Origin of the sequence: Pseudomonas sp. Pse79 (genome assembly GCF_024519615.1) — a bacterium.
Lineage (GTDB): Bacteria > Pseudomonadota > Gammaproteobacteria > Pseudomonadales > Pseudomonadaceae > Aquipseudomonas > Aquipseudomonas veronii.
The window spans coordinates 1-57037 of the sequence record NZ_JALJRR010000002.1 but is presented as its reverse complement, the minus strand read 5'-3'; the positions used below and the strand labels follow the sequence as shown (position 1 = coordinate 57037).

Below are 57037 nucleotides of genomic sequence, written 5' to 3'. Positions count from 1 at the left end.
CGTAAAGGTCTTTAGTGTGTATGGTGTGTATTCTGTCTTGATCGCCACGCCAGTCGTGTGTACCATACACAACATGAGGGTGTGGGTATGGGCTGATGCGAAGTCGAGATGTGATTGAATTGATAGAGGCGGATGGGTGGTTTGAAGTGGCGGTAAAAGGAAGTCACCACCAGTTCAAACACCCAACAAAAAAAGGCCGGGTGACGGTTCCCCACCCCAAGTCTGAGATAGCTAAAGGAACGCTACACAACATACTGAAAACCGCCGGCCTAAAGTGAGGTCGGTTTGACCATCGAAGGCGCCTGCATGGGCCTCGGTGAGGCGGTACTGGACGAGTGATGGTCTTCACGGAGACCGTCAAACCTGCAGATACTGAATCTCAAGTGTTCGGCGAGACGAGCGCTTTAATTCTCAAGGGAGAATTACATAAATGAAATTTCCAGTCGTAATACATAAAGACGCTGATTCTGATTTTAGTGTGACCGTACCCGACGTGGATGGATGCTTCTCCGCTGGTAGCACCTTCTCGGAAGCGCTTGAAAATGTACACGAGGCACTGGCGCTGCACCTGGAAGGGCTCGTCGCAGATGACGAAGCCTTGCCTCAAGCGCAAGAAGTAGACGCTCACTTGGATAATCCTGATTACGCTGGTGGCGTGTGGGCAGTGGTCGACTTCGATTTGACCCCGTATCTGGGCAAATCGGTGAGATTTAATGCCTCGCTGCCTGAGCATCTGTTGAATCGGATTGATGAAAAAGTACAGAAGGATCATCGCTACGCATCACGATCAGGCTTTCTGGCCACTGCCGCGTTGCGGGAGCTGTGCGCTTAATTAATTGAAACGACTGAAAGGGCGCCAATCGGCGCCCTTTGTCTTTCTATGGCTGATGAGAACGCAAGGGCTGGTTGGCCTTCGCTGATAACAGTTAGATTTGTTGGACGATTCGAAGCAAACGAACGACCCAGTAAGCCGTTTGCATGGGTATGGCTCGAAAGTTGTGCGTTCATCTGTTGCATCAAGTCGAGCAGATCACACACCACCTGAAAGATGTTCACGCTCTCAGATCCGACATGATTTTTTGGTGCATGCATCTGCAGACTGACCCCCGCTACGCTCTTACGCAGCCCCTCAATCCTGTCCTCCATATCCCCACCCACCGTGGCGTTGCGTTTTTGCCCCACCACCAAGTTCAAGTCCGGCCAGTCGCTTGGTGCAGATCATCCACCGCCGCTAGGCTTGCAGCTCCAGGTATTGGAATGGAAAGGTTGAGCACTATATGGAGATACACGCTTTCCTATTGAGGGCGTTGAACCCCACCTATCAGGATCTCCAGATAGGGTGATGTGGACGTTTTGTGGACGGTAGTGCCTTTATGAAATTTCCTGGCTGAAGATTTTGCATCTTAAAAAACGACAAAAGCCGCGCAATGCGCGGCTTTCGAATTGGTGGGCCCACACGGACTTGAACCGTGGACCAAAGGATTATGAGTCCTCTGCTCTGACCAACTGAGCTATAGGCCCTTAACAGGTCGCGGATTATAGCGATGGTTTCTCCGCTGTGCTATCCGAAAAATCCTGAACCCTCATACGAAGAAACGTCGCGGCAAAAAGCTCCGGGGGCAGGGGCAGGCTGACGATGTAGCCTTGCATCTGTTCGCAGCCCTCGGCGGCGAGGAAGGTTTGTTGTGCGGGGGTCTCTACGCCTTCGGCGATGATGGTGAATTGCATGCTGTGGCCCAGGGCAATGATGGCGCGCACGATCGCCACGTCGTGGGGGTCGTCGGGCAGGCCGCGGATGAAGGATTGGTCGATTTTCAGGAAGTCCAGGGGCAGGCGCTTGAGGTAGCTGAGGGATGAATAGCCGGTGCCGAAATCATCGATCGCCAGTTGTACGCCCAGGCGTTTGAGTTGGTGCAGCACGTCCAGCGCTTCTTCGGCCTGGCTCATGATGAAGTTTTCGGTGATCTCCAGTTGCAGGCAGCCGGGTTCGAGGCGGTAATCGCGCAGTAGCTGTTCGATGCGTGACAGCAGGTTGGGCTGGCGCAGTTGTGCGCCGGCGAGGTTGACTGACAGCGGGCCGAAGTGATCGAAGACGGTTTGCCAGGCGTGCATTTGTTGGCAGGCCTGCTCCAGGACCCAATCGCCGATCTGCAGGATCATGCCGTTCTCTTCGGCCAGGGCGATGAAGTGTTCGGGCGGTACGTCGCCGAAGGTCGGGTGGTGCCAGCGGATCAGCGCTTCGGCGCCGATCAGTTCCTGGGTCTCCAGGCTCCGTTTGGGTTGGTAATACAGGCTCAGCTCATCGCGTTCGATGGCCCGGCGCAGTTCATGTTCCAGCGCCACGCGTTCTTTGGCCTGGGCGGTCAGGTCGCGGGTGTAGCCTTCGACGCGGTTGCGGCCCTTGGCCTTGGAGCGGTACATCGCGGCGTCGGCGTTTTTGACCAGGGTGGCGACGTCCATGCCGTCCTGGGGGTACAGGCTGGTGCCGATGCTGGCGCTGATAAAAAACTCGTGCTCACCCGCCTGGAACGGCGGGGTGAAGCAGGCCAGCAGCTTATTGGCCAGGTGCTGGGCGTCGCTGGCTTGCTGCAGGCCGGGCAGGAGGATGATGAATTCGTCGCCGCCCAGGCGGGCGACGGTGTCGATGTCGCGCAGTTGCTCCTTGAGGCGCACGGCGATGTTCTGGAGCAGCAGATCGCCGATCGGGTGGCCGAGGCTGTCGTTGATGTGTTTGAAGCGATCCAGGTCGAGGAACAGCACGGCGCCCTGGTGGCCGCTCTCCTGTTGATTGTTGAGCGCGGCCTGTAGCCGGTTTTCAAACAGGGTGCGGTTGGGCAGGCCGGTCAGCGGGTCGTGATGGGCCTGGTAGTCGAGGCGGGCCTGGGCGTGTTTGAGGCTGGAGATGTCGGCAAACACCGCGACGAAGTGCGTGATCGCCTGGTCGCGGTTGCGCACGGCGCTGATGGTCAGCCAACTGGGGTAGACCTCGCCGTTCTTGCGACGGTTGGAGATCTCGCCCTGCCAATGCCCGTGAGTGGTCAACTGGTGCCACATCGCGGCATAGAATGCGCTGTCATGCAGGCCGGAGGCGAGCAGGCGCGGGGTGTGGCCGAGGGCTTCGGCTTCGCTGTAGCCGGTGATCTCGCTGAAGGCGCGGTTCACGGCGCTGATGTTTTGCCGGGTGTCGGTGATCAACACGCCTTCGGCGGTGCTTTCGAAGACGGTAGCGGCCTGTTGCAGTTTTTCCTGCATCTGTTGGCGCTCGGTAATGTCCCGAGCGATGGTCAGCATGCAGTCGTCATCGCCGATGGGCAGCGGGCGGCTGGACAACTCGCACAGCCGGATCTGCCCGTCGCTGCGGCGGATATGGCAGATGAAATCGCGGACAAACCCGTCGCGTTGCAGCAGCTCCAGCATGTGTTTGCGTTCGTTGAGGTCGACCCAGATGCCCAGGTCCAGGGTTGACTGGTCGAGGGAACTCACGCTGGCGATGCCGGTAATGCGGCTGAACCCTTCGTTGACCTCGATCAGTTGGCCATCGCTCTGACGGCTCAAAAGCAAACCGTCGGGCGAGGCATGGAAGGCCTTGGCGAATTTCTCTTCGGAGGTTTGCAGCTGTTGCTGGGTTTCCTTGAGCTGGGTGATGTCTCGCACCACAATTACCAGGGCTTCGGTCGTGTCGAGTTGGAACGGTTCGGCGGAAATCAGCCCGGTAAAGGCTTGGCCGTTGCTGCGCAGAAAGCGCATTTCCAGGTTGCGGATGCTGGTGGTCTGCAGCCGTTGCAGCAGGTCCGGGCCGATGCCCGGGATACCCCAGATATTCAGCGAAGTAGCGGTTTTACCGATCACGTCTTCGGCCTTCAGGCCCACCTGGTCCTCAAACGCTTTGTTGACCTCCAACAGGCAGCCGTCGGACATTCGTGCGATCACCAGAATGTCTGGGCACTGTTGGAACACCGAGGCAAATTTTTGCTCGGACAATTGCAGCGCCTCTTCCGTGCGCTTGGCGTCACTGATGTCGATCATCAAGCCACGGAGTACCGGTTCATGGCCGTGTTCGATCAGGCTGACAATGTCGCGTACCCACAGGCAACGGCCGTCGGCGGTGATCACCCGGTAATCGACGCTGTGATCACGGTTGGCGCGGGTTTCGCGGTAGCAATAGGCTTCGGTGCGCGTCAGGTCGGCGGGGTGAATGATGCTGCGCCAGAAGCCTGGAATCAGCCAATGGGCGCGGGGGTAACCGAGCAGTTCTTCGGCATGCGGAGACACGTAACTGTAGGTGAAATCGCTAATGCTGGCTTCCCAGGCGATGGCGGACAAGCTCTCCACCAGGCCGCGATAGTGATATTCGCTGCTGCGCAGTTCCTGCTCGAGGGCGACGCGGCGGGAAATTTCCGAACTGAGCCGACGATTGATCCGAATCACGACGACCAATACGCTGCTCAGCAGCAGTATCGTGGGCAGGCCATACGTCAGCAGATCCGTCCAGAACGTGCGGTGATCGGTGAGGCTGCCGACCCAGTGTCGCTGGATCGCTTGCGTTTCGTCCGGGCTGAGGTCGGCGAGGACCTTGTCCAGAATCCCTACCAGCATTTTGTTTTCACGAGGCACGCCCATCGCCAGTTGGTAGCGGTAGGGCGTTTCACCGCTGACGTACAAGCCATCGAGCTTGAGTTGGCGCAGGCTCCATACGCTCGAAGCCAGGTCGCCGACTACTGCGTCCACTTCATCGGTGGCCAGCGCCTGCAGGGTCGAGCTGACATTCGGCAAGGCCACCAGGTTGAGGTCGGGGTGGTGGGTGCGCAGCAATTCATGGGGCGCGTAGTTTTCCACCACGGCAATCTTCAACCCATAGAGGTCCTTCAGGTTGTGCGGTTGTGCACCGCCTTCATGGGCGAGGATGACGATGGGGAAGTCCAGGTAAGGCCGCGTGAACGCCATGTAGGCCTGGCGCTCGGGGGTGGACATGATGCCCGGCAGCAGGTCGAGCTGGTTGTTGCGGGCCTGTTCGAGGACGGCGCTCCAGTTCACCGGCTCGATCAGCTTGATCCGGACGCCCAGGCGGTCTTGGATCAGGCGCACGTAATCCGCCGCCAAGCCTTGGTAGCGTCCGTTCTCGTCGCGGTATTCGAAGGGCGGCCAGGAGGCATCCACCCCCAGGCGCAGCTCCTGATGGTCCGCCAACCAGCCACGCTCATCCTCCGTGAGAGTCAAGGCGCCAGCCGTTGCGGTCCAGGTCAGCAGCGACAGCAAAAGCACGGTCGGCAATCTGGGCATAACGGTCTCGTTATGGCACGGGGAATGTTTCGAGTGTAGACGGGCATTGCGGGGGAGGGAGGGCGCAGCGGTGAATCTATAAAAAGTAATCGGTAGAAAGCAAAACCCCCGGCCTGGGCCGGGGGTTCTGGGATCACTCGTCGAGGAAGGAGCGCAGATGCTCGCTTCGCGTCGGGTGACGCAACTTGCGCAGCGCCTTGGCTTCGATCTGACGGATCCGCTCGCGGGTCACGTCAAACTGTTTACCGACTTCCTCAAGGGTGTGGTCGGTATTCATGTCGATGCCGAAACGCATGCGCAGTACCTTGGCTTCACGGGCAGTGAGGCCGGACAGTACGTCGCGGGTCGCTTCTTTAAGGCTCTCAACGGTGGCTACATCGATTGGCGACTGCATGGTCGAGTCTTCGATGAAGTCGCCCAGATGGGAGTCTTCGTCATCACCGATCGGGGTTTCCATGGAGATCGGCTCTTTAGCGATCTTCAATACCTTGCGGATTTTATCCTCAGGCATTTCCATGCGTTCGCCCAGCTCTTCCGGGGTCGGTTCGCGACCCATTTCCTGCAACATCTGCCGGGAAATACGGTTGAGCTTGTTGATCGTCTCGATCATGTGCACCGGAATACGGATGGTGCGGGCCTGGTCGGCGATCGAGCGAGTGATCGCCTGACGGATCCACCAGGTGGCATAAGTCGAGAACTTGTAGCCGCGACGGTATTCGAACTTGTCCACCGCCTTCATCAAGCCGATGTTGCCTTCCTGGATCAGATCGAGGAATTGCAGGCCACGGTTGGTGTACTTCTTGGCAATGGAGATCACCAGACGCAAGTTCGCTTCAACCATCTCTTTCTTCGCGCGGCGGGCCTTGGCCTCACCGATCGACATGCGACGGTTGATGTCCTTGATCTCGGCAATCGTCAGACCGGTTTCGGTCTGAAGTGCGGTCAGCTTCTGCTGGCAACGAATGATATCGGGCTGCAGGCGACCAATGGCTTCGGCGTATTTCGCCTTGCCCTTGGCCAGAGCGTCGGTCCAGCTTTCGTCAACTTCGTTGCCCGGGAACTGGCGCAGGAAGTCGGTACGCGGCATGCGCGCATCACGCACACAGAGCTGCATGATCGCCCGCTCTTGTGCGCGCAGACGCTCAAGGGCGCTGCGAACACGCTCGACCAGGCCTTCGAATTGCTTCGGCACCAGCTTGATCGGCATGAACAGCTCAGCCAGCGCCACCAGCTCGGCAATTGCCAGCTTGTTGGAGCGACCGTGCTTTTTCAGGGCCTTGCGGGTGATTTCCATTTGATCGGAAACCGCACCGAAACGCTGGGCAGCGATGATCGGGTCTGGACCGCTTTCGACTTCATCTTCGTCGTCGGTGCTGGCTTCGGCATCGTCGTCTTCGGCATCGTCGTCCGCTTTCACGGCTTTCGGGTCGACAGGCGGCGGCACTTCGGCAGCAGGTGGCGCAATGCCGTCGTCCGGGTCGATATAACCGCTCAGGACGTCGGACAGGCGGCCACCTTCGGTGGTGACGCGAGTGTACTCGGAGAGAATGTGGTCAACCGTGCCAGGGAAGTGCGCAATTGCGCCCATCACTTCACGGATACCCTCTTCAATACGCTTGGCGATTTCGATTTCGCCTTCGCGTGTCAGCAACTCGACGGTACCCATTTCACGCATATACATGCGTACAGGGTCAGTCGTGCGACCGATGTCGGTCTCCACCGCGGCCAACGCGGCAGCGGCTTCTTCAGCGGCTGCCTCGTCGGTATCGGCGTCGGCCAACATAAGGGCGTCCGCATCCGGAGCACTCTCGTGTACGGGGATCCCCATGTCGTTGATCATGCGGATGATGTCTTCCACCTGCTCTGGATCTGAAATATCCTCAGGCAGGTGATCGTTGACCTCTGCGTAAGTCAGATACTTCTGCTCACGACCCAGGGTGATCAACTCTTTGATACGAGACTGCTGTTGCGCTTTTCCGGACATAACACCCTATCCACTGAAGGTCTTGGCGGGCAAAAAACAAGCCGAGGATTATACCCGAGCTATGACCTCACGCGCCAGCTGAGGTCGGGTTTGATGCGGAAACATTCTGTTTTAAGAGGTCACGCATCTGTTTTGCTATCTGAATTTGCTCTTCAGCCGATAATCCCGGCTGCCTCGCTCTCTTGATGAGTTCATCGAGGGTCTGCGTGTGCTGACCCGCGGATAACCTAGTAATGGTGTCTAAAAACTGTTGTTCAAGGTTATCGCCGTCAATTAGCCACTCCTTTTCCGCGAGTGCTTTCAACAACCGCCCTTGTTCGGTGCCATGCCAGCGAGCCATCAGCTGAATGGAGTTTAGCTTAGGATTTTTCTGCACCGCCTCGATCAGCGCGATCAGTACCTGGGCATAGGTATTGCTCTCGTTGGCAAAGTGCTCGGCACTCTCGACCTTGCCCGCCAATTGCGGATGGTGGATGAGCGTGCGCAGGGCAATCAGCGTCGGCGCCTCTACGGCCACCGGGGTGCGCGGGGCGTAGGCCTCGTCGCGGTCACCACGCTTGCCGTTTTTGTTCCAGGGCTTCTTGTCCCATTTCTTGCCGCCGGCGCCGGGCTTTTTCGGTGTCCACTCCTGCTGGGGCGTGTAGGCCTCCTGCGGTTGGTGGAAGTCGGAATAGTCCGGCATGGCGTCGTAATCCATGCCTGGGTCGTAGGCCGGCGGCGCATCTTGCGGTGCGCTGTGGACCAGCTGGCTGACCGCTTCGCCGCTCAGTCCGGTGATTTCCAGCAGGCGTTGACGCATCAGGGTGCGCAGGTTCGCGCCCGGCACTTTGTCGATCAGCGGCGCTGCGAGGGTGGCCATGTGCGCCTTGCCTTCGAGGGAGCGCGGGTCGGCTTCTTCGGTCAGTTGCTGGAAGAAATAGTCCGCCAGCGGCTGCGCATGCTGGTTGATGCGCGCGCGGAAGGCGTCGGTGCCTTCGGAGCGGACCAGGGTGTCCGGGTCTTCGCCTTCGGGCAGGAACAGGAAGCGTGCGCGGCGCCCGTCCTGCAGGCACGGCAGCGTGGCTTCGAGGGCGCGCCAGGCAGCGTTGCGGCCGGCCTGGTCGCCGTCGAAGCAGAACAGCACGCTGGGCACTACGCGGAACAGGCGCTTCAAGTGTTCTTCGCTGGTGGCGGTGCCCAGGGTCGCCACGGCATTGCGCAGGCCTTGCTGGGCGAGGGCGATCACGTCCATATAGCCTTCAACCACGATGATTTCGTCGAGGTTGCGGTTGTTCTTGCGCGCTTCGAACAGGCCGTAGAGTTCCTGGCCCTTGTGAAACACTGCGGTTTCCGGCGAGTTGAGGTACTTGGGCTTGTCGTCTCCGAGCACCCGGCCGCCGAAGGCGATGATCCGGCCACGGCTGTCGCGGATCGGGAACATCACGCGGTCGCGGAAGCGGTCGTAGCGCTTGCCGGTCTCGGCGTTTTCCACCAGCAGGCCGGCGTCGATCATGGCTTTTTGCTGGAGGGTGTCGCTGCTCAGGTGTTTGTACAGGTTGTCCCAGCCCGGCGGGGCGAAGCCCAGGCCGAAGTCGCGGGCGATTTCGCCGGTGAGGCCGCGCCCCTTGAGGTAGTCGACGGCGGCCTTGCGCTGCGGATGGCTCTTGAGCGCCTGGCGATAAAAGTCGGCGGCGGCGGTCAGCAGCGGGTACAGCGGCGAATCGGTGGGTTGCCGCGGTTTGTGCGGGCGGCCGCTTTCTTCGCGGGGGATCTCCATGCCGGCGGCTTTGGCCAGTTCCTCGACGGCCTGGGGGAAGTCCAGGTTGTCGTGGTCCATGATAAAGCCGAGGGCGTTGCCGCCCGCGCCGCAGCCGAAGCAGTAGTAGAACTGCTTGTCGGGGCTGACGCTGAACGACGGGGTCTTTTCCTTGTGGAACGGGCAGCAGGCGGTGTAGTTCTTGCCCGCCTTCTTCATTTGCAGGCGCGAGCTGACTACATCGACGATGTCGGTGCGGTTCAGAAGGTCGTCAATAAAGCTCTGGGGAATCAGCCCGGCCATGGCGTTCTCGTCATCACTGCGTGGAAATGAGGGCCCGTGAAGTGCTCAAGCGCACGTATCGTATGGCTCGACCATCAATCGTCTGCTTGGGCTGTCAGGAAGTGTATCTGCCGAACATCCACTGACGTTAATTTCTACTCAGTCTGTTCGGCGAAGAAATGTTGCCCCGGCGTCCGGTCTTGGCCAATGGCGGGCCTCGGAAGCGCATCGATGGGCACAGCCGACACAGTCGATCGTCTGCTTGAAGAAATAAGTGTGCTCGTCAGTAGCCTTGTTAGACTCGTCAGAAGAGACGCGCACCGCTGGCAGAAGAGCCAGTCCTGACGTGTGAAGCAGTGTCTCGGTCGCGTGGGCGGCGTCGACGGTGAAGCATCAAGCGATATCCGCAAATGCCAACAGCCCGGCTTAGGGCCGGGCTTGGCAGAAGCTTGCTACGAACGTCTGTGTATTAGTACAGACGAACGGCGCGGCGCTGCTCGCGCTGAACTTTCTTGGCGTGACGCTTAACAGCGGCTGCTGCTTTACGCTTACGCTCAGAAGTTGGCTTCTCGTAAAATTCGCGGCTACGAACTTCAGCCAGAACACCGGCTTTTTCGCAGGAGCGCTTGAAACGACGCAGAGCTACGTCGAAGGGTTCGTTCTCTTTTACTTTGACGGCTGGCATCCAGAGCTACCTTCTTTCATTACCGGGAATCAACGTTCTCGTCGCAAAAAATTCGCGGCTGAGGTCGTCGGTTTTTAAGGGTTGCGGATGTTAACCCCTCATTGCCAGGAATGCAAAGCCTCTGATCGAAAACCGCTAGTCGGGAGGGGGAGTGGCGACTATTATGCGCGCCTTCGAATTCAGCCTCTACAAGGCGCAAACCCATGCTAGTACTGGGACTTGAAACCTCCTGCGACGAAACCGGTGTCGCACTTTACGACAGTGAACGCGGGCTTTTGGCCGATGCGCTGTTCAGTCAGATCGACTTGCATCGCGCCTATGGCGGCGTGGTGCCGGAGCTTGCCAGCCGTGATCACGTCAAACGCATGCTGCCGTTGATTCGGCAGGTGCTGGACGAGGCCGGCTGCGTGCCGACCGAGATCGATGCGATCGCCTACACCGCCGGCCCCGGATTGGTCGGAGCCCTTCTGGTTGGGGCTTCTTGCGCCCAGGCGCTGGCATTTGCCTGGGACATTCCGGCCCTCGGCGTACACCATATGGAAGGCCATTTGCTGGCGCCGATGCTGGAAAAAACACCGCCGCAGTTCCCGTTCGTCGCTTTGTTGGTTTCGGGTGGCCATACGCAGCTGGTTCAGGTCGATGGGGTCGGTCAGTACACGCTATTGGGCGAGTCCCTGGACGATGCCGCCGGTGAGGCGTTCGACAAGACCGCGAAGATGATGGGCCTCAATTATCCCGGCGGTCCGGAAATCGCGCGCCTGGCCGAAAAAGGCGTCGCCGGTCGCTATACCTTCCCGCGTCCGATGTGTGATCGCCCGGGGCTGATGTTCAGCTTCAGCGGTTTGAAGACCTCTGCCCTGAATACCTGGCAGCACAGCGTCAGCGCCGGGGACGACAGTGAGCAAGCCCGTTGCGACATCGCGCTGGCGTTCCAGCAGGCGGTGGTGGAGACTTTGACCATCAAGTGCAAGCGCGCCCTGAAACAGGCGGGCATGCAGCGCCTGGTGATCGCAGGCGGCGTCAGCGCCAACAAGGCCTTGCGCGCATCCCTGGAAAAAATGCTCGGCGACATGAAGGGCGATGTGTTCTACGCGCGCCCTGAATTCTGCACCGACAACGGCGCGATGATCGCTTATGCCGGTTGCCAGCGCCTGCAGGCCGGGCAGCACGAAAGCCTGGCGATCAGCGTGCAGGCACGCTGGCCGATGGAGCAGTTGTCACCGTTGTAGGCGCTCAAGGTGAGCGGAATTCATCGGCCGGATTTAAAAATGCCGTTCGCGCCCGGCAAACAGGTCGCGTAAATTGCCGCGATGGCGCCAGACGATCAGCAGGGTCAGCACACTCATCGGCAACAGCGCCGCCGGTTCCTGCCAGGCCAGCAACGGCAGGGTGAGCGGCGTGGCGATCAGCGCGGCCAGCGAGCTGGTGCGGGTCAGGTAGAAGGTCAGCAGCCAGGCGAGCATGGCCAGCAGCGCCGCCGGAGGGTAGATCCCCAGCAGCATGCCGGCCGCCGTGGCGACACCCTTGCCGCCGCGAAAACGGAAGTACAACGGAAACAGATGGCCGAGGACGGCGCACACGCCAACCCAGGCTTGCTGTTGCAGGGTAAGGCCGGCAAGGCTGGCGATCAGTACGGGCAACAGGCCCTTGCACACGTCGCCCAGCAGCGTCAGCACGGCGAGCTTCTTGCCGGCCAGGCGCAGCATGTTGGTGGCCCCGGCATTGCCTGAGCCACCCATTCGCGGGTCGGGATTTCCCGTCAGGCGGCTGAGCAAAATGGCGAAGGACAGCGAGCCGAGCAGGTAGGCGAAAATCGCCAGTGACCAAAACATGCTAACTATTCCGGGCGAGGACGCCCTGATTCTAACGGGGCATCGCGCCCTTGTCGTGCTGCGGAGAAGAGCTTGGACAGAGTGTTTATCGAAGGCCTGGAAGTCGACACCGTGATCGGGGCCTACGACTGGGAGCGCGGCATCAAGCAATGCTTGCGCCTGGACCTGAGTTTCGCCTGGGACAACCGCCCGGCCGCTGCGGGTGACGACCTCACCCTGGCACTGGATTACGCCAGTGTATCCGCGCGTATCCAGGCCTTTGCCGAGCAGTCGCAGTACCAGTTGGTGGAAACCTTTGCCGAGCGTCTGGCCGAAGTGCTGATGAGCGAGTTCCAGATTCCCTGGCTGCACCTCAAGTTGACCAAGCCGGGGGCCGTGCCGGCCGCCAAGGGCGTGGGCGTGGAGATCGAGCGCGGATGTCGCTAACTCAGGTTTACCTTGGTCTTGGCAGCAATATCGAGCGCGAGCCCCATCTGTGCGCGGGCCTGGATGCACTCGCGGGCTTCTTGATCGACATGCGCTGCTCGGCGGTGTTCGAGAGCCAGCCGGTGGGCATCAAGAGCGGGCTGTTCTTCAATCTGGTGGTGTCGGCCTATACCGACCTGTCGTTGATGGAACTGGATCGCCGGCTGAAATCCATCGAGGCCGACAATGGCCGTTACGCGCCGGATCGCAAGGGCCTGCCGCTGGATATCGACGTGCTGCTGTACGGCGATCTGGTGGGCAACTTCGATGGCCTGATCCTGCCGCGTGCAGAAATCCTGAAAAACGCCTTCGTGCTGTGGCCGTTGTCGATGATGGCGCCAGATCGTGTACACCCTGAAGTGGGCAAGACGCTGGCTGAGCTGTGGCGGGATGCACAGATCGATCAGGTGCTGGCGCCCGTCGGATTCGAATGGCGGGGCCAGCAACTGACGCCGAGCGCGCTGCTATAGGGCGTGCTGTTCCTTGTAGGCTTTCAAGGTCTTGAGCCGTTCGCGCTTCAGGGCCTCGCCCAGTTCGGGGCCCTTGAAACCCTTCTCCAGCAACGGCGCCACCGCGACCTCGCGCGCGGCCTTTGCGGCGCCGCGCAAATAATCCGCCTGTGGATAACTGCGTTGTTCCAAGCCCTTGCGGCCGCGGGCGTCCATTTCGCAGGCGACCACGAACTCTTCAAAGCGCTGCGGCCGCCGGTAAACGTCAAAACTCTGCAGCAATTCCAGCAATGTCGAGGCTTTAAGCTCCAGGGCACGATGGCCATGGGTGTGGTATTGGCCCACCAGCAGCGCCAGTTCCTGGCAGTCCCTCGGCGCCTTGAAGCGTTCATTGACCGCTTTGATCAGCTTCAGGCCGCGCTGCTCATGGGCAATATGCTGTGGCAACTTATCCACAGGCGTCAGGCCTTTGCCGACGTCATGCAGCAGGCAGGCCCAGCGCACTGTCAGCGGCTGGTGATGCAAAGCGGCCTGTTCGAGCACGCTCAAGGTGTGAACGCCGCTGTCGATCTCGGGGTGATGGGCTGCGGGCTGCGGCACGCCGAACAGGGCGTCGACTTCCGGCATCAAGGTGTTCAATGCGGCGCAATCGCGCAGCACCTGGATGAACACCTGGGGCTGATCTTCCATCAGGGCACGGGAAATTTCCTTCCAACTGCGCTCCGGTGTCAGGGCTTCGAGTTCACCGGATTCGCTGAGTTGACGCATCAGGTCCAGGGTTTGCGGCGCCACTGTAAAACCCAGGTGGGCGTAGCGCGCAGCAAAGCGCGCAACCCGCAATACGCGCAGGGGATCTTCGGCGAACGCCGGGGAAACGTGGCGTAAAATGCGGGCTTCAAGGTCGCGCTGGCCGTGATAGGGGTCGGTCAGCCTGCCGTCGTCGTCCTCTGCCATGGCGTTGATGGTCAGGTCGCGGCGGATCAGGTCTTCTTCCAGCGTGACGTCGGGGCTGGCGTGAAACACAAAGCCGCCATAGCCCCGGCCACTCTTGCGCTCGGTACGGGCGAGGGCGTACTCGTCGCCGTTTTTCGGGTCGAGGAATACCGGGAAGTCCGCGCCCACCGGTTTATAGCCCTTGGCGAGCATTTCCTCGGCCGTTGCACCGACGACGACACGGTCGATATCGGTGACCTTGATGCCCAGAAGGCGGTCACGCACCGCGCCGCCGACTTTGTAGATTTTCATGAAAAAGCCTCCATTAGCCGCACAGGATAACGCCTGTGCCCGGCCAATGGAGGCTTTGCCGTTTCAGAGATGAACGACGGCCAGGTCCAGGCGGCCGTAGTCGTTATCGTTGTGATCGCTGCGTGGGGGGACGTGGTGGGTTTTCATCACCTGATCGCCCTGCAGGGTTTCCAGGTGGATGTCGAACCCCCACAGCCGATGCAGGTGCTTGAGTACTTCCTCGGTGGAGTCGCCCAGGGGTTTGCGGTCGTGCTGCTGGTGACGCAGGGTCAGCGAGCGGTCGCCGCGCACGTCGATGCTGTAGATCTGCACGTTGGGCTCGCGGTTGCCCAGGTTGTACTGCGCCGCCAGGGTTTCGCGAATGGTGCGGTAGCCGGGCTCGTCGTGGATGGCCGGTACCACCAGGTCGTCCTTGAGGTCGTCATCGAGGATGCTGAACAGCTTGAGGTCGCGAATCACCTTGGGCGACAGGTACTGCAGGATGAAGCTCTCGTCCTTGAAGCTGCTCATGGCGAACTTGATGGTGGAAAGCCAGTCGGTGCCGGCGATTTCCGGGAACCAGTGGCGGTCTTCCTCAGTGGGGTTTTCGCACATGCGCCGGATGTCGCGATACATGGCAAAGCCCAGCGCATACGGGTTGATGCCGCTGTAGTACGGGCTGTCGAAGCCGGGTTGGAACACCACGCTGGTGTGGGAAGTGAGGAACTCCATCATGAAGCCGTCAGTGACCAAGCCTTCGTCGTACAGGTCGTTTATCAGGGTGTAGTGCCAGAACGTCGCCCAGCCTTCGTTCATCACCTGGGTCTGGCGCTGTGGGTAAAAGTACTGGGCGATCTTGCGCACGATACGCACGATTTCCCGTTGCCACGGCTCCAGCAGGGGCGCGTGCTTTTCCAGGAAATACAGGATGTTTTCCTGAGGTTCGGCGGGGAAGCGCGCATTGTCCTTGTCGCTGTTTTTATCGGCGCGTTTGGGAATGGTGCGCCACAGGTCGTTGATCTGCTTCTGCAGGTGTTCCTCGCGCTCCTTCTGGCGCAGGCGTTCTTCTTCGGCGGAAATCGGATACGGGCGTTTGTAGCGATCGACGCCGTAGTTCATCAGGGCATGGCAGGAGTCGAGCAAGTCTTCCACCGCATCGATGCCGTGGCGCTCCTCGCACTGCATGATGTACTGCTTGGCGAACACCAGATAATCGATGATCGAGCTGGCGTCGGTCCAGGTACGAAACAGGTAGTTGCCCTTGAAGAAACTGTTATGCCCGTAGCAGGCATGAGCCACCACCAGCGCCTGCATGCAGATGGTGTTTTCTTCCATCAGGTAGGCGATGCACGGGTCGGAGTTGATCACGATCTCGTAGGCCAGACCCATCTGGCCGCGACTGTAGGACTTTTCGGTGCTGAGGAAGTGTTTGCCGTAGGACCAATGGTGGTAGCCCAGGGGCATACCTACCGAAGCGTAGGCATCCATCATCTGTTCGGCGGTGATCACTTCGATCTGGTTGGGATAGGTGTCCAGGGCATAACCGGCCGCGATGCGGCTGATTTCCCGGTCGTAGGCCTGGATCAGTTCAAAGGTCCACTCAGACCCCGTGGAAATGGGTTGGCGTTTATGCTCTTTGGCGGTCATGTCACTAACCTGCGCTGGAAGAGTTCACGGAAGACCGGATAGATATCGCCGGCCGAGACCAATTGCTGTTGGGCGAACGTGTCGGCGAAGGCTTCGCCGATGCGCTCGTATTCGAACCACAGCGCCTGGTGCTCACGGGGGGTGATCTCGACATAAGTGTAGTACTGCACGAATGGCATGATCTGGTTGATCAAGATGTCGCGGCAGATCGGCGAGTCGTCATTCCAGTTGTCGCCGTCGGAGGCCTGCGCCGCGTAGATGTTCCAGTCGTTGGCCGGGTAGCGCTCGGCCATGATTTCCTGCATCAGTTTCAACGCGCTGGAGACGATGGTGCCGCCGGTTTCCCGTGAATAAAAGAATTCCTCCTCATCGACTTCCCGGGCGCTGGTGTGGTGGCGGATGAATACCACATCGATCTTGTCGTAGTTGCGCTTGAGGAACAGGTACAGCAGGATGAAAAAGCGCTTGGCGATGTCTTTGGTGGCCTGGGTCATGGAGCCGGACACGTCCATCAGGCAGAACATCACCGCCTTGGAGCTTGGGTTGGGTTGTTTGACCAACAGGTTGTATTTCAAGTCGAAGGTGTCGAGGAACGGCACGCGGTGAATGCGCGCGCTGAGCTTCTCGATTTCTGTCTCGATTTCCTGGATATCGCCGAAGTTGTCCGGTTCTTCGCGTTTCAAGCGCGCCAACTCTTCCTTGGCCTCCTTCAATTTGGCGCGGCTGCTGCCGGACAGGGCGATGCGCCGGGCGTGTGCCGAACGCAGGGTGCGGATGATGTTGATCCGGGAAGGGTTGCCTTCGTTGCTGATCCCGGCGCGCACGGTCTTGAACGTGTCGGTGCCGGTCAGGTTGCGCTTGACCAGGTTGGGCAGTTCGAGGTCTTCGAACATGAATTCGAGGAATTCTTCCTGGGTGATCTGGAACACGAACTCATCCATGCCTTCGCCGGAGTTACCCGCCTTGCCGGGGCCCTTGCCGCCGCCACCGCCTTGGGGGCGCTGGATGTGTTCGCCGGTGGTGAACTCCTTGTTGCCCGGATGCACGACAGTCTGCTTGCCACCCCGGCCGTGGTGCAGCACCGGTTCGTCGATGTCCCGTCCGGGAATGCTGATCTGTTCGCCATGCTCCATGTCGGTGATGGAACGGCGGCTGACGGCCTCTTCAACGGCCTTTTTGATGTGGTCACGGTAACGCCGCAGGAAACGTTGACGGTTTACCGTGCTCTTGTTCTTGCCATTGAGGCGTCGGTCGATCACATAGCTCATGGGGAGCCCTCCGGGCAGCTTCACGTTACAAGCTTCAAGCCGCGAGCTGGAAGCTTAGAGACAAGCGGTCGACTGCCAGGCCATGGGCCCGGCAGTACACGCCCGTCGCTGCCTTACTGCGATTTGCGCACCCGCAGATACCACTCGGAGAGCAAACGTACCTGTTTGTCGGTGTAGCCACGCTCGACCATCCGTGTAACGAAGTCGTTGTGTTTTTGCTGATCCTCCTTGCTGGCCTTGGCGTTGAAGCTGATGACCGGCAGCAGATCCTCGGTGTTGGAGAACATTTTCTTCTCGATGACCACCCGCAGCTTCTCGTAGCTGAGCCAAGTGGGGTTCTTGCCGTTGTTGTTGGCGCGGGCGCGCAGCACGAAGTTGACGATTTCGTTGCGGAAATCCTTCGGATTGCTGATGCCGGCGGGTTTTTCGATCTTTTCCAGTTCCTCGTTGAGGGCTACGCGGTTGAGGATTTCGCCGGTTTCCGGATCGCGGTATTCCTGGTCCTGAATCCAGAAGTCGGCATACAGCACGTAGCGGTCGAAGATGTTCTGGCCGTACTCGCTGTAGGATTCCAGGTACGCAGTCTGGATTTCCTTGCCGATGAACTCGATATAGCGCGGCGCCAGGTATTCCTTGAGGAAGCGCAGGTAGCGTTCGCGGGTTTCGGCCTGGAATTGTTCCTGTTCGATCTGCTGCTCCAGCACATAGAGCAAGTGGACCGGGTTGGCGGCGATCTCGTGAGGGTCGAAGTTAAACACCTTGGACAGGATCTTGAACGCGAAGCGCGTCGACAGGCCGTTCATGCCCTCGTCCACGCCGGCGGTGTCGCGGTATTCCTGGATCGACTTGGCCTTGGGATCGGTGTCCTTGAGGTTTTCGCCGTCGTACACGCGCATCTTCGAATAGATATTCGAGTTCTCCGGCTCCTTGAGGCGCGACAGCACGGTGAATTGCGCGAGCATCTTCAAGGTGTCGGGCGCGCAATGGGCCTTGGCCAGGGAGCTGTTGAACAGCAGCTTGTCGTAGATCTTGATTTCATCGCTGACCCGCAGGCAGTACGGCACCTTGACGATGTAGATCCGGTCGATGAAGGCTTCGTTGTTCTTGTTGTTGCGGAAGGTGTGCCATTCCGATTCGTTGGAGTGGGCCAGCAGGATCCCGGTGAACGGAATCGCGCCGAGGCCTTCGGTACTGTTGTAGTTGCCTTCCTGGGTGGCGGTGAGCAGTGGGTGCAGGACCTTGATCGGAGCCTTGAACATCTCCACGAATTCCATCAGGCCCTGGTTGGCCCGGCACAGTGCGCCCGAGTAGCTGTAGGCGTCGGCGTCGTTTTGTGGGAATTCTTCCAGTTTGCGGATATCGACTTTGCCCACCAGTGCCGAGATGTCCTGGTTGTTCTCATCGCCCGGCTCGGTCTTGGCCACGCCGATCTGGTTGAGGATCGATGGGTAGAGTTTCACCACGCGGAACTGGCTGATGTCACCGCCGAACTCGGCCAGGCGCTTGGTGGCCCAGGGCGACATGATGGTGTTGAGGTAGCGCCGTGGGATGCCGAAGTCTTCTTCGAGGATCGCGCCATCTTCCGTGGCGTTGAACAGGCCCAGGGGCGACTCGAAGACCGGCGAACCCTTGATGGCGTAGAAGGGCACTTTCTCGATCAGTTGTTTGAGCTTTTCGGCCAGGGACGATTTACCGCCGCCAACCGGGCCGAGCAGGTAGAGGATTTGTTTCTTCTCTTCCAGGCCTTGGGCGGCGTGCCGGAAGTAGGAGACGATCTGGTCGATGCATTCTTCCATGCCGTGGAAGTCTTCAAAGGCCGGATAGCGGCGGATCACCTTGTTCGAGAAGATTCGCGACAGACGCGAATTGTTGGAGGTGTCCACCAACTGCGGCTCGCCAATCGCCAGTAACAAACGCTCGGCGGCAGACGCGTAGGTGCTGCGGTCACGCTTGCACAGGTCGAGATACTCTTGCAGTGTGAGTTCTTCCTGCTGCGTGGACTCGAAGCGTTGTTGGAAGTGGCTAAAAATACTCATGACGTCGTCACCTCGCTCGATACGTGGAGCCGACGCCGGATCAATCAGTCGATGCTGGCAGTCATTGACGAACGCCAATGGCCGTTTTCCCCCCAGAACACCCTGAAACGCTACCGATGACCCGCACGCCGGTGTACCGGCTCTCCCCTGATTCGGATGGCCTGCGCTTAAGGATAGTTCGGAATCCGCGAGGTAAAGGAGGGATACGCAATTAGTTTGGGTGCGCCGTTCGTCAGAAACGGCGCAAGCCCAAGCGTCACGCGGGGTGGCGGGGTGTGAAAAAAATTATTGCGAATCGCCGGAGGCAATTTCTGCAGGATAGGTCGTACGCCACAGCTCAAAGCCACCGTCCAGACTGTAGACGTCGGAGAAGCCCTGGCTGATCAGATAGGCGGCCGCGCTCTGGCTGGAATTGCCGTGATAGCAGGCCACGATCACCGGCGCGTCGAGGTCGGCGGCGCGGATGAAATCGGCGATGTTGTGGTTATCCAGGTGCCGGGCGCCTTTGATGTGGTTCAGGGCGTAGGTCTGCGGATCACGAATATCCACCACCACCGCGCCTTGTTCGCGCAGGGCCTGGGCTTGTTCGGGTGGGATACGTTTGAATTCGCTCATGGCGGGCTCCTTGGGTTTGGCTGCAAGCGGCGTCTAGCGCTTCGCGGCAACCGACGGGGTCACGGGAAGAGGGGAAGGGCACTGGCAGCTCAGGCGCTCGCCGGTGTCGATGTTCATCAGGGTCATGGCGCCGCCCCACACGCAGCCGGTGTCGAGGGCGAACACGCCGGGTTCATCGCATTTGCCTTCGAGGGCCGCCCAGTGACCGAAGATGATCTTCGTGTCGCGGGTCTTGCGTTCCTTGTGGGCGAACCACGGTTTGTAGCCGGGCAGCGCGGTGTCGGCGCCTTCCTTGCTCTTGAGGTCCAGTTTGCCGTCGGCGGTGCAGAAGCGCATGCGTGTGAAATAGTTGGTGATCACGCGCAGGCGGGCGACGCCCGTCAGGTCGTTGTCCCATTTCACCGGTTCATTGCCGTACATGCCGTCGAGATAGGCGATGTACAGGTTGTCATCGGCCAGGGCGCTTTCGACTTCGGCGGCGCACTTGAGGGCTTTTTTCAGCGTCCACTGCGGTGGAATGCCGGCATGGACCAGCACCATGTCGCGCTGTTCGTCGTAGTGCATGATCTTTTGCCGGCGCAGCCAGTCCAGCAAGTCGGCGCGATCCGGGGCCTCGAGGATTTCCCGCAGGGTATCGGCCTTTTTCAGACGCTCGATGTTACTGCCGGCCGCGAGCAGGTGCAGGTCGTGGTTGCCCAGTACGCACACCAGGGAATCGCGCAGGCCATATAGATAGCGCAGGGTCTCCAGGGACTCGGGGCCACGATTGACCAGGTCGCCTACCAGCCACAGGCGATCGTTCGCTGGGTCGAAGGCCACGCGTTCGAGCAGGCACTTGAGGGGTTGCAGGCAGCCTTGCAGGTCGCCGACCGCATAGGTTGCCATCAGTGCAAGGCTCCGGGCACGGCCAGGCGAAATGGCTTGATGATCGCGTCGAACAGTTTGCCGTCAGTGGCCTTCATCTGATACGAGCCTTGCATGGTGCCGACCTTGGACGTCATCACCGTGCCGCTGCTGTAGGTATGGCTGGCGCCGATATCGATCAGCGGTTGCTGGCCGACCACGCCGGCACCCCGCACCTCCTCCACTTGACCGTCACCGTCGGTGATCACCCAGTGGCGTGACAGCAGCTTGGCCGGCACCAGCCCGTTGTTTTTCACCGTGATGGTGTAGGCAAAGGCGAAACGGTTGTGTTCAGGTTGCGATTGGTCCGCCAGGAAGCGGGTAACGACGCTGACGTCGATCTGGTAGCGAGGATCGGACATGCAAGAGGCCTTAAAAGCAAAAGCGGAGGACAGCAGATGCGGATCAGTCTAGGCCAAGAGGCGGGCACTAGGCCAGACATGCTGTCGGGCCTGGTGCAGGGTGGGCTTCAGTCCGCGACGGGCGGCGGCTGGATCGCAAGCTGGTCGGCCAGGCGCACGAATGCGGCCAGGTCCAGTTGTTCCGGGCGCAGGCTGCCGTCGACGCCAGCGGCTTCGATCTCGGCGTTGCTCAACAGCGCTTTGAGCGTATTGCGCAGGGTCTTGCGGCGCTGGTTGAAGGCTTCGCGCACGACGCGCTCCAACAGTTTGTGATCCTTGGCCGGGTGCGGCAGCACGGCGTGAGGCACCAGGCGCACGATGGCCGAATCGACCTTTGGCGGCGGGTTGAACGCGCCCGGGCCAACATTGAACAGGTGTTCGACGCGGCAGTGGTACTGAACCATGATCGACAGGCGGCCCCAATCGCCGCCGCCAGGGCCGGCGGCCAAGCGCTCAACCACTTCTTTCTGCAGCATGAAGTGCATGTCGCGGATGATCCCTGCGTTGTTCAGCAGGTGGAAGATCAGCGGCGTGGAGATGTTGTACGGCAGGTTACCCACCACCCGCAGGCTGTTGGGCGCGGCATTGAGGCTGGTGAAGTCGAACTTCAGCGCATCGCCCTGGTGCAGGATGAAGTTGGACTTGCCGCCAAACTGCTGATTGAGGATCGGGATCAGGTCTTTATCGAGCTCAACCACATCCAGTTGCGCGCCGCTGGCCAGCAGGCCTTGGGTCAGTGCGCCCTGGCCCGGGCCGATTTCCAGCAGACGGTCTTCGGGCTTGGCATGGATGGAGCGCAGGATGCGGTCGATCACGCCAGCGTCGTGCAGGAAGTTTTGCCCGAAGCGCTTGCGCGCCCGGTGTTGGTAATGCTCGGTCATATACGGGTCTCGGCCATCTGATAGGCGGTTTCCAGGGCCACGCGCAGGCTGCCGGTATCGATCTTGCCGCTGCCCGCCAGGTCCAGGGCGGTGCCATGGTCGACGGAAGTGCGGATGATCGGCAGGCCCAGCGTCACGTTGACTGCGGCGCCGAAGCCTTTGTATTTCAGCACGGGCAGCCCCTGGTCATGGTACATCGCCAGCACTGCGTCGCAGTGCTCCAGATATTTGGGGGTAAACAGAGTGTCCGCGGGCAATGGGCCGCGCAGGTCCATGCCGTCTTGGCGCAGACGCTCCAGGGTGGGTTCGATGATGTCGATTTCTTCATGGCCCAGGTGGCCGCCCTCACCGGCGTGGGGGTTGAGCCCGCAGACCAGGATGCGCGGTTGGGCGATGCCGAATTTCTGTTGCAGGTCGGCATGCAGGATGCGCGTGACGCGCTCCAGGCGTTCGACGGTGATGGCATCGGCGACGTCGCGCAACGGCAAATGCGTGGTCACCAGGGCGACGCGCAGGCCATGTGTGGCCAGCATCATCACGACTTGGGGGGTGTGGGTCAGTTCGGCGAGGAATTCGGTATGGCCGGAAAAGGCGATGCCGGATTCGTTGATCACACCCTTGTGTACGGGGGCGGTGATCATGCCGGCGAAGTCGCCGTCGATACACCCTTGCCCTGCACGGGTCAGGGTTTGCAGCACAAAGGCCGCATTGGCCTTGTCCAGTTGCCCGGCGACCACCTTGGCCTGCAGCGGGGTATCCCATACATACAGGCTGCCCGCAGGAGCCGGCAGGTCGGGCCAGTTACCCGGCGCAACGTCCAGCAGCTTGACGGCCACGCCCAGTTGCGCGGCCCGCTCAAGGAGCAGGTCGCGGCTGGTAATGGCGATCAGGGGGTGTGGCTGGGGCTGCGAGGCGAGCAGCAGGCACAGGTCTGGACCAATGCCGGCCGGCTCGCCGGGTGTCACCGCGAAACGCTGGGGTTTCACTGGTTTGCCTGGTTGGTGCCTGTTTGCTCGGCGCCTGGCAGTTTGTTTTCTACGTAGGCTTCGTCACGGATCTGACGCAGCCAGGTTTGCAGCTCTTCATCGTACTTACGGTTGCGCAGGACGGTCAGGGCTTGCTGTTCGCGGGCCTGGCTGGTGTTGTCGGTGGCGCGGCGGCCAAGGACTTCCAGTACATGCCAGCCATATTGCGTCTTGAACGGTTTGGACAGTACGCCTTGCGGGGTCTTGGCCATCACTTCCTGGAACTCCGGCACCAATGCTTTCGGGTCGATCCAGTTGAGGTCGCCACCGTTGAGGGCTGAACCTGGGTCTTCCGAGAAGCTTTTGGCCAGGGTGGCAAAGTCTTCGCCGCTTTCGATGCGGTCATAGATCTTCTGGGCCAGTTCCTTGGTTTGCGCTTCGGTGCGGATTTCGCTTGGTTTAACCAGGATGTGACGAACGTGGACTTCGTCTTTCAGCGAGGTCTCGCCGCCGCGACGTTCCAGCAACTTGAGGATGATGAAACCGCCTGGGGTGCGGGCGGGCTGGGTAATGCCTCCCACTTCCATGGCACTCAGCTCACGGTCGAACGGCGGTGGCAATTGAGCGGCTTTACGCCAGCCCATATCGCCGCCTTCCAGGGCGTTGTCGCTGCCGGATTGGGCGATTGCCATCTGGGCGAAATCGGCACCGGCCTTCAGGCGATCATAGATAGCCTGGGTTTTGGCGGCGGCTGCATTGAGCTGCTCAGAGTTGGCGCTGTCCGGGGTCGGGATCAGGATGTTGGCCAGGTGCAGTTCTTCGGAGAGCTGCATCTTGCCCAGGTCCGATGCGAGGAAGTTCTTCACTTCCTGCTCGGACACCTGAACCCGCTCGGCCACACGACGCTGACGCACACGGCTGATGATCATTTCGCGGCGGATCTGGTCACGCGCGTCCTCATAGGACAGGCCGTCGTGGGCCAGGGCGGCGCGGAACTGATCGATGCTCATGTTGTTGCGTTGCGCGATCGTGCCGACAGCCTGGTTCAGTTCTTCGTCCGAAATACGGATGCCGGAACGATCGCCGATCTGCAATTGCAGGTTTTCGACGATCAGGCGCTCCAGCACCTGTTGGTCCAGGACGCTGGTCGGCGGCACACCACCGCCACGCTTGGCGATGGTTTGCTGAACTTCCTTGACCCGTTGGTCCAGTTGGCTCTGCATGATCACGTCGTTATCGACGATGGCCACGACCTTATCCAGCTGTTGAACCGCGGCATGCGCCGATGCGGTACCCAGGAACAGCGCGCCCAGCACGAGCGGGCGCAGACAATCAGAAAGCTTGATCTTCACGTTCACGATAACCTTGAATGCCTTTGTCGAGGAAGCTCTCTACCTTGGCGCCGGTCAGGCCGCCGAGTCCTTTGAGGACGATCTGGAAGAAGAGCCCGTGGTCACCCTTTTCGTTAAGCGGGGCGATCTGGCTGTATTCGTCGTTGGAAACCCAGTAACGGTTGATGACGCGCAGTTTCCAGCAGCAGTTGTCGTACTCGAAACCACCGAAGGCTTCCAGGGTACGGTTGCGGGCGTAGTCGTACTGCCAGCGGGTAATCATGTTCCACTGGGGAATGATCGGCCACATCATCGAGAAGTCGTGTTGTTGGATTTTGTAGTAATCCTTCACGAAGTTTGGTTGGCCTTCCGTGCCGTAGTCGCCACCAAACTGCCATTTGCCGGTCAGCTGGTTGTAGACCACTTGGTCGTTGCGATAGCGATAACCGAGGTTGACGATCTTGTTCGGGTTGTCTTCCGGCTGGTAGTGGAACATCGCGCTGCCGGAACGTGGGGCGTGGCTTTCCGTGTCCCAGTTGTAATCGGCAGTGGCGCGCCAGTCGCGGTTGAAGCGGAACTCGTAGTCCAGCGCGATCGGCGAAACGTCGCTCTGGGCGTCGGCGCGGTCGGCTGCCAGGATGCCGGGCAGTTGAACTTCGCGGTCCTTGAAGTACAGGGCCTGGCCGACGCTGACGCGTTGGCGTTCGAAGCCGTTCTCTTCGATCCAGCGGCTGGTGAGGCCCAGGGACAGCTTGTTCTCATCGCCGATCCGGTCGGTGCCGCTGAAGCGGTTGTCACGGAACAGCGAGGCGTAGCTGAACGAGTATTCGCTGGTGTCGAAAACCGGGATGTCGCTCTGGTCTTTATTCGGAACATAAAGGTAGAACGCGCGCGGCTCGAGGGTTTGGCGATAGTCTTTGCCGAACCAGTTGGTGTTGCGGTCGAAGTACAGGCCACTGTCGACGCTGGCGATTGGCACAGTGCGATCTTGCGAGCTCTTGAACGTCTGACCGGCTGCAGCCATTTGCGTCTTGCCCGTACCGTCAAGGTCGAGATCGTACTTGGTATAGACGTACTTCAACTTCGGCGTAATAAAGCCGTAGGTCCAGTTCATCGGGTAGTCGACGGCGGGGGCCGCGTTCAAGCGCGTACCGTCTGCACGGGTCAGGCCTGTGACGTAGGTGTCCAGACGAGGCGATACAAGGCCATTCTCATCAGTAAACGTGCCGTTTTCCAGGCTACGCTCAAAACGAACAGCTTCAGTCTCGTATGTGAAGTTCAACCCACCCGGATGGTACGGCAGCGCACCATTGAAAGTGATCTGCGGCAAGCGATCATACGGCGTGATCTGAGAGATCGTTGCCAGCTGATAAGCCTGGACGTTCACGCGCGCTTGGTAAGAATCGCCTCGATAAGTCACAGAACCTTGCTGATTCAGGTAATCCCGACTCTGAACCCCCTCTTCATACGACTTCAAATCCTGGAAGTAGTAAGGATCACTGATCTTGGTGTAATCCACCTGAGTCGTCAGGCGCGAATCCAACCCGCCCTTATGCTGCCAATTGAGCATATAACGGGTTTTTTCGTAATCGGTCTGCTTGCTGCGTTCGTTGCTGTCGTCGTTCAGGTACGCGCCGCCGAACTGGCCTTCGCTGGATTTGGTGAGGTAGCGGAATTCGCCTTCCATCAACAAGCCGCGCTTGGTCATGTATTGCGGGTACAACGTGGCGTCGTAGTTCGGTGCCAGGTTGAAGTAGTACGGCGTCACCAGCGTAAAGCCAGTCTCGCTGCCGGTGCTGAAGCTCGGCGGCAGGAAGCCGGATTGACGACGGTTGTCGATCGGGAAATAGATGTAAGGGGTATACAGGATCGGGATGTTCTTGATCCGCAACGTCGCGTTGGTGGCCGTACCGAAACCGGTGGCCGGGTTCAACGTGATGTTGTTGCCCTTGAGCTGCCAGGCGTTGCTGTCTGGCTCGCAGGTGGTGTACGTACCGTCCTTGAGACGGATGATCGCGTTTTCGGCGCGCTTGGCGTACAGCGCGTTACCGCGGATGCGTGACTTGTGCATCACGTATTCGGCGTTGTCGATCTGTGCCGCGCCGGTATCGAGCTGGACCTGGGCGTGGTCGCCGACGATCAGCGCGCCGTTGTCGCGCAGGCGGACGTTGCCGTTCAGCTCGCCACGGTTCTCGGCCTGGTACAGGCTGGCTTCTTCAGACTCCAGCTGCATGCTGCCCTGGCGCATGACGACGTCACCGGCCAGGGTCGCGACCTGCTGTTCCTGCTCGTAACGCGAGGCCTTGGCGCCGATGAAGGTCGGCGCATCGCTCTGGTTCGTCTTGTCGTTCATGCCAGGACGAATCGGCTCGATGTACGCGCCGGAGCAATAAGGACCGGTTTCCGCCAGTTGGGCGGCGGTCAGCTTCTCGCGAGGCACCCAGTCCAAGTGGCTGTAGTCGGCGCTGCGCGAACGCAGGCCACGGCCCTTGGATTCGGTGACCAGCATGGTCTTCGGCTCGGCCTCGGTGCCGCCTTCAGCGTTGGCTTGCGCCGTGCCGTTGGCCGAGCTGACGGCTGCACCGTCATGCACCGGGCGTGGTGGCAATGGGGCGGCGGCGGTTTTCGGCGCGCAATCCCAGGCACCCGAAGCAGAGACTGAGCAGTCATACTGTTCCGCGGCGACCACGAATGAGGTGGCGAAAGGTTGCATGGCCAGCAGACTGCCGGTTACCAGCAACGGAAATTTTCTACGAAACGCGGGGGATTTCAATGCCATCTTATTAGTCCGGGCTTCCTGCGTGCCATCTGCCCGCGGTGTGGGCCGCACGCCTCTCGATGGTCTGAAAAAGATGCGTGATAATAAAGCATGACCCGCTTGACGGCTAGCGCCGTCGGAGACCCTTGTAATGCCCGAGCAAGATCTACGTTTACAACAGCTGAAAGTCTGGCTGGATGAGCAGTTGCCGATCCTCTTCAACGCTCAGGATTGGGGCGCCGTACCCCCGGCCACATTGACCGCGGCCAGTAGCGACGCGAGTTTCAGGCGCTACTTCCGCTGGGAAGGCGGGGCGCATACTTTCGTGGTGATGGACGCTCCACCCCCCCAGGAAAACTGCAAACCTTTCGTCGATATCGCCGATTTACTGGCGAAATCGGCAATCAATGTGCCAAAAATTTATGCAGAAGATTTGCCGCGCGGCTTTCTTTTGCTCAACGACCTGGGCAGAAAAACCTACCTGGACGTGATTGACGAGCAAAATGCCGATCAATTGTTCGCCGATGCCATCGACGCCTTGCTGGCTTTCCAGCAGTTGCCGATGGACGCGCCGCTGCCCAGCTATGACGTCGCTTTACTGCGCCGCGAGCTGGAACTCTTCCCCGAATGGTACGTGCGCCGACACCTGGGGATCGAATTCGACGCGCACCAGCAGGCGCTCTGGCAGCGTGTCAGCGAGCGCCTGATCGACAGCGCCCTGGCCCAGCCGAAAGTGCTGGTACACCGCGACTACATGCCGCGCAACCTGATGATCAGCGCACCGAACCCCGGCGTGCTGGATTTCCAGGACGCGGTCTACGGCCCGGTGACCTACGACATCACCTGCCTGTTCAAGGACGCGTTCCTCAGTTGGCCCCAGGCCCGCGTGCGCGAATGGCAGCGCGGTTATTGGCAGCGCGCCGCAGCTCTGGGCATCCCGGTGCAGGCGGATTTCGACGACTTCCTGCGCGCCAGCGACCTGATGGGCGTGCAGCGTCACCTCAAGGTGATCGGTATCTTCGCGCGTATCTGCCACCGCGACGGCAAACCACGCTACCTAGCCGACGTGCCGCGCTTCTTTGCCTATATAGACGCGGTACTGGCGGACCGTCCGGAGTTGGGCGAACTGGCTGAGCTGCTGGCCAGCCTGCGCCAACCCGCCGAGGCGAGCGTATGAAGGCGATGATCCTGGCGGCCGGCAAAGGCGAGCGGATGCGCCCGCTCACCTTGCACACGCCCAAGCCGCTGGTGCAGGCGGGCGGCAAGCGCCTGATCGAGTATCACCTGGAGGCGCTGGCCAGGGCCGGTTTCACCGATGTCGTGATCAACCATGCCTGGCTCGGCCAGCAGATTGAAAACTACCTGGGCGACGGTGCGCAGTTTGGCCTGCGCATCCGCTACTCCCCCGAGGGCGAACCGTTGGAAACCGGCGGCGGGATTTTCCAGGCGCTGCCGTTGCTGGGGGATGAGCCCTTTCTGGTGGTCAATGGCGATATCTGGACCGATTACGACTTCGCCCAACTCCAGCGCCCGCTCCAGGGCCTGGCCCACTTGGTGATGGTCGATAACCCGGCGCATCACCCCTCGGGCGGGGATTTCCACCTGGATCATGGTGTGCTTCATGATGCGGCGCCCGGTGCCGATAACCTGACCTTCAGTGGCATATCAGTGCTCGACCCCAAGTTGTTCGCGGGTTGCAGCACCGGTGCCTTCAAGCTGGCGCCGCTGTTGCGCGCGGCCATGGCGCAAGGTCAAGTAACGGGAGAACACATGACGGGACGCTGGATCGATGTCGGCACGCTGGAGCGCCTGGCGCAAGTCGAAACCCTGCTGACAGCGGGGCGCTAAGATGTTGTGGCCTGGGACGCTGATCGGCGCCGGGGCTGGCTTTGCCATTGCCAGTATTCCGGGGGCCTTGTTGGGAGCCTTGCTCGGGCAGGCGCTGGATCGCCGCCTGCAACTGCACAGCTGGGCACAGTTGCGTGAGCGCCTGGGCGGGCGCCCGGCGTTGCGCAATGACGAACTGTTGTTTGTGCTGCTGGGCCGCCTGGCCAAAAGCAATGGCCGCGTGGCGGACGGGCATATCCAGCAGGCACGCCAGGAAATGCGCGCGCTGGACATGACCGAACCGGCCCAGCGTCGGGCGATTGCGGCGTTCAATCGCGGTAAATCCGGCTCTGACCGGGTGCGCGCCTACCTGCGCGTCCTCAAGTCCCAGCCCCATGCGTCAGAAGGCGTGTTGCGCGCCTGTTGGCGCATGGCCTGGGCGGATGGCCGCGCGGATGATGCCGAGCGCGACTTGATCAACTTGTGGGGCAAGTGGTTGGGCTGGACGCCGCAACAGCTTCAGGCGCTGGCCGCCGATTACGCGCCGGAGCGCAAGCCGGTGGCCAGCCGTGGCGCCGCGTATCAGGAGGCGTTGCGGATTCTGGGGGTGACCAGCACCACCGAGCCCTCGGCGATCAAGCGCGCCTACCGCCGCCTGCTCAGCCGCCACCATCCAGACAAGATCGCCGGTAGCGGCGCCAGCCCCGCGCAAGTGCGTGAGGCCACCGAGCGAACCCGCGAACTGCATAACGCCTATACGTTGATTCGCGAGCGGCGGGATTTCCGCTAGTCATCCCATTTGGGCGCGGGCGCTCAGCTGTCTTTTGGCTCTGGGCTCAACCACCCGCGCACCCGCCGATACAACTGCTCCTGCTCGGCCGAACTGTTGCCGGGCACGGTCTTGAGCGACACCTGCTTGTAGCCGCCATTCTTCAAGCGTTTGGCGGCTTGGGCGCGCTCCCGTGCGGTGTTCCGGTCCTGGGCGACGTCCTGGTAGAAGACATCCGCCGTGGGGACTTTCAAGCCCGGGGCGAGTTGTTGCAGGTCCGGTTGGCGACCCACGGGGGCCTTGCCCGCCACCATCACCAGCTTCTGCACCTGGCTCGGTTGTTTCTCGCTCAAGTACCGCGCGGCCCACCAGGCGCCGCTGCCATGGCCAAGCAGCACCACGCTGCGGGCGCCTTGTGTCTGGGCGAAAGCGACGGCGGCATCGATGCGCTCGAAGATACGCTTGGCATCGGTCTTGTCCTGTTCGTCCGCGCCCGGCACCACGGCCGGGTCGGTGCCTTCGGCTTCCGCGCTGGCGGCTTGCTCGATCGGTTTGGCGGCGGTGCTGCCGTCTTTGCTGCTGGTGTCGACGGCCGCGTTGGGCGCTTCGATCACCCGTGGTGGCAAGGTGTCCAGGTTCACGTCCGGCAGTGACAGACTGAGGGTGCCCCAGCCGGCATCCGGCAATTTACGCCGCAATGGTGCAATTGCTTGCGGCCAGTCAGCATTTTCACCCGCGCCAGGTACGATAATTACCACGCCTTCGGCTTCGGCGCTGTTGGCCGGTTTCCACAGGGCCAGGAATGAATCGCTGCCGGCCTGCAGCTGTTGCTGTTCTTCGCGTGGGATCTGGCGTTCGAGGGCGCTGGCTTCTTCCCGGCTCCGCTCCGGCAGGGGCTGGCGTTCGAGCGGTTTTTCCGCAACCGGCGCAGGCGCGTCGGCGGCCTGGGCAGAAAAGACGGCGGTAAAGAGGAGTGACAGGCACAATGCTGGCAGTGCCGAACGGTTTCGATAGGGCATCGTTAATTCCCGGCCAGAAGTGATTCCAGCAGCCTAATGGGTTGGTCAGTATTTGTCAGTGATGTGAGACGTGGATCATGGGTTTTCGCTGTCTGCTGGTTATCGGCTGTATGTGCTTTGCCTTGATGGCGGGGGCTGCGCCCGTGCCTGTCGCTGCGCAAGCGCAGCTCTCTGTGCCGCAACGCGAATGGCTGGCGCAACACCCGGAGTTGCGGGTGGGGCTGGTCTTGCAGGCGCCGTATGCGCAATACGACCGGCGCCTGCAGCGTTTGTCGGGGGCCAATGTCGAGTTGATGCAATGGCTGGCCAAGGCCCTGAACATCGAGCTGACGTGGCGCAATTTCCCCACTCAGGAGCAACTGGAAGCCGCCCTGCGCGACGGCGAGGTGGACATCGCCCCCGGCCTGCAGCAAACCCCGGCCGGTTTGCGCCTGTGGTTGTTCACCGACCCGTACATGCGCGTGCCCCAGCGTATCGTCGGTGTGCGTGAGGGCGGCGGTGCGGTGGAATTGGAAAAACTCGACGAACATTCCCGCGTCGCCGTGCGTATGCCCAGCGCCGTGGCCGATTACCTGCGCAGCACCTATCCCGGTCTCAACCTGCAAGGCGTGCCCATGGAGCGCCAGGCCTTGCAGTTGCTGGTCAGTCAGCAGGCGCGTTACGCCGTGGTGGATGAGGCGCAACTGAGCCGCTTGTCGGGCGAGCCTGAGTTCTCCGGGCTGGCGGTGGTCGGCGATATCGGCCTGCCGCAGTTGCTGCGGGTGGCGACCCGCCGCGACTGGCCGGAACTGTCCGGCATCATGGAAAGCGCGTTGCGCGCCATCCCCGCCCGCGATCTGGACCAATTGCACAACCGCTGGCTGCAACCCAAATACCCGCGTCTGTCCGAGTCTCCCGGCCTGTGGCAAAACCTCAGCCTGCTGCTGGGGTTGCTGCTGCTCGCCAGCCTGGCGGTGGTGTTCTGGCAGCGTCGCCAGCAACGAGTGCTGGAGCACAAGCTGCTCGCCGCTCGCGAAGAAAGCGCCGCACGCGCCGCCGGTGCCGAAGCGCTGCGCCTGACGCAGTTTTCCATCGATCAAAGTACCGTCGGCATCCTCTGGGTCAATTGGGACAGCCATGTGCGCTACGCCAACCTGGCGGCGGAAACCATGCTCGGTTATGGCCCCGGCGCGCTGATCGAGCGTCCGCTGGCCGATTTCGACCCGAGCCTGAGCATGGACCGTTGGCTGAACCTGTGGAAACGCGCGCGTGCCAGCGAAGAGGGCCCACAGCATTTCGCCGCCGACTGCCTGCGCGCAGACGGCAGCATCCTGCCGGCCGAGGTGTCGTTGAGCTTTCTGCGGTTTGCCGATGGCGAATACCTGGTGGTCTACCTCAATGACGTCACTGAGCGTCGCCGTTATGTGGCTGCGTTGCTGCAAAGCGAAGCGCAGTTGCGCGAACTGTCGGCACACCTGGAAACCGTGCGTGAAGAAGAAAAGGCGCGCATCGCCCGCGAAGTACACGACGAACTCGGGCAAATGCTCACCGTACTCAAGCTGGAAACCTCCATGTGCGAGCTGGCCTATGCGCAACTGGACCCTGGCCTGAACGAGCGCTTGAACAGCATGAAACGCCTGATCGCCCAACTGTTTCAATTGGTGCGCGACGTGGCTACGGCGTTGCGCCCGCCGATTCTCGACGCCGGGATCGCCTCGGCCATCGAGTGGCAGGCGCGGCGCTTCGAAGCGCGCACGCAGATTCCCTGCCTGGTGCAAGTCCCGGATAACCTGCCGGCCTTGAGCGATGCCAAGGCCATCGGCCTGTTCCGTATCCTGCAGGAGGCGCTGACCAATGTGATGCGCCATGCCCAGGCGCATACTGTCGAGCTGACCCTGGCGGTGGAGGGCAAGCAACTGCGGCTGACCATCAGCGACGACGGCGTCGGTTTCATCGAGGCCAAGGGCCGCCCGGTGTCGTTCGGCCTGGTCGGCATGCGTGAGCGCGTGCTGATCATGGGCGGGCAGTTGAACCTGGACAGCCAGCCGGGGGAGGGCACCACCCTGAGTGTGACGGTGCCATTGGATGCATAACAATAAGAGGAAACCCCTGTGATCCGTGTACTGGTAGCCGAAGACCACACCATCGTGCGTGAAGGCATCAAGCAATTGATCGGCCTGGCCAAAGACTTGCTGGTGGTGGGCGAGGCGGGCAATGGCGAGCAGTTGCTGGAGACCTTGCGCCATGTGCCTTGCGAGGTGGTGTTGCTGGATATCTCGATGCCTGGCGTCAACGGCCTGGAAGCCATCGCGCGGATTCGTGCGCTGAGCAATCCGCCGGCGATCCTGGTGCTGTCGATGCACGATGAAGCGCAGATGGCCGCGCGGGCCTTGAAGGTAGGCGCGGCCGGTTATGCCACCAAGGACAGCGACCCGGCCCTGCTCTTGATGGCGATTCGCAAGGTCGCGGCCGGCGGGCGCTATATCGACCCGGACCTGGCCGATCGCATGGTCTTCGAGGTCGGCCTGACCGATTCGCGACCTTTGCATTCGCTGCTGTCGGAACGCGAGTTCTCGGTGTTCGAACGCCTGGCCCAAGGCGCCAACGTCAACGACATCGCCCAGCAACTGGCGTTGAGCAGCAAGACCATCAGCACCCATAAGGCACGCCTGATGCAAAAGCTCAATATCACCTCCCTGGCCGAACTGGTGAAGTACGCCATGGAGCACAAACTGCTCTGACAACATGCCTGTTTGCGACCTCCTTCAGAGCGCCATTTGCCCGTTCTCGGCGCTTGCAGGCTGGCGCTCATAGCGGCGCTGTTCTATCCCCGCCATCGCTGTAGGGCGTTCCCTACCCCCAACCTTCCATCCGGCTGATGTGATTCTCTCCTGGCCCCCGATTTCCGGGGCCCCGCCCCTGGACTACGCTTGTGCCACAGCAGTCCAAAATACAAAGGTGCGGGTATGAGCGAGGCGGATTCAAATGATGTGCTGGTCAGCTTTCGTGGCGTGCAGAAGAGCTACGACGGCGAGAACCTGATCGTCAAAGACCTCAACCTGGAGATTCGCAAGGGCGAGTTCCTCACCCTGCTAGGGCCGTCGGGTTCGGGTAAGACCACCAGCCTGATGATGCTGGCCGGCTTCGAAACGCCGACTGCCGGCGAAATCCAGCTGGCCGGACGCGCCATCAACAACGTGCCGCCGCACAAGCGCGATATCGGCATGGTGTTCCAGAACTACGCTTTGTTCCCGCACATGACCGTGGCCGAGAACCTGGCGTTTCCCCTGTCGGTGCGAGGGTTGAGCAAGACCGATATCAGCGAGCGGGTCAAGCGCGTGCTGAGCATGGTCCAGCTCGACGCCTTCGCCCAACGCTACCCGGCGCAACTCTCCGGCGGCCAGCAACAGCGTGTGGCGTTGGCCCGGGCGCTGGTGTTCGAACCGCAGCTGGTGCTGATGGACGAACCCCTCGGCGCCCTCGACAAGCAATTGCGCGAACACATGCAGATGGAGATCAAGCACCTGCACCAACGCCTCGGCGTGACCGTGGTGTATGTGACCCACGACCAGGGCGAAGCTTTGACCATGTCCGACCGGGTGGCCGTGTTCCATCAGGGCGAGATCCAGCAGATTGCGGCGCCACGTACCCTGTACGAAGAGCCGAAAAATACCTTCGTCGCCAACTTCATCGGCGAAAACAACCGCCTCAACGGTCGCCTGCACAGCCACACCGGCGACCGCTGCGTGGTGGAACTGGCGCGCGGCGAGAAAGTCGAGGCGCTGGCGGTGAACGTCGGCCAGGTCGGCGGCCCGGTGACCTTGTCGGTGCGGCCTGAGCGCGTCAGCCTCAATGGCTCCAGCGAACGTTGCGTGAACCGCTTCTCTGGGCGAGTAGCGGAATTTGTCTACCTGGGCGACCACGTGCGCGTGCGCCTGGAAGTCTGCGGCATGACTGATTTTTTTGTGAAACAACCGATCGCCGAGCTGGACCCGGCACTGGCGGTCGGCGACGTGGTACCGATTGGCTGGCAAGTCGAGCACGTTCGCGCACTCGACCCACTTCTAGAGGCGAAATAATCGCCCCCATGGCTTCACCAACCCTGCACGTGGAGAGAACAACAATGTTGAGATCCCTTAAGTATTCCGCACTGGCGATCGGCTTGATCGGCGCGACCCAGGCCATGGCCGGCCCGGATCTGACGGTCGTGTCCTTTGGTGGCGCGAACAAGGCCGCACAGGTCAAGGCTTTCTATGCACCGTGGGAAAGTGCAGGCAACGGCAAAATCATCGCCGGCGAGTACAACGGTGAGATGGCCAAGATCAAGGCCATGGTCGACACCAAGAGCGTGTCCTGGGACCTGGTGGAAGTGGAATCGCCGGAACTGTCCCGTGGTTGCGACGAAGACATGTTCGAGCCGCTGGACCCGAAACTGTTCGGCAACAGCGCTGACTACGTCAAAGGCGCGATCCAGCCATGCGGCGTGGGCTTCTTCGTGTGGTCGACCGTACTCGCCTACAACGCTGACAAGCTGAGCAGCGCGCCGACCAGTTGGGCGGATTTCTGGGACACCAAGAAATTCCCTGGCAAGCGCGGCCTGCGCAAGGGTGCCAAATACACCCTCGAATTCGCGTTGATGGCTGACGGCGTGGCGCCGAAGGATGTGTACAAAGTGCTGGCCGGCAAAGACGGCCAGGACCGTGCGTTCAAAAAGCTCGACGAACTCAAGCCGTCGATCCAGTGGTGGGAAGCCGGCGCGCAACCGCCGCAGTACCTCGCCTCGGGTGACGTAGTGATGAGCTCGGCCTACAACGGTCGCATCGCTGCCGTACAGAAAGAGAGCAACCTGAAAGTGGTCTGGAACGGTGGCATCTACGACTTCGACGCGTGGGCTATTCCAAAAGGCCTGGCCAAGGATCGCGCAGAAGCGGCGAAGAAGTTCATCGCCTTCTCGGTGCAGCCGCAGCAGCAGAAGATCTACTCGGAAAACATCGCCTACGGCCCGGCCAACACCCAAGCCGTACCGTTGCTGGCCAAGGACGTGCTCAAAGACATGCCGACCACGCCTGAGAACATTGCCAACCAGGTGCAGATCGATGTGAGCTTCTGGGCGGATAACGGCGAGCAACTTGAGCAGCGCTTCAATTCCTGGGCTGCCAAGTAACTCCATGTGGGAGGGGGCTTGCCCCCTCTCACAGGGGATCTGCTGCGTTTGGCAGAGTGCATTCATTTTCAAGTTTCGGAGTTAGCCATGGCCATCGCCGTTCCCTCGACCGAGGTCAACAGCCCCACCCTCAAGCAGCGCCTGGCGCGTGCCGAGCGGCTTAATCGCTGGAAGGCGCAGGCCTTGATTGCGCCGCTGGTGCTGTTTTTGCTGCTGGTGTTCCTGGTGCCGATCGTTGCGCTGTTGTACAAAAGTGTCGGCAACCCGGAAGTCGTGGGCGGCCTGCCGCGCACGGTGGTGGCGGTGAAGACCTGGGACGGTCGCGGCTTGCCTGGCGAGCCGGTGTACCAGGCGCTCAGCGAAGACCTTGGCGAAGCGCGCAAGAACCAGACCCTCGGCGATCTGTCGAAACGCTTGAACATGGAACTGGCCGGCTATCGCAGCCTGCTGACCAAAACCGCGCGGGCGCTGCCGTTTACCGAAGCGCCGGCCTCTTATAAAGAAGCGTTGGAAACCCTCGACGAACGCTGGGGCGACCCGGCGTACTGGCAGGCGATCCGGCGCAATACCAGCAGCCTGACGCCGTACTATCTGCTGGCGGCCGTCGATCACCGCATCGACGACCTCGGCGAAGTGGCCCCGGCCACGCCGGACCAGGCGATCTACCTGGACATCTTCGCCCGCACCTTCTGGATGGGCCTGGTGATCACTTTTGTCTGCCTGCTGTTGGCCTATCCGCTGGCCTACCTGCTGGCGAACCTGCCGGCACGGCAAAGCAACCTGCTGATGATTCTGGTGCTGCTGCCGTTCTGGACCTCGATCCTGGTGCGCGTGGCGGCGTGGATCGTGCTGCTGCAGTCCGGTGGCCTGATCAACAGCGCGCTGATGGGCATGGGCCTGATCGATAAGCCGCTGGAGCTGGTGTTCAACCGCACCGGGGTCTACATCTCCATGGTGCATATCCTGCTGCCGTTCATGATTCTGCCGATCTACAGCGTGATGAAAGGCATCTCGCCGACCTACATGCGCGCCGCGATTTCCCTGGGCTGTCACCCATTCGCCAGCTTCTGGCGCGTGTACTTCCCGCAAACCTACGCCGGTGTGGGCGCAGGCTGCCTGCTGGTGTTCATCCTGGCGATTGGTTACTACATCACCCCGGCCTTGCTGGGCAGCCCGAACGACCAGATGGTCAGCTACTTCGTGGCCTTCTACACCAACACCAGCATCAACTGGGGCATGGCGACCGCGTTGGGCGGCTTGCTGCTGCTGGCCACCGTGCTGCTGTACCTGATCTACAACCGGCTGGTGGGCGCCAGCCGCCTGCGCCTGAGCTAAGGAGACCTTGCGATGCTGAGCCCTTATATGTCGCCCGTGGAGCGGGTGTGGTTCTACAGCTTGCGGATCCTCTGCGGCTTGATCCTGCTGTTCCTGATTCTGCCTGTGCTGGTGATCATCCCGCTGTCGTTCAACAGCGGCAGCTTCCTGGTGTACCCGCTGCAAGGCTTCTCGCTGCACTGGTACCAGGACTTTTTCGCCTCGGCCGAATGGATGCGGGCGCTGAAGAACAGCGTCATCGTCGCCCCGGCGGCCACCGTGCTGGCCATGGTGTTCGGCACGTTGGCGGCGATCGGCCTGACCCGTGGGCATTTCCCCGGCAAGGCGCTGGTGATGGCCCTGGTGATTTCGCCGATGGTGGTGCCGGTGGTGATCATCGGCGTGGCCAGTTACCTGTTCTTCGCGCCGCTGGGGCTGGGTAACAGTTTCTTCTCGCTGATCGTGGTCCACGCCGTGTTGGGCGTGCCGTTTGTGATCATCACGGTGTCCGCGACCTTGCAGGGTTTCAACCATAACCTGGTGCGGGCAGCGGCCAGCCTGGGGGCATCGCCGTTGACCGCGTTTCGCCGGGTGACCTTGCCGCTGATCGCGCCGGGGGTGATTTCCGGGGCGCTGTTCGCGTTTGCCACCTCGTTCGACGAAGTGGTGGTGACGCTGTTCCTCGCCGGCCCCGAGCAAGCGACCCTGCCGCGCCAGATGTTCAGCGGTATCCGCGAAAACCTCAGCCCGACGATTGCCGCCGCGGCGACCTTGCTGATTGCTTTCTCGGTGTTGCTGCTGCTGACCCTGGAATGGCTGCGCGGCCGTAGCGAGAAGTTGCGCACCGCCCAGGTCTAAATGTGGGAGGGGGCAAGCCGCCTCCCACAATCGGCTCTGTGACCATTCAGCTGTTGAATGGAAGACAACCGATCTCCGTCAGCTACTCTTGTGCCAGCCCACAATCGACAAGAGGCCGCGCACATGAGTACTTCCTCATTCAAGATCGCCCACAAACTGTTGACTGGCGCCGGCGCCATCGAGCAATTGGCCGCAGAGTTGACGCGGCTGGATGTCGACAACCCGCTGATCGTCACCGATGCCGCGCTGGTCAAGTCCGGCACCGTGGCGCTGGCGCTGGCGCATTTGGGCGAGCGCTCCTACGAGATCTTCGACCGGGTGCTGCCCGACCCGGAAATCGCCATTGTCGAAGATTGCATGCGCGCCTACCGCGAAGGCGGGCATGACGGCCTGATCGGCCTGGGCGGCGGCAGTGCGATCGATATCGCCAAGAGCGTGGCGGCCTATGCCGGATACCACGGCGCGCTGGCGGACCTGTTCGGTGTCGATCAGGTGCCGCGCAAGGGCCCGCCGCTGATCGCCATTCCCACGACGGCCGGCACCGGCTCGGAAGTGACCAACGTCGCGATCCTCTCCGACAAGGCCGCGCAACTGAAAAAGGGCATCGTCAGTGACTTCCTGCTGCCGGACGTCGCACTCATCAGCCCGCAGATGACCCTGACCTGCCCGCGCAGCGTCACCGCCGCCAGTGGCGTGGATGCGCTGGTGCATGCCATTGAGTCCTACCTGTCGCTGAACGCCTCGCCGATTACCGATGCCTTGGCCATCGGCGCGATCAAGCTGATTGCCAAGGCGTTGCCCAAGGCTTACGCCAACCCGGCCAACCTGCAGGCCCGCGACGACATGGCCACCGCCAGCCTGATGGCCGGGATGGCGTTCGGTAACGCCGGGGTCGGCGCGGTGCATGCGTTGGCGTATCCGCTGGGCGGGCGCTTCAATATCGCTCATGGCGTGAGCAATGCGCTGTTGCTGCCGTATGTCATGCACTGGAACAAGCTGGCGTGTGTCGAACGCATGCAGGACATTGCCCAGGCCATGGGCGTGAATGTCACCGGCCTGAGCGTCAATGAATCCGCCGACCAGGCGGTCGAGGCGATGACGCGACTGTGCGCCGCGGTGGAGATCCCGTCGGGCCTGCGCAGCTTCGGCATCCCCGAAGACGCACTCGCCGCGATGGCCGTGGAAGCGGCGGGCATCGAGCGCCTGATGTGCAACAATCCGCGCCAACTCAGCGCTGCCGATATCGAGAAAATCTATCGGGCGGCGTACTAGCCGTTGAGTTAGGTCACGGTGCGCTGGGCAAAGCATGAGGTATACAATGCGCGCCATTGTGATTTAGCTCAAAAAAGGTGCGTCATGCAGCCCTTCGTTATCGCTCCATCGATTCTCTCCGCCGACTTCGCCCGTCTGGGTGAGGAAGTGGACAACGTGTTGGCCGCCGGTGCCGACTTCGTCCACTTCGATGTCATGGACAACCACTACGTCCCCAACCTGACCATCGGCCCGATGGTTTGCGCGGCGTTGCGCAAGTACGGTGTCACCGCGCCGATCGACGCGCACCTGATGGTCAGCCCGGTAGACCGCATCGTCGGTGACTTCATTGAAGCGGGCGCGACTTACATCACTTTCCACCCGGAAGCCTCGCTGCACGTCGACCGCACCCTGCAACTGATCCGCGAAGGCGGCTGCAAGGCGGGCCTGGTGTTCAACCCGGCCACCCCGCTGGACGTGCTCAAGTACGTGATGGACAAAGTCGACATGGTGCTGCTGATGAGCGTCAACCCAGGTTTCGGCGGGCAGAAGTTCATCCCCGGCACCCTCGACAAGCTGCGCGAAGCCCGTGCGCTGATCGATGCCTCGGGGCGTGAGATCCGCCTGGAAATCGACGGCGGGGTCAACGTCAACAATATCCGCGAAATCGCTGCCGCCGGCGCCGACACCTTTGTCGCCGGCTCGGCGATCTTCAATGCGCCGAACTACCAGGACGTCATCGCCAAGATGCGTGCGGAACTGGCGCTGGCGCGTCCATGAGCGGCTTCGAGCGGCTGTTCCCCGGCAAACTGCCACGGCTGGTGATGTTCGATCTGGACGGTACGTTGATCGACTCGGTGCCGGACCTGGCGGCGGCGGTGGACGAGATGCTGCTCAAGCTGGGGCGCAAGCCGGTCGGTATCGAGTCGGTGCGCAAATGGGTCGGCAACGGTGCGCAGGTACTGGTACGCCGGGCGCTGGCCAATCACATCGAGGCCGAGGGGGTCGATGATGTCGAGGCCGAACATGCCCTGGAATTGTTCAACCTCGCCTATGAAGACCACCACGAACTGACCGTGGTATACCCCGGCGTGCGCGACACCCTCAAATGGCTGAGCAAGCAGGGCGTGGAAATGGCCCTGATCACCAACAAGCCGGAGCGCTTCGTCGCGCCGTTGCTGGACCAGATGAAAATCGGTCGTTATTTCCGCTGGATCATCGGTGGCGATACCTTGCCGCAGAAGAAACCCGACCCGGCGGCGCTGTTTTTCGTGATGAAAATGGCCAATATCCCGGCGTCCCAGTCGTTGTTTGTCGGCGATTCGCGTAGCGATGTGCTGGCGGCCAAGGCGGCGGGCGTGCAGTGCGTGGCCTTGAGTTACGGCTATAACCACGGTCGGCCGATCGCCGAAGAGTCGCCCGCGCTGGTAATTGATGACCTGCGCCGACTAATCCCCGGTTGCTTGGGAGCGGGCGCTGAGATAACGTTGGCCGACACCGATCCATCCCCTTCTGGAAATACCATCGTGGTAGTCACTCGCAAACTCTGGATGAAAGTTATCAAGGCCCTGGCCCGCTGGCGTTGGCGCGCCTGACTGAATCCTGGCCGCGCTGCGGCACGTTTGCACACCTGACCGTTAGACCCTCATGCCACGAGGCACCTCATGATCCGCGAAGAATTCCTGCGCTTGGCCGCTGCCGGCTACAACCGTATCCCCCTGGCCTGCGAAACCCTGGCCGACTTCGACACGCCGCTGTCGATCTACCTGAAGCTGGCCGACGCGCCCAACTCCTACCTGCTTGAATCGGTACAGGGCGGCGAGAAGTGGGGCCGTTACTCGATCATCGGCCTGCCGTGCCGCACCGTCATGCGCGTGTACGACCATCACGTCAGCATCACCCATGACGGCGTCGAGATCGAAAGCCATGACGTCGAAGACCCACTGGCCTTCGTCGAAACCTTCAAGGCGCGCTACAACGTGCCGACCATCCCTGGGCTGCCGCGTTTCAACGGCGGCCTGGTCGGGTATTTCGGCTACGACTGCGTGCGTTATGTGGAAAAACGCCTGGGTAAATGCCCGAACCCCGATCCATTGGGCGTTCCGGACATTCTGCTGATGGTCTCCGACGCCGTGGTGGTGTTCGACAACCTCGCCGGCAAGATGCATGCAATCGTGCTGGCCGACCCCGCCCAGAGCGATGCGTTCGAGCAAGGCCTGGCCAGCCTCGAAGCCCTGCTGGAAAAACTGCGCCAGCCGATCACCCCGCGTCGCGGCCTGGACCTGCGCCGTCCGCCGGCGGCCGACCCGGTGTTCCGCTCCAGCTTTACCCAGGATGACTACGAGCGGGCGGTCGATACCATCAAGGAATACATCCTCGCCGGCGACTGCATGCAGGTGGTGCCGTCGCAACGCATGTCCATCGACTTCAAGGCCGCGCCGATCGACCTGTACCGCGCGCTGCGTTGCTTCAACCCGACGCCGTACATGTACTTCTTCAACTTCGGCGACTTCCACGTCGTCGGCAGTTCGCCGGAAGTGCTGGTGCGCGTCGAAGACAACCTGATCACCGTGCGCCCGATCGCCGGTACTCGCCCGCGTGGCGCGACCGAGGAAGCGGACCTGGCGCTCGAAGAAGAGCTGCTCAGCGACGACAAGGAAATCGCCGAGCACCTCATGCTGATCGACCTGGGCCGCAATGACACCGGGCGCGTCTCGGAAATCGGTTCGGTGAAGTTGACGGAGAAGATGGTCATCGAGCGCTACTCCAACGTGATGCACATCGTCTCCAACGTCACTGGCGAATTGAAGGCCGGCCTGACCGCGATGGACGCGCTGCGGGCGATTCTGCCGGCGGGCACCTTGTCGGGCGCGCCGAAGATTCGCGCGATGGAGATCATCGACGAGCTCGAGCCGGTCAAGCGCGGTGTCTACGGCGGCGCCGTGGGCTATTTCGCCTGGAACGGCAACATGGACACCGCCATTGCGATTCGCACGGCAGTGATCAAGGACGGGGAACTGCATGTGCAGGCCGGTGGCGGGATCGTCGCCGACTCGGTGCCGGCCCTCGAATGGGAAGAAACCCTGAACAAGCGCCGCGCCATGTTCCGTGCAGTGGCGTTGGCTGAACAGACCCCCCAGGGCTAAGAATTCTTGAGGTTTCCCCCATGTTGCTGATGATTGATAACTACGACTCCTTTACCTACAACGTTGTGCAGTACCTGGGCGAACTCGGTGCCGAGGTCAAGGTGGTGCGCAACGACGAACTGACCGTCGCCGAAATCGCCGCCCTGAACCCGGAGCGCATTGTGGTTTCGCCGGGGCCCTGCACGCCGACCGAGGCGGGCATCTCCCTGGAGGCGATCAAATACTTCGCCGGCAAGCTGCCGATCCTCGGCGTGTGCCTGGGCCACCAGTCCATCGGCCAGGCGTTTGGCGGTGAGGTGGTGCGGGCGCGCCAAGTGATGCACGGCAAGACCAGCCCGGTGTTCCATAAAAACCTCGGTGTGTTCGAAGGCCTCAACCTGCCGGTCACCGTGACGCGCTACCATTCGCTGGTGGTCAAGCGCGAAACCCTGCCCGACTGCCTGGAATTGACCGCCTGGACCCAGCTGGAAGACGGCTCGGTCGACGAGATCATGGGCTTGCGCCACAAGACACTGAACATCGAAGGGGTGCAGTTTCACCCCGAGTCGATCCTGACCGAGCAGGGCTACGAGCTGTTCGCCAACTTTCTCAAGCAGAGCGGCGGCACGCGCTAAGGACTTTTCATGGATATCAAGACTGCCCTGAGCCGTATCGTCGGCCATCTGGACCTGAGCACCGCGGAAATGAGCGATGTGATGCGTGAGATCATGACCGGTCAATGCACCGACGCGCAGATCGGCGCGTTCATGATGGCGATGCGTATGAAGAGCGAGAGCATCGACGAAATCGTCGGCGCCGTGTCGGTGATGCGCGAGCTGGCAGACAAGGTCGAGCTCAAGACCCTCGACGGCGTGGTCGACGTGGTCGGCACCGGCGGTGACGGTGCGAATATTTTCAACGTGTCCACGGCGGCCTCCTTCGTGGTCGCGGCGGCGGGTTGCACCGTGGCCAAACACGGCAACCGAGCGGTGTCCGGCAAAAGCGGCAGCGCGGATCTGCTCGAAGCGGCCGGGATCTACCTGAACCTGACCCCCGTACAAGTGGCGCGCTGCATCGACAACGTGGGCATTGGCTTCATGTTTGCGCAGTCCCACCACGGCGCGATGAAACACGCCGCCGGCCCGCGCAAGGATCTCGGCCTGCGCACCCTGTTCAACATGCTCGGCCCGCTTACGAATCCGGCCGGTGTGAAGCATCAGGTGGTCGGCGTGTTCAGCCAGGCGTTGTGCCGGCCGTTGGCCGAAGTGTTGCAGCGCCTGGGCAGCAAGCATGTGCTGGTGGTGCATTCCAAAGATGGCCTGGACGAATTCAGCCTGGCGGCGCCGACCTTTGTGGCGGAGCTGAAGAATGATCAGATCACCGAATATTGGGTCGAGCCTGAAGATCTCGGCATGAAGAGCCAGAGCCTGCACGGCCTGGCAGTGGAAAGCCCGGCGGACTCCCTGGCGCTGATTCAGGACGCCTTGGGGCGTCGCAAGACCGAAAACGGCCAGAAAGCCGCCGAAATGATTGTGCTCAATGCCGGTGCCGCGCTTTATGCCGCCGATCACGCCTATAGTCTTAACGAAGGCGTGGCCCTCGCGCATGATGCATTGCACACCGGCCTTGCCCGCGAGAAGCTCGAAGAACTGGGGGCCTTTACTGCGGTGTTCAAGATGGAGAATGAAGGATGAGTGTGCCGACCGTTCTGGAAAAGATCCTGGCCCGCAAAGCCGAAGAAGTCGCTGAACGCCGTGCCCGCGTGAGCCTGGCCGAGCTGGAAAGCCAGGCGAAAATCGCCGATGCGCCGCGTGGCTTCGCCAAGGCCTTGATCGCCCAGGCCAAGCTCAAGCAGCCGGCTGTCATCGCTGAAATCAAGAAGGCCTCGCCAAGCAAAGGCGTGATCCGCGAAAACTTCGTACCGGCCGACATCGCCGTCAGCTATGAGAGAGGCGGGGCGACTTGCCTCTCCGTGCTGACTGATGTCGATTTCTTCCAGGGTTCCGACCTGTTCCTGCAACAGGCCCGCGCCGCGTGCAAGTTGCCGGTGATCCGCAAGGACTTCATGATCGATCCATACCAGATCGTTGAAGCCCGTGCCCTGGGCGCCGACTGTGTGCTGCTGATCGTCTCCGCGCTGGATGACGTGAAGATGGCCGAGCTGGCGGCCGTGGCCAAAAGCGTCGGCCTCGACGTGCTGGTGGAAGTCCACGACGGCGATGAGCTGGAACGTGCGCTGAAAACCCTCGACACACCGCTGGTGGGGGTCAACAACCGCAACCTGCACACCTTCGAAGTCAGCCTGGAAAACACCCTCGACCTGCTGCCGCGTATCCCGCGCGACCGCCTGGTGATTACCGAAAGCGGCATCGTTAACCGCGCCGACGTGGAGCTGATGGAAATCAGCGACGTGTATTCGTTCCTGGTGGGCGAGACCTTCATGCGCGCCGAGAACCCGGGCGCCGAACTGCAACGCCTGTTCTTCCCGGAGCGTGGTGTGGCAGTCAGCGGTTCGACCCTGGATTGATCAAACCGCGGTCAGTATTTGAAGTGCGGTCAACATGTGGGAGGGGCGGTGCGACGGTTCGACTTGCCCCCGATGGCGGTGTATCAGTTGATAGATGTACTGACTGACACTCCGCCATCGGGGGCAAGCCCCCTCCCACATTCACATTGGGTTTTGTATTTATTCAGCGAGGTAGGTGTTCGATGATCCAGCCAGTGTCGATGAGCGTCGAAGCCGGGCTTGCTGCCGAGCAAAACCTGCTGGCGGCTGTTTGTGCTGGGGAGCAGGCGTTTGGCCTGCTGTTCTGGCAGCCCAGTGATCAGGCATTGGTGATGCCGCGGCGCTTGAGCCGACTGCCGGGGTTTGACGTGGCCAGCCAAGTGTCAGCCGCGGCCGGCTGGCCGGTGCTGTTACGCGAAACCGGCGGCGAGCCGGTGCCGCAATCAAACGCCACGGTCAATATCGCCCTGGTCTACGCACCGCCGCGCGGCGAAGGCGACCAGGGGCGCATCGAAACCGGCTACCTGCGTTTGTGCCAGCCGATCTGTGACTTGCTGATCGAACTGGGCGGCGATGCTTCCGTCGGCGAAATCGACGGCGCGTTCTGCGACGGCCGCTACAACGTCAACCTCAATGGCCGCAAAATGGTCGGCACCGCCCAGCGCTGGCGCCAAAGTGGTGGCCGTCCGGTGGGGCTGGTACACGGAGCCTTGTTGCTGGACAACGATCGCGAAGAACTGATCGCGGCGGTCAATCGCTTCAATCAAGCCTGCGGACTGGAACAGCGCGTTCGCGCCGACAGCCATATCGCCCTGCACGAAGCTTTCCCCGCACCGGACGCGCTCAGTCGGCTGGATGCGTTGTACCGGCAGATGCTGGCCAGCTTCCTGCCGGTTTAACGGGTGCCGAACACCACCATCGTCTTGCCTTTGACGTCTACCAGGTTGCGTTCTTCCAGATCCTTGAGCACGCGACCGACCATCTCCCGTGAACAACCGACAATGCGCCCGATCTCCTGGCGCGTGACTTTGATCTGCATGCCATCGGGGTGAGTCATCGCGTCGGGCTGCTTGCACAGCTCCAACAGGCAGCGGGCCACACGGCCGGTGACATCAAAGAATGCCAGGTCGCCGACTTTGCGAGTGGTGTCCCGCAGGCGCTGGGCAATCTGGCCGCTCAGTGCATAGAGGATGTCGGGATCGTGCTGGGTCAGTTCACGAAACTTCGTGTAACTGATCTCGGCCACTTCGCTCTCGATTTTGGTCCGCACCCAGGCACTGCGCTCCTGTTCTTTGCCGGCTTGTTCAAATAACCCCAGTTCGCCGAAGAAATCGCCGGTATTGAGGTAGGCAATGATCATCTCGCGGCCGTCTTCATCCTCGATCAGGATGGTGACCGAGCCCTTGATAATGAAGAACAGTGTTTCGGAGCGTTCGCCTGCGCAGATGATGTTGTGCTTGGCCGGGTAGCGACGACTCTGGCAATGCGTCAGCAGTCTGTCGAGATTCTTGATCTTGGGTATGGGAGTAAAAGCAACCATGGTTGTATCCCGAAAAAGACTGCACAGGGTGGTTGGAATTGTTTTTATCCAGCTGTATCTGCATTGATACACGTTGTACAAAGGATGGCAATGCGCCATTCATTTGGCGCCAGCTTACCAGACACATTGTGACTCGATTAGCCAATTTACCGGGTAACTGTGGCGATTGATGGCTTTACGCGCAAAAGCTGCCGGCCGCGGGTCGTGTGCTAAGCTGGCGACCCTTTTTTAGCAGTGGAGTCTGGGCGATGAAGGCACGCATCCAATGGGCGGGCGAAGCCATGTTCCTCGGTGAGTCGGGCAGTGGCCATGTCGTGGTCATGGACGGTCCGCCGGAAGCCGGTGGCCGCAACCTGGGCGTACGCCCGATGGAAATGCTCCTGCTTGGTGTAGGCGGTTGCAGCAATTTCGACGTGGTCAGCATTTTGAAAAAGTCCCGCCAGGCCGTGGAAAGCTGCGAAGCCTTCCTCGAAGCCGAGCGTGCGACTGAAGATCCCAAGGTGTTCACCAAGATCCACATGCATTTCGTGGTCAAGGGCCGGGCGCTGAAAGAAGCCCAGGTCAAACGTGCCATCGAGCTGTCGGCCGAGAAGTATTGCTCGGCATCGATCATGCTGGGCGCGGCCGGTGTCGCCATTACCCATGATTACGAAATCATTGAGTTGGGCTGATCCAGGGATTCGTCGGCAATAAAGACAGGGCGCTTTGATAGCGCCCTTTTTTGCAGGTTAGATGCGGTAGGTGCTTTTGGTCATGACCTTGGCCATCAGGCTCATGCCAAACCTCACCGGCGCCGGGAAGCGGAAACCACCGGCGTCCAGTGCGCTTTCTGCGTGGTGTTCTTCATCGATACGCATCTGTTCAAGAATCGCCCGGGACTTTTCGTCTTCGGTCGGTAACTGTTCCAGGTGCTCATCCAGGTGCTTGCATACTTGCTGTTCCGTGGCCGCGACAAACCCCAGGCTGACTTTGTCGCTGATCAAGCCGGCTGCGGCGCCAATCCCAAACGACAGGCCATAGAACAGCGGGTTCAGCACGCTGGGATGGCTGCCCAACTGGCGAATGCGTTGCTCGCACCAGGCCAGGTGGTCGATTTCTTCCTCAGCGGCATGCTCCATGGCTGCGCGCACTTGCGGCAGCTTGGCGGTCAGCGCCTGGCCCTGGTACAGCGCCTGGGCACAGACTTCGCCGGTATGGTTGATACGCATCAGGCCGGCGACGTGGCGGGTGTCGGTCTCGTTCATCTGTGCATCGGGCTGCACGATGGCGGGCGACGGGCGATACGGCTGGCCGCTGAATGGCAGCAGCGTGCGTATGGCCGTGTCGGCTTGCAACAACAGACGGTCAATTGGCGAGTAGTGACGTTGGGTAGTCATGCTGACCTCCGGGAAGAATCTCGGCGGCCAGTTTACCGCAAGAGAGGGCGAAGCGTTTGCGTTGAGTCAAGGGCATGGGGTCGCATGCGGGAGGCCGGCGACCCGTGTGTCAGGCGTATCAGCCCGGCGGCCAGTTCATCTGGCGCTGACCCAGCACATGCATGTGGATATGGTAAACGGTCTGTCCACCGTCTTCATTGCAGTTCATCACCACACGAAAGCCCTTCTCGCAGCCCTGTTCCAGGGCCAGGCGCTGAGCGGTGAACAGGATGTGCCCAGCCAGGGTTTTGTCGCTTTCGGTCAGATCGTTCAGGGTGCGGATCGGTTTTTTCGGGATAACCAGAAAATGTACCGGCGCTTGTGGGGCGATATCGTGGAAGGCGAGGACCTGATCATCTTCATAGATGATCTTCGCGGGTATTTCTCTGTTGATGATCTTGGTGAACAGAGTATCCAAAGCTGTTTCTCCATGGTGAATGTGCAGGGTGAGTGTACTCAGGCCTTCAGCGCGGGCAATAGGCCTTGTTGATCGCACCGGCGAGCTTGCGGGTCAGCCAGCGTGGGCTCAAGCGCGGACTGAAGGCGAGCCAGCGATTGCGGCGGCCGGGGATGATGATGGCTTGGTTTTTTTCCAGGGCGCGCACGGTGTAGAGCGCCACTTCTTCCGGGCTCATCAAGTGCGCGCTGCGCTCGAGCTTGGCGGTGTCCATTTGCGCCGTGCCGAAGAAGGCCGTGCGCGTCGGGCCGGGGCACAGCACCGAGACCTTGATGCCGCAGGTTTTCAATTCTTCGCGCAGACCTTCGGAGAAGTGCAATACATAGGCTTTGCTGGCGTAGTAACTGCTCATCCACGGGCCGGGTTGGAATGCGGCGATCGAGGCGACGTTGAGGATCTGCCCGCCGCCATGCAGGGCCATGGCATTGCCGAGGGCGTGACACATACGGGTCAGGGCGAGGATGTTGACTTCGATCAGGTCCTGCTCGGTCATCCAGTCCTGGGCCAGGAACGGCCCGCTGGTGCCCATGCCGGCGCAGTTGACCAGCAAGTCGATCTGCCGCTCGCCTTCCTCAAGCTCCAACAGGAACCCGGACAAACGCAGCGGCTCACCCAGGTCGCAGGCGCGGAACAGCACCTCGACGCCGAAGCGTTGCGTCAATTCGATTGCAATGCTTTCCAACTGATCACGCTGGCGGGCCACCAGAATCAAGCTGCGGCCACGCCGGGCCAGTGCTTCGGCCAAGGCCAGGCCGATGCCGCTGGAGGCACCGGTGATCAGAGCGTAACGGGTCATGCCTTTCTCCATCGCAACGCCGCCGGACCTGTGACAGAGGCATCACAGGCGGCGGGCGTTTTTTCACTGTTCTGGAGAGTCTACAGGTTCGGCCGCGTCGTCAGCACTTTGCACGTCTTCTTCATTGACGATCACGCTTTGATCGGCGTCTTCATCGGAGGTGATGGAGCTGCTTTCGTAGCTGCTGTCCACGTTGCTTTCGAGTTGGTCCAGGTAGCCGTTCATCCCCAAGGCCATCAAGATGATGAGCATCAACGGAATAAACGCCAGCCACAGGGAGGCCAGGACTTTCACTGCCGTGGAGTTGCGCGGTGGCGGCGCACCGTACTGGTTGGCGCCGGTGTTACCCGGCAACACCAGCAGCAGCAGCGGGAAAATGCTGTTCACCAGCGGCACCAGGTTCAGCAGGTACAGCCAGCCGGACCAGCCCAGGTCGTGCAGACGCTGCACGCCGATTTGCACGCTGACCCAGACAATCGCCACGAACAGCGCGAAACCCAGCAGCGAGCCCAGGATGATGCCCGCCGTCGGCGAAGCGGTCGCCACGGCGAAGCCGGCAGTGGCGAGGATGCCCGAGGCGACGAGCATCGCGACGGTGAGTACCAGCGTCCAGGCCAGGTAGCGCAGGCGACCGATGCGGCCATGGATCGTGAAGATCTTGAGCTCGGCGTACTCCGGCAAATCGTCACCCACTGCGGCACGCGGTGGTGCATACGGGGAGGCGGCAGGGCGGGCAGAGGGCTCGGTCTCGTGGGTTTCGTCAAGGCTGAAGGCCACGGGCTGTTCGGCTTCGATACGCGCGTCGATCCCGGCGTTCTTCAACGCGGTGAGGTAGGTTTCGGCATCGGGGCGCGCGAGGTCGCGCTTGAGGGCGACGGGGCGACCGGTAAAGAGCTTCTCGATGGCCTCAACGTTGCTTTTGAACAATTCGGCGAGATTCAGTTTAGCGGTGGTGCTTTCGACACCCGGGAGCAGGGCTCCATCAAACACAATCTTGAAACGGTTGTCGCTCATGCGGGCATCCTTGTCATGTTACAGGGGTGGGGGGCAGGCCCGCTTCAATGAGCGGGTCCGGCAAGTGTATCAGCGCGGCCAGCGCAACTGTGCCGCCTTCTCGCGGGCTTCGCGGTATTCGGCATCCAGGCGCGCAACGAGTTCATCGACGCCGGGCAAATCATCGATTTCACCGACGCCCTGGCCGGCAGACCATACGGTCTTCCAGGCCTTGGCCTCGTCGTTCAACGGCTTGAGCTTGGCGCCGAAATTGACTTCGCCTTTGCCTTGCAGGGCGGCCAGGTCGAAACCGGCGTTTGTCAGGCTCTGGCGCATGAAGCTGGCGGGCACGCCGGAGACTGCGGCAGTGTGCACGATGTCGACGGCGCCTGATGTGAGCAGCATCTCTTTATACGCATCCGGCGCGTGGCTTTCGGCGGTGGCGATAAACCGCGTGCCCAGATACGCCAGGTCCGCGCCCAGCAACTGGGCGGCCAGGATCTCGTGCCCGTGGTTGAGGCAGCCGGCCAGCAGCAGGGTTTTGTCGAAGAACTGGCGAATCTCGGCGATCAACGCGAACGGGCTCCAGGTGCCGGCATGGCCACCGGCGCCGGCGGCCACGGCGATCAGGCCGTCCACCCCGGCTTCGGCGGCTTTCTCGGCGTGACGTCGAGTGGTGACGTCATGGAAGACCAGGCCGCCGTAGCTGTGTACCGCATCGACCAACGCCTTCACCGCGCCGAGGCTGGTGATGACGATTGGCACCTTGTGCTCGACGCAGATCGCCAGGTCTGCCTCCAACCGTGGGTTGCTGTGGTGGACGATGAGGTTGACGGCGTAGGGCGCAGGGTTGCTCAACTGCGCCAGGCCCGCTTCGATTTCCTCCAGCCAGGCCTTGAAACCACTGCTTTCGCGCTGGTTCAGTGCCGGGAAACTTCCGACCACGCCATTGCGGCAGCACGCCAGGACCAGTTGCGGATTGGAAATCAGGAACATCGGCGCGGCCACGACGGGCAGGCGCAGATGTTGTTCAAGCAAAGCGGGCAGCGACATTGGAGGTACCCCGAGGCATTGACGTTAGAACGGTTTGACCACGACCAGAATTACGATAGCCAGCAATATCAGAACCGGGAATTCATTGAACCAGCGATAAAAGACATGGCTGCGGGTGTTTTCGCCACGGGCGAAGCGTTTTACCTGTGCGCCGCACATGTGGTGGTAACCGATCAGCAGAACGACCAGGGTCAGCTTGACGTGGAGCCAGGCGCCCATATGGAAGAGGCCGGGGTTGAGGGCGATCATCCAGATGCCGAAGACCAGCGTGGCAAGCATCGACGGGCCCATGATGCCTCGATACAGCTTGCGCTCCATGACGCTGAAGCGTTCCTTGCTGACGGTGTCTTCGCTTTGGGCGTGGTAGACGAACAGGCGCGGCAGGTAGAACAGCCCGGCAAACCAGCACACGATGCTGACGATATGGAAGGCTTTGACCCATAGATAAAGCATTTTTAGTTATTCCCAGGTTCACGGTAACTGAAGATAGTAGTGGCTCATGCGTCCTTACGTCACCTTGGCGGTTGTCGCAGGACAATGCGGCCCCTATTATCGACGGCTTTCCAGTGGGTTCTTTGAGGGCAGGTTTATGGTCAAGGTCGGTATCGTCGGCGGCACGGGTTACACCGGTGTCGAATTGCTGCGTCTGTTGGCGCAGCATCCGCAAGCTGAGGTGGTGGTCATCACTTCCCGATCCGAGGCCGGCCTGGCTGTGGCCGATATGTACCCGAACCTGCGAGGCCATTACGACGGCCTGGCGTTCAGTGTACCGGACATCAAGACCCTCGGCGCCTGTGACGTGGTGTTCTTTGCCACCCCCCACGGCGTGGCCCATGCGCTGGCCGGCGAGTTGCTGGCCGCGGGCACCAAGGTCATCGATCTGTCGGCGGACTTCCGCCTGCAGGATGCCGACGAGTGGGCCAAATGGTACGGCCAGCCACACGGCGCGCCGCAGCTGTTGGAAGAGGCGGTGTACGGCCTGCCGGAAGTCAATCGTGAGCAGATCAAGCAAGCGCGCCTGATCGCTGTGCCGGGTTGCTATCCGACCGCGACGCAGCTGGGCTTCCTGCCATTGCTCGAAGCCGGGCTGGCCGACGTTTCGCGCTTGATTGCCGACTGCAAGTCGGGCGTCAGCGGCGCCGGGCGTGGGGCGGCGGTGGGGTCGCTGTACTCCGAGACGTCGGAAAGCATGAAGGCCTACGCGGTAAAAGGGCATCGTCATCTGCCGGAAATCCGCCAGGGGCTGCGTCGCGCCGCCGGTAAGGATGTGGGGCTGACCTTCGTGCCGCACCTGACTCCGATGATCCGTGGCATTCACTCGACACTGTATGCGACGGTGGTGGATCGCTCGGTGGATTTGCAGGCGCTGTTTGAAAAGCGTTACGCCAACGAGCCGTTCGTCGATGTGATGCCGGCCGGCAGCCATCCGGAAACCCGCAGTGTGCGCGGCGCCAACGTGTGCCGGATTGCCGTGCATCGGCCGCAGGACGGTGATCTGGTGGTGGTGCTGTCGGTGATCGACAATCTGGTCAAGGGCGCTTCGGGCCAGGCGGTGCAGAACATGAACATCCTGTTCGGCCTGGATGAGAAGCTGGGCTTGTCCCACGCAGGCATGCTGCCGTAAGGCTGTCAGGTCGCCAAGCAGAAGGCCCGTCGATCGGGCCTTTTGTGTTTTTAATGGCGGCTGCGCAGATTGATATACCGTAACAATAGTTGACCGCTTTTCTAGGAGAAGCGGATAATACCGACCATTACGCATATGGCGGCGGTACGCCGGGAGATTATCAGCATGAGCGTTGAGTCCTTCACCCCCACGGCTTTGCAATTCACCCACGGTGCTGCGCACAAGGTGAAGAGCCTGGTCGATGAAGAGGGTAATGATCGCTTGAAGCTGCGCGTATTTGTTACGGGCGGCGGTTGTTCAGGGTTTCAGTACGGTTTTACCTTCGATGAAGAAGTGGCCGATGACGACACCATCGTCGAGCGCGAGGGCGTGAGCCTGGTTGTGGACCCCATGAGTTTCCAATACCTGGCAGGCGCCGAGGTGGATTACCAGGAAGGTCTGGAGGGTTCGCGTTTCGTGATCAAGAACCCTAATGCCACGACTACGTGTGGTTGCGGGTCTTCGTTCTCGATCTGATCGGTAGCGGATACAAAAACGCCGCTTGGCTTTGATCGGCCAAGCGGCGTTTTGCTGTCTGCGGATTCTGGCGGGCAGTCAGGCGGGGTAGATCGCGCCCAGCACCCGTAGCCCGCGTGCGCCAGTGACGCTGGGGCGGTTGGCGGCGATGCCTTCGAGGCAGCAATGGGCCAGCCACGCAAAGGCCATGGCTTCGACCCAGTCGGGGTCTACGCCGCAGGTGGCGGTGCTGCTGACCTGGGTCGATGGCAATAGCGTGGCCAGGCGCTTCATCAGCGTGCGGTTATGCGCGCCGCCGCCGCAGACAAGCAGGGTGTTTGTCTGGGGTTGGGCGGTTTGCAGGGCCTCGACGATGGTCAGGGCCGTCAGTTCCAGCAGCGTGGCCTGGATGTCCTGGGGGGCGAAGGCGGGCAAGCGCGCCAGGTGCTGTTGCAGCCATCCCAGGTTGAACACTTCGCGCCCGGTGCTTTTCGGGCCTTTGGTCAAGAAAAAAGGGTCACTGAGCAGCGCGTTGAGCAACTGAGGTACGACTTTGCCGCTGGCGGCCCATTGACCCTCGCGATCAAAGTGTTCGCCGCGCTGTTGATGAATCCAGGCATCCAGCAAGACATTGCCCGGGCCGCAGTCGAAGCCGGCTACGGGTTTGCCGGTCTCGATCAGGCTGAGGTTGCTGAAACCTCCGACGTTCAAAACCGCACGATTCCCGCTGCGTTCGTCAAACAGTGCTTCATGAAAGGCCGGTACCAATGGCGCACCCTGGCCACCTGCGGCAACGTCGCGGCTGCGGAAGTCGCTGACCACGGTGATGCCGGTCAATTCGGTGAGCAAGGCAGGGTTGCCGATCTGTACGGTGAAGCCGCGGGCCGGTTCATGGCGGATAGTCTGCCCATGGCTGCCGATCGCGCGAATGTCCTGGGGCTTGAGGTTGTGCTGGTCGAGCAGGGCATGGATGCCCTGGGCGGCGAGTGTCACCCAGCGTTGCTGGGCCATTGCCGAGCGGGCGATCTCATCCGGGCCGCTGGCGCACAGGCCAAGCAGCTCCGCGCGCAAGCTGTCTGGCATGGGGATGTAGTGAGTGGCGATCAGCTTGATCGCCGCCTCTTGTTCGATCAGGGCGATATCCAGGCCATCGAGGCTGGTCCCTGACATCACGCCTATATAGAGCGGCATACCTTAGCGCTTCGCCGAAGCCAGCAGGGTAGAGCGCTCCTGATCCATGCGTGCCATCAGCGGTTGGCTTTGTTGCATGAAACGCGCGCGTTCGGCCTTGGCGATCGGGTCGGCCATCGGCAGTTTCTGGCCCAGCGGGTCGACGTGTACGCCATTGACCTGGAATTCATAGTGCAAGTGTGGGCCGGTGGACAAGCCGGTCGTGCCGATATAGCCGATCACCTGGCCCTGCTTCACGTTGCCGCCGGTCTGTACGCCCTTGGCGAAGCCTTGCATGTGGCCATACAGCGTGCGGTAGGTGTTGCCGTGCTGGATGATCACGGTGTTGCCGTAACCGCCGCGACGTCCGGCCAACAGTACCTTGCCGTCACCTGCGGCCTTGATGGGCGTGCCGCGCGGCGCTGCATAGTCGACGCCTTTGTGGGCGCGGATTTTGTTCAGGATGGGGTGCTTGCGTCCCATGGAGAAGCGCGAGCTGATGCGGGCGAAATCCACAGGTGTGCGGATAAAGGCCTTGCGCATGCTGTTGCCATCAGCGGTGTAGTAACTGCTGTTGCCTTGTTTGTTGGTGTAGCGCACGGCGGTGTAGGTCTTGCCGCGGTTGGTAAAGCGCGCGGAGAGGATATTGCCGGTGCCGACCACTTTGCCGTTGGCGACCTTCTGCTCGTAGATCACGTCGAATTCGTCACCCTGGCGGATGTCCTGGGCGAAGTCGATGTCGTAGCCAAACACGCTGGCCATGTCCATGGTCATGCTGTGGGACAAGCCGGCACGGGCGGCCGATTGCGACAGCGAGCTGTTGATGACGCCATGTACGTAGGCGGAGCGCATCACTGGCTTGGTGGTGATGCGATTGAACGCGAAACCCTTGGCACCCTTGGTCAGGGTGATGCTTTCCAGGTCGCTGAGGTTGCTGTGCAGGGTGTTCAGCTGGCCATCTGGGGTCAGTTCGAATTCGAGTTTTTGACCGCGTTTGAGCTGGGTGAATTGCTTGGCTTGTTTATCGCTGGCCAAGACCTCATTAACCGTAGTGGCAGGTAGGCCGACCTTCTCGAACAGGGTGGAAAGCGTGTCGCCCTTGCCGACGAGCACCTCGCGATGCTGAGGGCTCTTGGCCTGCGCTACGGCAGGTGCTGCCTGCTGCTGGGCGGTTTTGTCGGTTTCGTCCGGGGCGCTTTCGATCTGGGCAAACGGCGAATCGACGGGTGCATTTGTGGCTTGTTGCGCGTCGGAAGCGTCTTGATCTTGTGTCAGTTGTTCTGCGGGACTTTCCAGGTCAAGGCTCAGGGATGTTCGTTTGGCTTCTACGTCACTGGAAGGGAATACCAGGAGTGCCAGGCTCAGAAGGGCGGCGATACCACTTGCAGCGAGCAGGTGGGTCTTTGGGTAAAGCGGCGGCGCTTTAGACGGTTCTGTGGTCATAGGTAATTTTGACTTTGAAGATGAAATGGAAAAGATGACTGACATGATGAAGATGAAATAACTGTATAAAATATAACCAAATCATCTGTGACGCAAGCTCGCGAACGCCGGGCTTGTCGAACGGTGTCCGTGCGCAGGGCAAAACTTGTAATTAGTCCCTGATCTTGTATGGTTGGTTCCCTTTTGAATCTGAGCCTTGCGGGTCTGTTATGAAGTCGGTTGAAGAGCAGCTAGCGCTGATAAAACGTGGTGCGGAAGAACTGTTGGTCGAGGCGGAGCTGATCGAAAAGCTCAAGCGTGGCCAGCCCCTGCGTATCAAGGCCGGCTTTGATCCGACTGCGCCGGATCTGCACCTGGGCCATACCGTGCTTATCAATAAGCTGCGCCAGTTCCAGGACCTGGGGCATCAGGTGATCTTCCTTATAGGGGATTTCACCGGGATGATCGGTGATCCAAGCGGCAAGAGCGCCACGCGTCCGCCGCTGACCCGTGAACAGGTTCTCGAGAATGCCGAGACCTACAAGACCCAGGTGTTCAAGATTCTCGATCCGGCCAAGACCGAGGTGGCGTTCAACTCCACCTGGATGGACAAGATGGGGCCGGCGGACTTCATTCGTCTGACATCCCAGTACACCGTGGCGCGCATGCTTGAGCGCGATGACTTCGACAAGCGCTATTCGACCAACCAGCCGATCGCGATTCATGAGTTCCTGTACCCGCTGGTCCAGGGCTATGACTCGGTGGCGTTGCGCGCTGACGTTGAGTTGGGTGGCACCGATCAGAAGTTCAACCTTCTGATGGGGCGTGAGCTGCAGCGTGCGTATGGGCAAGAGGCTCAGTGCATTCTGACCATGCCGTTGCTGGAAGGGTTGGACGGCGTCAAGAAGATGTCCAAGTCCCTGGGCAACTATGTCGGTATCCAGGAGGCGCCGGGCGTGATGTACGGCAAGCTGGTTTCGATTCCGGATGCGCTGATGTGGCGTTACTTCGAGCTGTTGAGCTTCCGCTCGATGGATGAGATCAATGCGCTGCGTGCGGATGTCGAGGCGGGTGCCAATCCTCGCGACGTGAAGATCAAGCTGGCTGAAGAGATTGTTGCGCGTTTCCATGGCGAGGAGGCTGCGGCCAGTGCTCACCGTGCGGCGGGCAACCGGATGAAGGATGGTGAGCTGCCGGATGATCTGCCGGAGATCGAGCTGACTGCTGCCGAGGCAATGCCGATCGCGGCCGTCCTTAATAAGGCAGGCCTGGTGAAGAACTCGGCGGTCGCGCGTGACCTCTTGGGTTCCGGTGGTGTGCGTATCGATGGTGAAGTGGTTGATCGCACCTTTATATACGCGCTGGGTGCGACCCATGTTTGCCAGGCTGGGAAGAAGGCATTTGCGCGTATTACGCTCAAATCCGAATAAGTCTGAAATTAGCTGTTGACGGCGATTTATATCTGTCTATAATTCGCCCCACTTCCGGCGCAGTCGAAACGGAAAACTCCTTGGTAAAC

Annotated in this window: 52 protein-coding genes, 1 tRNA gene and 1 pseudogene; 26 read left to right on the top strand and 28 right to left on the bottom strand. The window is 61.0% G+C overall.

Translation table 11 applies throughout. The annotated features are described in order from the left end of the window. Positions 1–95 precede the first annotated feature (95 nt). On the top strand, positions 96–278 hold the full coding sequence (locus tag NR164_RS03415) for a type II toxin-antitoxin system HicA family toxin (RefSeq protein WP_082107707.1): 183 nt from the start codon (positions 96–98) through the stop codon (positions 276–278). A 152-nt stretch (positions 279–430) separates the two neighbouring features. Beyond that, positions 431–832, top strand: coding sequence for a type II toxin-antitoxin system HicB family antitoxin (locus NR164_RS03410; protein WP_256822298.1), 402 nt, complete (start codon positions 431–433; stop codon positions 830–832). Here the strand turns inward: NR164_RS03410 and NR164_RS30445 are convergent. The 6 genes and pseudogenes from NR164_RS30445 to rpsU all read right to left on the bottom strand — a co-directional run. Then, positions 829–1247, bottom strand: a pseudogene (locus tag NR164_RS30445) (hypothetical protein); the annotation flags it as partial. The gene NR164_RS03410 and the pseudogene NR164_RS30445 overlap by 4 nt on opposite strands. 197 nt (positions 1248–1444) lie before the next feature. Then, positions 1445–1521 (bottom strand) — tRNA-Ile (locus tag NR164_RS03400). A 15-nt stretch (positions 1522–1536) separates the two neighbouring features. Further along, on the bottom strand, positions 1537–5280 hold the full coding sequence (locus NR164_RS03395; protein ID WP_256822297.1) for an EAL domain-containing protein: 3744 nt from the start codon (positions 5278–5280) through the stop codon (positions 1537–1539). A 133-nt stretch (positions 5281–5413) separates the two neighbouring features. Next, positions 5414–7264 carry an RNA polymerase sigma factor RpoD gene (gene rpoD / locus NR164_RS03390; protein WP_017847823.1) on the bottom strand — a complete coding sequence of 617 codons (1851 nt, stop codon included), beginning with the start codon at positions 7262–7264 and terminating at the stop codon, positions 5414–5416. 67 nt (positions 7265–7331) lie between these two features. Continuing rightward, on the bottom strand, positions 7332–9302 hold the full coding sequence (gene dnaG, locus NR164_RS03385; protein ID WP_017847822.1) for a DNA primase: 1971 nt from the start codon (positions 9300–9302) through the stop codon (positions 7332–7334). Between the two features lie 448 nt (positions 9303–9750). Beyond that, the gene (gene rpsU, locus NR164_RS03380; RefSeq protein WP_002551877.1) at positions 9751–9966 is read right to left on the bottom strand and encodes a 30S ribosomal protein S21; all 216 of its coding nucleotides are present in this window, start codon (positions 9964–9966) and stop codon (positions 9751–9753) included. Between the two features lie 203 nt (positions 9967–10169). On the opposite strand from rpsU, the gene tsaD reads away from it, so the two are divergent. Then, a complete protein-coding gene (tsaD, locus tag NR164_RS03375; protein ID WP_256822296.1) occupies positions 10170–11195 on the top strand; it encodes a tRNA (adenosine(37)-N6)-threonylcarbamoyltransferase complex transferase subunit TsaD in 1026 nt (341 codons plus the stop codon). Between the two features lie 33 nt (positions 11196–11228). Here tsaD and plsY read toward each other — a convergent pair whose 3' ends face one another. After that, positions 11229–11798, bottom strand: coding sequence for a glycerol-3-phosphate 1-O-acyltransferase PlsY (gene plsY / locus NR164_RS03370; protein WP_177029581.1), 570 nt, complete (start codon positions 11796–11798; stop codon positions 11229–11231). Between the two features lie 72 nt (positions 11799–11870). Here plsY and folB point away from each other — a divergent pair, with 72 nt between their 5' ends. Beyond that, positions 11871–12224, top strand: coding sequence for a dihydroneopterin aldolase (gene folB / locus NR164_RS03365; protein WP_026140135.1), 354 nt, complete (start codon positions 11871–11873; stop codon positions 12222–12224). After that, complete coding sequence (folK, locus tag NR164_RS03360) at positions 12215–12733, top strand: 2-amino-4-hydroxy-6-hydroxymethyldihydropteridine diphosphokinase (RefSeq protein ID WP_046381854.1); 519 nt, start codon at positions 12215–12217, stop codon at positions 12731–12733. Before folB ends, folK begins: the two co-directional genes overlap by 10 nt. On the opposite strand, the gene NR164_RS03355 is transcribed toward folK, so the two are convergent. The 11 genes from NR164_RS03355 to NR164_RS03305 form a co-directional block, all read right to left on the bottom strand. After that, positions 12728–13957 (bottom strand): multifunctional CCA addition/repair protein, encoded by a 1230-nt coding sequence (locus NR164_RS03355; RefSeq protein ID WP_057005395.1) that lies wholly within the window; start codon positions 13955–13957, stop codon positions 12728–12730. The two genes, folK and NR164_RS03355, sit on opposite strands and share 6 nt — an antisense overlap. A 63-nt stretch (positions 13958–14020) precedes the next feature. Next, positions 14021–15583: a SpoVR family protein gene (locus NR164_RS03350; RefSeq protein WP_017847816.1), complete on the bottom strand. Its 1563-nt coding sequence runs from the start codon at positions 15581–15583 to the stop codon at positions 14021–14023. Beyond that, a complete protein-coding gene (locus NR164_RS03345; protein ID WP_017847815.1) occupies positions 15580–16851 on the bottom strand; it encodes a YeaH/YhbH family protein in 1272 nt (423 codons plus the stop codon). The genes NR164_RS03350 and NR164_RS03345 overlap by 4 nt, the downstream gene beginning before the upstream one ends. A 113-nt stretch (positions 16852–16964) precedes the next feature. Beyond that, positions 16965–18887 (bottom strand): PrkA family serine protein kinase, encoded by a 1923-nt coding sequence (locus NR164_RS03340; protein WP_017847814.1) that lies wholly within the window; start codon positions 18885–18887, stop codon positions 16965–16967. Positions 18888–19172: 285 nt separating this feature from the next. Then, positions 19173–19502 (bottom strand): thiosulfate sulfurtransferase GlpE, encoded by a 330-nt coding sequence (gene glpE, locus NR164_RS03335; protein ID WP_046381857.1) that lies wholly within the window; start codon positions 19500–19502, stop codon positions 19173–19175. Between the two features lie 33 nt (positions 19503–19535). Next, a complete protein-coding gene (locus NR164_RS03330; RefSeq protein WP_017847812.1) occupies positions 19536–20387 on the bottom strand; it encodes a symmetrical bis(5'-nucleosyl)-tetraphosphatase in 852 nt (283 codons plus the stop codon). Beyond that, positions 20387–20767, bottom strand: a complete 381-nt coding sequence (apaG, locus tag NR164_RS03325; protein ID WP_017847811.1) for a Co2+/Mg2+ efflux protein ApaG — start codon at positions 20765–20767, stop codon at positions 20387–20389. Before apaG ends, NR164_RS03330 begins: the two co-directional genes overlap by 1 nt. A gap of 107 nt (positions 20768–20874) precedes the next feature. Further along, entirely contained in the window at positions 20875–21687 is an 813-nt protein-coding gene (gene rsmA, locus NR164_RS03320) for a 16S rRNA (adenine(1518)-N(6)/adenine(1519)-N(6))-dimethyltransferase RsmA (protein ID WP_017847810.1), read from the bottom strand. Beyond that, positions 21684–22673, bottom strand: a complete 990-nt coding sequence (gene pdxA / locus NR164_RS03315; RefSeq protein ID WP_017847809.1) for a 4-hydroxythreonine-4-phosphate dehydrogenase PdxA — start codon at positions 22671–22673, stop codon at positions 21684–21686. Before pdxA ends, rsmA begins: the two co-directional genes overlap by 4 nt. Beyond that, positions 22670–24010, bottom strand: coding sequence for a peptidylprolyl isomerase (locus NR164_RS03310; protein ID WP_026140134.1), 1341 nt, complete (start codon positions 24008–24010; stop codon positions 22670–22672). Before NR164_RS03310 ends, pdxA begins: the two co-directional genes overlap by 4 nt. Then, on the bottom strand, positions 23985–26762 hold the full coding sequence (locus NR164_RS03305; protein ID WP_256822294.1) for an LPS-assembly protein LptD: 2778 nt from the start codon (positions 26760–26762) through the stop codon (positions 23985–23987). The genes NR164_RS03310 and NR164_RS03305 overlap by 26 nt, the downstream gene beginning before the upstream one ends. A gap of 130 nt (positions 26763–26892) precedes the next feature. Between NR164_RS03305 and NR164_RS03300 the strand changes: the two genes are divergently transcribed. The 3 genes from NR164_RS03300 to NR164_RS03290 are packed head-to-tail and all read left to right on the top strand — an operon-like array spanning position 26893 to position 29358. Next, the gene (locus tag NR164_RS03300) at positions 26893–27918 is read left to right on the top strand and encodes an aminoglycoside phosphotransferase family protein (protein WP_177029579.1); all 1026 of its coding nucleotides are present in this window, start codon (positions 26893–26895) and stop codon (positions 27916–27918) included. Then, positions 27915–28589 carry an N-acetylmuramate alpha-1-phosphate uridylyltransferase MurU gene (gene murU / locus NR164_RS03295; protein WP_046381861.1) on the top strand — a complete coding sequence of 225 codons (675 nt, stop codon included), beginning with the start codon at positions 27915–27917 and terminating at the stop codon, positions 28587–28589. Before NR164_RS03300 ends, murU begins: the two co-directional genes overlap by 4 nt. A 1-nt stretch (position 28590) precedes the next feature. Then, complete coding sequence (locus NR164_RS03290; RefSeq protein ID WP_017847804.1) at positions 28591–29358, top strand: TerB family tellurite resistance protein; 768 nt, start codon at positions 28591–28593, stop codon at positions 29356–29358. Between the two features lie 23 nt (positions 29359–29381). Here NR164_RS03290 and NR164_RS03285 read toward each other — a convergent pair whose 3' ends face one another. Continuing rightward, complete coding sequence (locus tag NR164_RS03285; RefSeq protein WP_256822293.1) at positions 29382–30356, bottom strand: alpha/beta hydrolase family protein; 975 nt, start codon at positions 30354–30356, stop codon at positions 29382–29384. A gap of 77 nt (positions 30357–30433) precedes the next feature. On the opposite strand from NR164_RS03285, the gene NR164_RS03280 reads away from it, so the two are divergent. The 14 genes from NR164_RS03280 (at position 30434) to NR164_RS03215 (ending at position 45452) form a co-directional block, all read left to right on the top strand. Beyond that, a complete protein-coding gene (locus tag NR164_RS03280; RefSeq protein WP_046381863.1) occupies positions 30434–32428 on the top strand; it encodes a histidine kinase in 1995 nt (664 codons plus the stop codon). Between the two features lie 18 nt (positions 32429–32446). Next, on the top strand, positions 32447–33076 hold the full coding sequence (locus NR164_RS03275) for a response regulator transcription factor (protein ID WP_017847801.1): 630 nt from the start codon (positions 32447–32449) through the stop codon (positions 33074–33076). Positions 33077–33301: 225 nt separating this feature from the next. Continuing rightward, complete coding sequence (locus NR164_RS03270; protein WP_017847800.1) at positions 33302–34414, top strand: ABC transporter ATP-binding protein; 1113 nt, start codon at positions 33302–33304, stop codon at positions 34412–34414. A gap of 44 nt (positions 34415–34458) precedes the next feature. Beyond that, the gene (locus NR164_RS03265) at positions 34459–35499 is read left to right on the top strand and encodes an ABC transporter substrate-binding protein (protein WP_046381865.1); all 1041 of its coding nucleotides are present in this window, start codon (positions 34459–34461) and stop codon (positions 35497–35499) included. 87 nt (positions 35500–35586) lie between these two features. After that, complete coding sequence (locus tag NR164_RS03260; protein ID WP_046381866.1) at positions 35587–36834, top strand: ABC transporter permease; 1248 nt, start codon at positions 35587–35589, stop codon at positions 36832–36834. A 12-nt stretch (positions 36835–36846) separates the two neighbouring features. Continuing rightward, complete coding sequence (locus tag NR164_RS03255; RefSeq protein WP_017847797.1) at positions 36847–37671, top strand: ABC transporter permease; 825 nt, start codon at positions 36847–36849, stop codon at positions 37669–37671. 123 nt (positions 37672–37794) lie between these two features. Then, positions 37795–38943: an iron-containing alcohol dehydrogenase gene (locus tag NR164_RS03250; protein WP_079444816.1), complete on the top strand. Its 1149-nt coding sequence runs from the start codon at positions 37795–37797 to the stop codon at positions 38941–38943. Positions 38944–39027: 84 nt separating this feature from the next. Then, positions 39028–39702: a ribulose-phosphate 3-epimerase gene (rpe, locus tag NR164_RS03245; RefSeq protein WP_046381868.1), complete on the top strand. Its 675-nt coding sequence runs from the start codon at positions 39028–39030 to the stop codon at positions 39700–39702. Further along, complete coding sequence (locus NR164_RS03240; RefSeq protein WP_046381869.1) at positions 39699–40517, top strand: phosphoglycolate phosphatase; 819 nt, start codon at positions 39699–39701, stop codon at positions 40515–40517. The genes rpe and NR164_RS03240 overlap by 4 nt, the downstream gene beginning before the upstream one ends. 69 nt (positions 40518–40586) lie before the next feature. Continuing rightward, a complete protein-coding gene (trpE, locus tag NR164_RS03235) occupies positions 40587–42068 on the top strand; it encodes an anthranilate synthase component I (RefSeq protein WP_046381870.1) in 1482 nt (493 codons plus the stop codon). 20 nt (positions 42069–42088) lie between these two features. Continuing rightward, on the top strand, positions 42089–42682 hold the full coding sequence (locus NR164_RS03230) for an aminodeoxychorismate/anthranilate synthase component II (RefSeq protein ID WP_102618118.1): 594 nt from the start codon (positions 42089–42091) through the stop codon (positions 42680–42682). A 9-nt stretch (positions 42683–42691) separates the two neighbouring features. Then, positions 42692–43741 carry an anthranilate phosphoribosyltransferase gene (trpD, locus tag NR164_RS03225; protein ID WP_017847791.1) on the top strand — a complete coding sequence of 350 codons (1050 nt, stop codon included), beginning with the start codon at positions 42692–42694 and terminating at the stop codon, positions 43739–43741. Further along, the gene (gene trpC, locus NR164_RS03220) at positions 43738–44574 is read left to right on the top strand and encodes an indole-3-glycerol phosphate synthase TrpC (protein ID WP_046381871.1); all 837 of its coding nucleotides are present in this window, start codon (positions 43738–43740) and stop codon (positions 44572–44574) included. The genes trpD and trpC overlap by 4 nt, the downstream gene beginning before the upstream one ends. Positions 44575–44756: 182 nt before the next feature. Further along, entirely contained in the window at positions 44757–45452 is a 696-nt protein-coding gene (locus NR164_RS03215; RefSeq protein WP_256822292.1) for a lipoate--protein ligase family protein, read from the top strand. Here the strand turns inward: NR164_RS03215 and crp are convergent. Beyond that, positions 45449–46093 (bottom strand): cAMP-activated global transcriptional regulator CRP, encoded by a 645-nt coding sequence (gene crp / locus NR164_RS03210; RefSeq protein ID WP_017847788.1) that lies wholly within the window; start codon positions 46091–46093, stop codon positions 45449–45451. The two genes, NR164_RS03215 and crp, sit on opposite strands and share 4 nt — an antisense overlap. 248 nt (positions 46094–46341) lie before the next feature. On the opposite strand from crp, the gene NR164_RS03205 reads away from it, so the two are divergent. After that, positions 46342–46764, top strand: a complete 423-nt coding sequence (locus tag NR164_RS03205; RefSeq protein ID WP_005792019.1) for an OsmC family protein — start codon at positions 46342–46344, stop codon at positions 46762–46764. Between the two features lie 57 nt (positions 46765–46821). On the opposite strand, the gene coq7 is transcribed toward NR164_RS03205, so the two are convergent. From coq7 to hemJ, 6 genes are all read right to left on the bottom strand, one after another. Continuing rightward, positions 46822–47469 (bottom strand): 2-polyprenyl-3-methyl-6-methoxy-1,4-benzoquinone monooxygenase, encoded by a 648-nt coding sequence (coq7, locus tag NR164_RS03200; RefSeq protein WP_017847787.1) that lies wholly within the window; start codon positions 47467–47469, stop codon positions 46822–46824. A 118-nt stretch (positions 47470–47587) separates the two neighbouring features. Beyond that, positions 47588–47926 (bottom strand): histidine triad nucleotide-binding protein, encoded by a 339-nt coding sequence (locus NR164_RS03195; RefSeq protein ID WP_017847786.1) that lies wholly within the window; start codon positions 47924–47926, stop codon positions 47588–47590. 46 nt (positions 47927–47972) lie between these two features. Beyond that, positions 47973–48761, bottom strand: a complete 789-nt coding sequence (locus tag NR164_RS03190; RefSeq protein WP_017847785.1) for an SDR family oxidoreductase — start codon at positions 48759–48761, stop codon at positions 47973–47975. A 63-nt stretch (positions 48762–48824) separates the two neighbouring features. Then, a complete protein-coding gene (locus tag NR164_RS03185) occupies positions 48825–49775 on the bottom strand; it encodes a DUF805 domain-containing protein (protein WP_017847784.1) in 951 nt (316 codons plus the stop codon). Positions 49776–49844: 69 nt separating this feature from the next. Then, entirely contained in the window at positions 49845–50807 is a 963-nt protein-coding gene (locus tag NR164_RS03180; protein WP_256822291.1) for a nitronate monooxygenase family protein, read from the bottom strand. A 24-nt stretch (positions 50808–50831) separates the two neighbouring features. After that, a complete protein-coding gene (gene hemJ, locus NR164_RS03175; protein ID WP_017847782.1) occupies positions 50832–51260 on the bottom strand; it encodes a protoporphyrinogen oxidase HemJ in 429 nt (142 codons plus the stop codon). A 136-nt stretch (positions 51261–51396) separates the two neighbouring features. Between hemJ and argC the strand changes: the two genes are divergently transcribed. Next, positions 51397–52431 (top strand): N-acetyl-gamma-glutamyl-phosphate reductase, encoded by a 1035-nt coding sequence (gene argC / locus NR164_RS03170; RefSeq protein WP_017847781.1) that lies wholly within the window; start codon positions 51397–51399, stop codon positions 52429–52431. A 165-nt stretch (positions 52432–52596) separates the two neighbouring features. Next, positions 52597–52947 (top strand): iron-sulfur cluster insertion protein ErpA, encoded by a 351-nt coding sequence (gene erpA / locus NR164_RS03165; protein WP_007906865.1) that lies wholly within the window; start codon positions 52597–52599, stop codon positions 52945–52947. Positions 52948–53025: 78 nt separating this feature from the next. Here erpA and NR164_RS03160 read toward each other — a convergent pair whose 3' ends face one another. Together NR164_RS03160 and NR164_RS03155 are read right to left on the bottom strand one after the other, a co-directional pair. After that, a complete protein-coding gene (locus NR164_RS03160; protein ID WP_256822290.1) occupies positions 53026–54117 on the bottom strand; it encodes an anhydro-N-acetylmuramic acid kinase in 1092 nt (363 codons plus the stop codon). A 3-nt stretch (positions 54118–54120) separates the two neighbouring features. Beyond that, positions 54121–55539, bottom strand: coding sequence for a peptidoglycan DD-metalloendopeptidase family protein (locus tag NR164_RS03155; protein ID WP_046381874.1), 1419 nt, complete (start codon positions 55537–55539; stop codon positions 54121–54123). A gap of 209 nt (positions 55540–55748) precedes the next feature. Here NR164_RS03155 and tyrS point away from each other — a divergent pair, with 209 nt between their 5' ends. Then, complete coding sequence (gene tyrS, locus NR164_RS03150) at positions 55749–56948, top strand: tyrosine--tRNA ligase (protein ID WP_017847777.1); 1200 nt, start codon at positions 55749–55751, stop codon at positions 56946–56948. The last annotated feature ends 89 nt before the right edge of the window (positions 56949–57037 follow it).

Coding starts and splice junctions, on each gene's coding strand:
- NR164_RS03340 (WP_017847814.1), bottom strand. CDS start 18,887: ATGAGTATTTTTAGCCACTTCCAACAACGCTTCGAGTCCACGCAGCAG.
- plsY (WP_177029581.1), bottom strand. CDS start 11,798: ATGTTTTGGTCACTGGCGATTTTCGCCTACCTGCTCGGCTCGCTGTCC.
- NR164_RS03155 (WP_046381874.1), bottom strand. CDS start 55,539: ATGACCACAGAACCGTCTAAAGCGCCGCCGCTTTACCCAAAGACCCAC.
- glpE (WP_046381857.1), bottom strand. CDS start 19,502: ATGAGCGAATTCAAACGTATCCCACCCGAACAAGCCCAGGCCCTGCGC.
- NR164_RS03255 (WP_017847797.1), top strand. CDS start 36,847: ATGCTGAGCCCTTATATGTCGCCCGTGGAGCGGGTGTGGTTCTACAGC.
- NR164_RS03395 (WP_256822297.1), bottom strand. CDS start 5,280: ATGCCCAGATTGCCGACCGTGCTTTTGCTGTCGCTGCTGACCTGGACC.
- NR164_RS03260 (WP_046381866.1), top strand. CDS start 35,587: ATGGCCATCGCCGTTCCCTCGACCGAGGTCAACAGCCCCACCCTCAAG.
- tsaD (WP_256822296.1), top strand. CDS start 10,170: ATGCTAGTACTGGGACTTGAAACCTCCTGCGACGAAACCGGTGTCGCA.
- NR164_RS03265 (WP_046381865.1), top strand. CDS start 34,459: ATGTTGAGATCCCTTAAGTATTCCGCACTGGCGATCGGCTTGATCGGC.
- NR164_RS03190 (WP_017847785.1), bottom strand. CDS start 48,761: ATGACCCGTTACGCTCTGATCACCGGTGCCTCCAGCGGCATCGGCCTG.
- erpA (WP_007906865.1), top strand. CDS start 52,597: ATGAGCGTTGAGTCCTTCACCCCCACGGCTTTGCAATTCACCCACGGT.
- NR164_RS03345 (WP_017847815.1), bottom strand. CDS start 16,851: ATGAGCTATGTGATCGACCGACGCCTCAATGGCAAGAACAAGAGCACG.
- apaG (WP_017847811.1), bottom strand. CDS start 20,767: ATGTCCGATCCTCGCTACCAGATCGACGTCAGCGTCGTTACCCGCTTC.
- murU (WP_046381861.1), top strand. CDS start 27,915: ATGAAGGCGATGATCCTGGCGGCCGGCAAAGGCGAGCGGATGCGCCCG.
- rsmA (WP_017847810.1), bottom strand. CDS start 21,687: ATGACCGAGCATTACCAACACCGGGCGCGCAAGCGCTTCGGGCAAAAC.
- trpE (WP_046381870.1), top strand. CDS start 40,587: ATGATCCGCGAAGAATTCCTGCGCTTGGCCGCTGCCGGCTACAACCGT.
- NR164_RS03290 (WP_017847804.1), top strand. CDS start 28,591: ATGTTGTGGCCTGGGACGCTGATCGGCGCCGGGGCTGGCTTTGCCATT.
- coq7 (WP_017847787.1), bottom strand. CDS start 47,469: ATGACTACCCAACGTCACTACTCGCCAATTGACCGTCTGTTGTTGCAA.
- NR164_RS03180 (WP_256822291.1), bottom strand. CDS start 50,807: ATGTCGCTGCCCGCTTTGCTTGAACAACATCTGCGCCTGCCCGTCGTG.
- rpsU (WP_002551877.1), bottom strand. CDS start 9,966: ATGCCAGCCGTCAAAGTAAAAGAGAACGAACCCTTCGACGTAGCTCTG.
- NR164_RS03230 (WP_102618118.1), top strand. CDS start 42,089: ATGTTGCTGATGATTGATAACTACGACTCCTTTACCTACAACGTTGTG.
- NR164_RS03330 (WP_017847812.1), bottom strand. CDS start 20,387: ATGGCAACCTATGCGGTCGGCGACCTGCAAGGCTGCCTGCAACCCCTC.
- NR164_RS03305 (WP_256822294.1), bottom strand. CDS start 26,762: ATGGCATTGAAATCCCCCGCGTTTCGTAGAAAATTTCCGTTGCTGGTA.
- dnaG (WP_017847822.1), bottom strand. CDS start 9,302: ATGGCCGGGCTGATTCCCCAGAGCTTTATTGACGACCTTCTGAACCGC.
- rpoD (WP_017847823.1), bottom strand. CDS start 7,264: ATGTCCGGAAAAGCGCAACAGCAGTCTCGTATCAAAGAGTTGATCACC.
- argC (WP_017847781.1), top strand. CDS start 51,397: ATGGTCAAGGTCGGTATCGTCGGCGGCACGGGTTACACCGGTGTCGAA.
- NR164_RS03355 (WP_057005395.1), bottom strand. CDS start 13,957: ATGAAAATCTACAAAGTCGGCGGCGCGGTGCGTGACCGCCTTCTGGGC.
- trpC (WP_046381871.1), top strand. CDS start 43,738: ATGAGTGTGCCGACCGTTCTGGAAAAGATCCTGGCCCGCAAAGCCGAA.
- NR164_RS03250 (WP_079444816.1), top strand. CDS start 37,795: ATGAGTACTTCCTCATTCAAGATCGCCCACAAACTGTTGACTGGCGCC.
- crp (WP_017847788.1), bottom strand. CDS start 46,093: ATGGTTGCTTTTACTCCCATACCCAAGATCAAGAATCTCGACAGACTG.
- NR164_RS03185 (WP_017847784.1), bottom strand. CDS start 49,775: ATGAGCGACAACCGTTTCAAGATTGTGTTTGATGGAGCCCTGCTCCCG.
- NR164_RS03285 (WP_256822293.1), bottom strand. CDS start 30,356: ATGCCCTATCGAAACCGTTCGGCACTGCCAGCATTGTGCCTGTCACTC.
- NR164_RS03270 (WP_017847800.1), top strand. CDS start 33,302: ATGAGCGAGGCGGATTCAAATGATGTGCTGGTCAGCTTTCGTGGCGTG.
- NR164_RS03350 (WP_017847816.1), bottom strand. CDS start 15,583: ATGACCGCCAAAGAGCATAAACGCCAACCCATTTCCACGGGGTCTGAG.
- NR164_RS03415 (WP_082107707.1), top strand. CDS start 96: ATGCGAAGTCGAGATGTGATTGAATTGATAGAGGCGGATGGGTGGTTT.
- NR164_RS03300 (WP_177029579.1), top strand. CDS start 26,893: ATGCCCGAGCAAGATCTACGTTTACAACAGCTGAAAGTCTGGCTGGAT.
- NR164_RS03410 (WP_256822298.1), top strand. CDS start 431: ATGAAATTTCCAGTCGTAATACATAAAGACGCTGATTCTGATTTTAGT.
- trpD (WP_017847791.1), top strand. CDS start 42,692: ATGGATATCAAGACTGCCCTGAGCCGTATCGTCGGCCATCTGGACCTG.
- tyrS (WP_017847777.1), top strand. CDS start 55,749: ATGAAGTCGGTTGAAGAGCAGCTAGCGCTGATAAAACGTGGTGCGGAA.
- NR164_RS03215 (WP_256822292.1), top strand. CDS start 44,757: ATGATCCAGCCAGTGTCGATGAGCGTCGAAGCCGGGCTTGCTGCCGAG.
- NR164_RS03160 (WP_256822290.1), bottom strand. CDS start 54,117: ATGCCGCTCTATATAGGCGTGATGTCAGGGACCAGCCTCGATGGCCTG.
- folK (WP_046381854.1), top strand. CDS start 12,215: ATGTCGCTAACTCAGGTTTACCTTGGTCTTGGCAGCAATATCGAGCGC.
- NR164_RS03280 (WP_046381863.1), top strand. CDS start 30,434: ATGGGTTTTCGCTGTCTGCTGGTTATCGGCTGTATGTGCTTTGCCTTG.
- rpe (WP_046381868.1), top strand. CDS start 39,028: ATGCAGCCCTTCGTTATCGCTCCATCGATTCTCTCCGCCGACTTCGCC.
- hemJ (WP_017847782.1), bottom strand. CDS start 51,260: ATGCTTTATCTATGGGTCAAAGCCTTCCATATCGTCAGCATCGTGTGC.
- NR164_RS03240 (WP_046381869.1), top strand. CDS start 39,699: ATGAGCGGCTTCGAGCGGCTGTTCCCCGGCAAACTGCCACGGCTGGTG.
- NR164_RS03205 (WP_005792019.1), top strand. CDS start 46,342: ATGAAGGCACGCATCCAATGGGCGGGCGAAGCCATGTTCCTCGGTGAG.